This window comes from Pseudoalteromonas tunicata (genome assembly GCF_002310815.1).
GTDB classification, from domain to species: Bacteria; Pseudomonadota; Gammaproteobacteria; order Enterobacterales; family Alteromonadaceae; genus Pseudoalteromonas; species Pseudoalteromonas tunicata.
This window is the reverse complement of the sequence record NZ_CP011032.1, coordinates 3,615,262-3,672,932: the sequence shown is the minus strand read 5'-3', so window position 1 is coordinate 3,672,932 and position 57,671 is coordinate 3,615,262. Positions and strand designations below refer to the sequence as shown.

The window sequence follows — 57,671 nt, the reverse complement described above, 5'->3', positions numbered from 1 at the left end:
AATTTATTACTCATATTCCACGCAGAATCATCGGAAAACATTGAATAAAGTCCTTCTTAACAAATCCTTTATCAATTGTGAGTGTAGTTAACGAATATCTAGTTGGATAAATTTTTGTGTTATTTTGGCATAAAAAAAGCGCCTAATAATTGAGGCGCTGATTGTTAATTTAGATAACCACTTGTTTAATCATAAATTGTAGGTATTGGTTGGCGTTTATGTTGTGTACGCTGATAAATTGCAATTAATTTTTCGGCAATTGCATCATCAACTGGTTTACCTTCAAGAAAATCATCTATTTGCTCATAGCTGACTCCTAGCGCATCTTCATCGGCAAGACCGGGTTTATCACACTCAAGATCGGCCGTTGGCACTTTGTTGACCAATAAGTCAGGAGCCCCTAAAGTTTTGGCTAATAAACGAACTTGCCGTTTTGATAAACCAAATAATGGCGCTAAATCACAGGCGCCATCGCCAAATTTAGTATAAAAGCCAGTGAGGTTTTCTGCGCTGTGATCGGTACCAACCACAAGGCCTGCTGTTAATCCTGCAATTTCATATTGAGCAACCATGCGTTGGCGAGCTTTTACATTGCCTTTGATAAAATCAACACTGCTAGGTGCAGGCAGAGAAAGCCCTGCGCTTGTGATAGCTTCAAGTGCTTGAGCGTGAATACCATCGGCACCGGCTTTAATATTTACTGTTAAGCGCTGATTAGGCTCAATAAAATCTACCGCTAACTGGGCTTCGGATTCATCTGCTTGAACACCATAAGGCAATCGCATGGCAATAAACTGATATTTATCAGTGGCAAACTCTTGATTAAGTTCATTAACAGCCAGTTGGCATAAACGGCCACATGTTGAAGAGTCAACGCCACCACTAATGCCAAGCACCAATGAGCGGCTGTGTGCGGCAAGTAATTTAGCTTTAATAAAATCAATTCGGCGTTTTATTTCAAAAGTCGGATCTATGGTAGGGAGTACTTTCATTTCGGCTAAGATGTGCGCTCGCATTGGCTCTCCTAAGCGGGTTATTAATATTGTCAGACGCGATAAAGTTTAAAGTAGCATTATCTGGCTTCAGTGCTTAAATTTAAAGTCCTAAGCTGAGTTTAATTTCTGCAACTTGGTGTTTTAAATCCGCGATTTCTTGTTTAAGTTCGTCGATCTCTAAGTTTAATGCTGCAACTTCATCATTCTGCTCTGCTGTTTGCAGCATATTTGATTGAGTTGCCGGTGCAAGTTCACTAAATAATTGACTGTAACGAGATTCGCGTTTGCCTGGTTCTCTTGGATGCTTGGCAACATAGCCTTGATTTATGAGGGCGTTGAGCGCTTCTTCTACCTCTTGTACGTTGCTAAATTCAGCCAGTCGATTAGTGCGGGTCCGTAATTCCCCAGGGGTTTGTGGGCCGCGTAGTAACATGACACAAATAATGGCTTTTTGTTGGGGAGTGAATTTTAAGCTGCCAAATTCGGTATTACAAAATCGGTGTGTATATTTGTCAACTCGCCCTGAGAATCCTTCCTCTTTGGTAACTAACCGGCTCGCAGCTAATTCGTCTAAGGTGTTTTGAATTTCAGATTCAGTTAAAGCAAGTACGGGTTCACGATTAGATTTTTGATTACAGGCATTAGCTAGACTGTTGACTGACATAGGATATTGCTCGGGTGTGGTCACTTCTTTTTCGAGCATGCAGCCAATTACACGTGCCTGTAACGGAGTGAGTATTAATTCCATCTTTTATACCTCTTAATGCTTTGAATCCACACTGTAAACGAGGCCATAACTGGATGCAATTAATAGCGAAATCCAATTGTTAAAAAAGCGAAGCTCTCTTTTTTATCTCGAAGGGGTTTGTTACGCGTTATTATTGATGTGTATAAATTTTCGTCATCTTAATATCATCAATTGTTGGTATTAACATCAGGTAAAAGTGTGCTAGTTTGGTTTGATAAATAGATAAAGTTGATTATGTATCTGGTTTTGCTACATAAATCACTAAATACAATAGGAAGGGAGTGGCGATGCTGCGGTTTTTTAAATGGTTAACATTTGGCTTAATCTTATTGGCTCTGCTCACAACGGCAGTTGTGTATGGCATTTTGACGTTGAGCTTACCGAGTTTATCGGGTAAGGGGCAAAGTGCGGTGTTAAGCGAAGCGGTTTCGATAGAGCGTGATGCGCTTGGCAGCGCTGTTATTGTGGCAAGAAATCGAGTTGATGCGGCTTATGCTTTAGGTTTTGCGCATGGTCAAGACCGTTTTTTTCAAATGGACTTGTTGCGTCGTAATGCTGCAGGAGAGCTTAGTGAGTTATTTGGTGCAGCGGCAATTAACCTCGATAAAACCATGCGTTTTCATCAATTACGTAAGCGTGCTACTGCAATTCTGGCCACTCTACCTGAGCGTGAGCAAAAAATATTAAATGCCTACAGTGAAGGCGTGAATGAAGCTCAAGCGCAAAGCTATCCGAGCTTTGAATATATTTTAACAGGTGCTGAGCGTAAACCATGGCAAGCAGCCGATAGCTTATTAGTTATTTATACTATGTACCTCGATTTACAAGCGGGTAACTTTGAGCGCGATTTAGTGCTAACTCAAATCGAGCAGCAATTTGGCAAAGAAATGTTGGCGTTTGTCACGCAACCAAGTCGATATCAAGCCGCACTCGATGGCAGTGAGATTGCAAAAGGCGAAGCTGCCATTCCTCAGCTAGCAAAACAAGTAAATAAAACCGTTGCATCCCAGCCGATTGCTGAACCGTTAGGAATTGGCAGTAATAACTGGGCGGTGACTGGGCAGTTAACGCAGTCGGGTCATGGCATGTTGTCCGATGACATGCACTTATCGATTGCAGTGCCGGTGATTTGGTATCGTGCTCAGTTAAATTATCAAGAAAACAACCAGGCACACCAAATTACTGGGGTGAGTCTACCGGGCGCACCGGCAATAGTGGTTGGCAGTAATGGCCATGTTGCTTGGGGATTTACCAATGGCTATTTAGATACAGCAGATTGGATAAAATTACCGAAAGATTATCAAACTCATGTTGAAATTGAGCAACTTGCCGTTGTTGATGGGACAGAGCAGGTCTATGAACTTGAGATGAGTGAATTTGGCCCAGTTAAAACGCTCAACGGTGAACGCTATGCACTGAGTTGGGTGGCGCACCAAAATTACGCAGTTGATATGGAATTATTGAAATTAGAGCAAGTGCATACCGTAGCGCAAGCGCTTGAAGTTGCCAAAACAATCGGGATCCCGGTGCAAAATATGTTGGTAGTTGATAATGCCGGTAATGCTGCTTGGCAGCCAACAGGGGCGGTTCCGGCTCGAACTAACCCAAGTGATGTGGCAATTGAATCGCAAGCGTATTCAAATTTATGGCAATACGATGCTGATGATCTTCCTTCTGTCTTAAATCCTGATAATCAGCGCTTATGGACGGGTAATTCGCGAGTAATTTCGGCTTCGCAATTAGCGCGGTTTGGTGATGGTGGTTATGCTATTGGCGCGCGAGCAGCACAAATTAGAGATCGTTTAAACGAAAAGCAGCAATTTAGTGAAAGCGATTTTTATAAAATTCAATTAGATAACGAGGCGCGTTTTTTAACGCAATGGCATGAGTTATTACTGACAACGTTAAAGCAACAGCCAGAGCGTTATGCGCTCGATATTGCTGAACTTGAAAACTGGCAAGCCTGTGCATGCCCTGAATCTGTTGGTTATACCTTAGTTCGGTATTATCGTAGTCGATTAATTGATACCGTTTTTGCAACGCTTGAGAGCAACTTAAGTGGCTCTGATTTATCGCTTAGTGCAATTAAAAGCAACTTAGAAACTCCGATTTGGCAACTCATTGCAGCACAGCCAAGTAGTTGGTTACCCGAAAAATATAGTTCGTGGCATGACTTGATGCGTGGCGCCTATGAAGAGATGCGTGATGACTTGTTAGTGCAATATGGTCAAAGTAAAAAAGCTTCTTTAAAAGTACTTAAATGGGGTGATGTGAATCAACTTAAAATTCAGCATCCATTTAGCAAACAAATGCCATTACTGAGCAATTTACTCGACATGCCAATGCATCAAGGTTTTGGTGATAGTTTTATGCCCGCAGTGCAAAAAACAAGTTTTGGCGCCTCGCAGCGCTTGTTTGTTCAGCCAGGGCTTGAGAGAAATGCAATTTTAACCTTGCCAGGTGGGCAGTCGGGCCATCCATTGTCGCCTTTTTACCGCGCTGGATTTGATGATTATGTTAATGGAGCGAATACGCCTTTATTACCAGGCGAGCGTTTATATCAAATTACCATTGAACCATCGACAAAGTAACGAACCTGAGTTCTCAATAAGATAAATTTATTATCCAGAACTCAAGTTAGCTAGGTTTAAAAAGTCAAAAGCCCTGAAGTAGCGATCCTTCAGGGCTTTTTAATTTGTTATGTCATGTTGAGTTTAGCGAAGCTCTGTTGGGATATTTTGCTGCGCCCAAGAAAGTAACTCAATACGGTTACGGCACTTTGTTTTACGAAATGCACTGTATAAATGCGTTTTAACGGTATGGGGGCTGATGCTTAACTCATCGGCTATTTCTTTGTTTTTACAACCTTTACTCATTAAAACAATAATCGCCTTTTCGCGCTTAGTCAGGCTGATAGGCTCAGCTAATGTATCAGTGAGTTGTAAAATATTGTCTTTATTAAAATGTAATAAACGACTCAGTGCATTGCACATAATATTACGGCGATACCAAAGCTGATTATCGAGTAATAAGCGAATGCCTTTCATTACCACATCGGCGTTGTCTGTGGCATAAAATACCCCACGGATCCCACTCAACAATGCGCGATTCGCCAATTCAGTATTTTCATTAATATTAAATAAAATGATATCGCAATCGACGGTTATGGCACGTAAATGATTTTGTAGTTGTTCCCATGCATTTTCAGCACTCGCTTCAATAAAAAGTAGTTTTGTTTGTTCTGCTATCGCTGCTGGATCATCACCATGCGTAACTTCAATACCTTGAGTTTTTAAAAGCGGTGATAAAACATCAAGCCCAATATTATTAATTGGGTTTTGCTCTAACAAAATAAATGCTGAACTTTTCATTATGGTGCTGCCCTAGCCAAAGTAATTCTATTTAGTACCTAATTCAGTGATTAGGTCGATTGTTGCAGAATCCTAACACACGATGTGATTATTTTGTATTGCTTTTTAGTAATAAGCTAATACTTTTATCTAGTTTGTGAAGTTATTTCATTTTATCTGCATATGGTGGCCAACCCATAGCTTTTCCAGCAAGCATATGTAAATGAATGTGATAAACCGTTTGGCCTCCATCCTCATTGCAATTCATAACAACGCGATAGCCTGAAGTGGCAAAACCCTTTTCTTTAGCCAGTTTTGCTGCAACACAATATAACTTGCCAATTAAATGCTGGTCTTGTTCGGTGATGTCATTAATGGTTGCAATTGCTTTTTTTGGAATAATTAATACATGAAAAGGTGCTTGAGGATTAATGTCTTCAAAAGCCAAGGTATCATCATCTTCATAAACGATAGTGGCTGGAATTTCTCGGTTAATGATTTTAGTAAAAATGGTTTCAGTGGTCATAAGGTCTGTTCCTCTAAATTGAGACACGAAAGCATAAGTCATTAAGGATAAAGAAAAAAGTAATTTTATTAATCAGATTCTTAGCAAACATTATTCTTTGGTCTTAGTTTAAAAATCAATTAGGGCGTTTCGGTTAAAAATTAGCTAAGTTATAGCAGGTTTTAAAAAATAGTCGGGAGATAAAATGATTAAGTTATTCGCGTGCGCACTCCTTTTACCAATGAGTGTTTTTGCCGCGGTATTAAAAGCGCCAGATGAGTTGGTTTTTTTAGCGGTGAATGACCAGCAGGTTGAAAAGTCATGGTTTAGTTCAGCCAATGAAGTAACGCTTTCACTCGGTAAAAATGTCGTTAAGCTAAAATATCTTGATTTATTTGAGGTGGATTATGATCAACATGAAATTGTTGAATCAGAACCTTTTTGGCTTGAAATAAATGTTATCGACGCAGATAAGCCCCTTAAAATAATGTTTAACAAGCCTGACTCCGTTGCTGCGGCTAAAGCGTTTGTCAGTGCACCCACAAAGCAACTTACTTTAGATGGAGGGCATCAACAACAGAATATTTTTGCTAGTAAGCCGCATCAAATAGTGAATAAAATCGATAGTAACCATTCTGCTGCTGAGCAAGTAAACCAGCCACTTCCTTTACTCGTCAAGGCAAGCACTCAGCAAGGGAGTGAGCCAAATGCCTTAAACATGCTTGAATTTTGGTGGCAACAAGCAAGCATTGAGCAGCAAAAAGCATTTTTAAACCAAATAGCGAAAGATAAATAATGCTGTAATAAAAAAGGCCGCGAACGGCCTTTTTTATTTTACTCGAGCAACTTATTGAAATAATGCGTCAATAGTGCCTTGAGCTAATGGGTGGTAAGTATTACGCGCTTTTTGATATACCGCGTTCGCCCATTGTTTTTTATCATGTGCAATCAATGTTTTATACAAAGGTACAATCAATTTACGACGGCCAATGCCTGATAAATGTTTATCAAGTGCTGGATAAATTTCATTGTAGCCATTGCCAACTGCAAGCATAAACCATGCAAAAGCGATTTCTGCATTGCCCGATTGAGTGAGTTTAAATGCACCATCAAGCTCAGTCATTTGTGCAAGTGATAAATCACGTGGCAAAGTATTTATAAAATGCAGCCACTCATGCACTGTCCACTGGTCGGTTGGTAGGCTGCTGAGAGTTGCTTGGCCTGCTAACCATGCTTGGCTATTGGCGTTTACTTTATCGAAGGTATCTGAGACTGGGTTTGGTGCGTCAGCTGGTAAACCCGGCTGATAAATCCACTCGTTTACTTTATCCATGCTAACGATATTTGGATATTTGTTGATTAGGTTACTTTCTAAATACGTAACAAATTCTTTTGTTGTTAATGATTTAAATGAAAAATCATGGAAGTATTGTTTAACAAAGACATCAAATTTGTCACGGCCAAAGTGTTGCTCTAAGTAAATGAGGAATAACTGGCCCTTAATGTAAGGTACGCTACTAAATGCATCATCCGGATCGCGGCCATTTAATTTAAGATTTAAAATGGTGTCGCCTTCAGGCAGGGTTGGTAGTAATTTTTTCAGACCTGCCGATTCTAATGATTGCTCCATCAGTGCGCGGTCGCGACCATACACTTCTTCCATAATGCGGTTTTCAACATAAGAGGTGAAACCTTCGTTTAACCAAAGATCTTCCCATGTCGCATTAGTGACTAAATTACCAGACCAAGAATGGGCTAGCTCATGCGCAATTAAGCTCACTAAGCTTTTATCACCAGCAACAACAGTCGGGGTGATAAATGATAAACGTGGATTTTCCATGCCGCCAAATGGAAAGCTTGGTGGCAACATGAGTAAGTCGTAGCGACCCCAAGCATATTCACCATACATTTTATTGGTTTTGTCGATCATTGCCTGAGTATCATCAAATTCAGCTACCGCTGCGGCTAAAATGGTTGGCTCTGCATAAATGGCAGTTTGATGCGACATTTGCTGGTATTCAAGGTTACCCGCACCAAATGCAATTAAATATGGAGGAATAGCTTGTGGCATATCAAAGTGGAAATCACCATCTTTAAATTGCGCATCTTTGTTGTCAGCACTCATTACCGCACGCACGTCTTTTGGTGTTTGAATGCGGGCATTATAGGTTACACGCATAGCTGGCGTATCTTGAATTGGCATCCAGCTACGGGCATGAATCGCTTGCGATTGGCTGTAAACAAATGGTTGAGTTTTACTTGCTGTTTGCTCTGGAGTTAACCATTGCAGGCCTGAAGCTTGAGGTAAAGAGTTGTAATAAACACGCACTAACTTGGCTTGTTCTTTTAAGTTAATCGTCAGTTTACTGCCTTTAACATCATTTCGAGCTGCCAGAGTAAATTTTGCAGGGTGCCAAAGTTTATCAGCCCCTTTGTACATTACTTTGTCAATTTCAAGATCGCGAGTATCTAAAATAAGCTGTTTGGCTTGTTTATTGTGCCAACTTAAGGTGTGCTCAATAAACCCTTCAAGTTCTTTTTTATTAAAGTTAATGGCAACATCAAGATAGACATGCGTTGAATGAACTTGATCTAAGTTCGCGTAGCTGTGTTGGTCTTGAGCTACAACAACAGCGGACTGGCTGAGTAAGAGTGCAGCAAAAATAGTGTTAAGTTTCATAGGTTCCTTGAACGAGTTGAAATGAACAATGGCTCTACTATATACCACAGCTTGGGCTTTGCGGTAAGATATTCAAATTATTGCTTTAGAGAATTCGCCTTTGCTTTCGTTACAATCCCTTCATACATTTGCACTACCTGCACACGCTTCTACCCTTATAAAAATTGTTGATCCAATGCAATTACAACACTGTGATTTTACTCAACCATTTGTCGTACTAGGTGGTGGCAGTAATACATTATTTCTTGCGGATTTTTCAGGTGAAGTACTGCAGATTGCAAATTTAGGCATTGAAATTAACGAAAATGACGAAGCGTTTAATCTTCATGTTTCAGCTGGTGAAAATTGGCATCAATTGGTTCGTTTCACCTTAGATAATGCCATGCCCGGCCTTGAGAACTTAGCGTTAATTCCGGGGCTTTGTGGTGCGGCTCCGGTGCAAAATATTGGTGCGTATGGCGTTGAATTAAAAGATTTTTTACAATATGTTGATGGTTTTAATATTGAAACGAAGCAGTTTGAGCGTTTAAGCGCCAGCGAATGCCAATTAGCCTATCGCGACTCTATTTTTAAACATGCTTTAAAAGATAAGTTTATTATTACTGCAATTGGATTATCGCTTACAAAAGTGTGGCAACCACGCTGTGAATATGGTCCTTTAAAGGCATTGAGTGATGCGAGCGCAGAACAAATATTCGAACAAGTTATAAAAATTCGCAGTAGTAAATTGCCAGATCCGACCAAAATAGCCAATGCAGGAAGCTTCTTTAAAAATCCGATTATTGAGCATACTCAATTAAATGCACTTTTACCTCAATTTCCGGAGCTTGTTTATTATCCAGTAGATAGCGAAACAGTAAAAGTTGCGGCGGGCTGGCTAATTGAACAGTGTGACTTAAAAGGGTTTCGTATTGCTGGCATTGAAGTGAATCCACTGCAGGCCTTAGTGCTGCTTAATCATGGCCAAAGCACAGGACAAGATGTGATTGCTATGATTAATACCATCCAAACTAAGGTATATCGACAGTTTAAAATTCAGCTGCAGCACGAAGTCAGGTTGATAGGGGATAGCCAAGAGTTAACGATTGAGGTGGCACCATGTTAATACTAAAAGGCAATAAGCTGGCTGTTTTAAATTACTTGCAGCAGGGTGAGTTTGTTTCTGGTGAATGGTTGGGTCTACAGCTTGGTATCAGCAGGGCCGCGGTCGCTAAACACATTCAATCATTACAAGAGTTAGGTTTGGATATTTTTAAAGTGACGGGAAAAGGATATCGACTTAATACCGCGTTTGAATTATTAAACCAGCAGCGGATAGAGCAATATTATAAGGCTCAAAGCGAGGGGGTAGCCCAGTTTGAGTTATTTCCCGTCATAGATTCAACTAATTCAGAGTTAATGCGACGTATTCAAAGTGGGCAATTGCCCGATTCGGGCACTGTGGTGGTATCGGAAAGTCAAACTGCAGGGCGTGGGCGACGCGGCCGGCAGTGGCAATCACCTTTTGGGTCTAATTTGTACTTTAGCTATTACTGGTTACTGGATGATGGTTTACAAGCTGCAATGGGTGTGAGTATTGCTGTGGGTTTAGCTGTTTATGACGCGTTAAAAGCCTTGTATCAAATTGATGTGCAATTGAAATGGCCAAACGATATTTTAGTGCATGAGCAAAAATTAGCGGGCGTTCTGGTTGAGCTTGATGGTCAGCCTGATGGACCTTGTCATTTAGTGATAGGTATTGGTTTAAATTTAAATATGCCTGTTACTGCATCAGCCAATATTGATCAAGCATGGACAGATTTGGCTTTATTGGGCTGTGAAGTCGATAAAAGTAAACTAGTAGCTGTTTTAACTCATTGTTTAGAACAAAGACTTAAGCAGTATCGTCAATCGGGATTAGATGAAATGCATCAGCAATGGAATCAGGTTCATGCGTTTCAAGGGCAAAGAGTAAACCTAATTACTGGTCTGCGTAGCTGGCAAGGTATTTGTGAAGGCATCGATCCGCAAGGTGGTATTAAAATTCGCCAAAATGGAGAAGTAAAAAGTTATTTTGGTGGTGAAATTTCATTAAGGAAAGTGGTTGATGATTTTACTTATTGATGTTGGCAATACGGCGTTAAAAGCTGTGTTATACCATCAGCAGCAGTTATCTGCTTTATCCCAAGCACAATTAAATCAACTTGATTGGAGTAAGGTTACGGCTTTAGTTTATAGTGCCGTGCGCCAATCACCTGCATTGACTGATCTGCTTGCTAAAGCAAACACCCATCAAGTTAGCTGCGTATGCGCAAGCGTCACAAGTACAATTGCGGGAATCAAATGCGCATATCCAATAGTCAAAAACTTAGGAATAGACCGCTGGCTTGCCGTGCTTGCTGCAGTGTCTCTTTATCCAAATGAAAATGTAGTGGTGGTAGATTCTGGCACCGCTACGACAATCGATTTATTATCTAAAGATAAACAGCATCTAGGCGGATGGATTTTACCTGGGTTGGATTTAATGGTTGATGCTGTGACTGCTCGCACCGAAAAAGTATTTACTGATTTAAGTACGCCTTATGCCTCCGAATTGGGCACTAACACGCCTCAAGCATTAAAAAATGGTTGTTTAATGAGCACTCGAGGTGCCGTTGAATTCGCCAAAACAAAATTTAGTGAGAAAAGTCGTATTTTATTTACCGGTGGTAACGGTCAGTTATTAAAAAAAGAGTATTCATCTGGTGATTTTAATCAGCAATTATTGTTTATCGGATTGCTGTTTTGGTATGAAAATCAATCAATTTGACGGCTTTATGCAAAGGTTTGTGTAAAACTTGTGCGGTTAAATGAAAAAAATGCATTTTTTTTAATTTAATGGTTGCATCGCTTAGGTCCTTGTTCTAATATCTCGCCCCGTAATAAGCGACGCCGACTTAGCTCAGCTGGTAGAGCAACTGACTTGTAATCAGTAGGTCATCCGTTCGACTCGGATAGTCGGCACCATACTTCTTGGGCTTAATAAGAAGTACGCTTTAGAAGAATTTGTGTGGAGGGGTTCCCGAGCGGCCAAAGGGATCAGACTGTAAATCTGACGGCTCTGCCTTCGCTGGTTCGAATCCAGCTCCCTCCACCACTTATTATCTTGACGGCTTGAGGTAGTTAAGAACAGGTTCCTAAAGCGGGCATCGTATAATGGCTATTACCTCAGCCTTCCAAGCTGATGATGCGGGTTCGATTCCCGCTGCCCGCTCCAGTTTCTGGTGTTTGCTGATATAGCTCAGTCGGTAGAGCGCACCCTTGGTAAGGGTGAGGTCGGCAGTTCGACTCTGCCTATCAGCACCAGTTCTTCACCTTCGTTCATACCTTCCTATTTGTTGTCATAAAAAATATTCATTGAAAGAATATGCTTACCACCGTAAGCGTTAATCCGTAATCTGAAATAAAACTTATAGGTTCCGTCATGGCAAAAGAAAAGTTTCAACGTACAAAACCGCACGTAAACGTAGGTACAATCGGCCACGTTGACCACGGTAAAACAACTCTAACTGCAGCAATCACAAACGTATTAGCGAAGCATTACGGTGGTCAAGCAAAAGATTTCGCCTCAATCGATAACGCTCCAGAAGAGCGCGAGCGCGGTATCACAATCAATACATCACACGTTGAGTATGATACACCATCACGTCACTACGCACACGTAGACTGCCCAGGCCATGCTGACTATGTTAAAAACATGATCACTGGTGCTGCACAAATGGACGGCGCTATCCTAGTTGTAGCTGCAACAGATGGTCCAATGCCACAAACACGTGAGCACATCCTTTTATCTCGCCAAGTAGGCGTACCTTACATCATCGTATTCATGAACAAATGTGACATGGTTGATGATGAAGAGTTACTAGAATTAGTAGAGATGGAAGTACGTGAATTATTGTCTGAGTATGATTTCCCAGGTGATGATTTACCACTAATCCAAGGTTCTGCATTAAGAGCGTTAGAAGGCGATGCGGCATGGGAAGAGAAAATTCTTGAGTTGGCAGCAGCTTTAGATTCTTACATTCCAGAGCCAGAGCGTGCAATTGATAAGCCATTCATCATGCCTATCGAAGACGTATTCTCAATCCAAGGCCGTGGTACAGTAGTAACAGGTCGTGTAGAAGCGGGTATCGTAAACGTAGGTAACGAAGTAGCAATCATCGGTATCAAAGATACAGTAATTACTACTTGTACAGGTGTAGAAATGTTCCGTAAATTACTAGACGAAGGTCGTGCTGGTGAGAACATTGGTGCATTGTTACGTGGAACTAAACGTGAAGACGTAGAACGTGGTCAAGTATTAGCAAAACCAGGTTCAATCACGCCACACACAAAATTCGTATCAGAAGTATACGTATTAAGCAAAAACGAAGGTGGTCGTCATACACCATTCTTCAAAGGTTACCGTCCACAGTTCTACTTCCGTACAACAGACGTGACAGGTAATGTAGAGTTACCAGAAGGCGTAGAAATGGTAATGCCAGGCGACAACATCAAGATGACAGTAGAGTTAATCTGCCCAATCGCGATGAACGAAGGCTTACGTTTCGCAATCCGTGAGGGTGGCCGTACAGTAGGTGCTGGTGTAGTAGCACAAATCATCGAGTAATAGTTAGTCAGCTAACGAATTACGATAGAAGGTCGCGCAAGCGGCCTTTTTCAATTGCTGGACTATAGTATTTATCTTTTGTGTATCTAGCGGGTCAACTGCGAATAAAAGATTTGAATTTAAATAGTTACAATTTTTTGAAAGCACGAAAGAAAGGGGCGAAGCAGGGGTTTGGGTTATTAAAGTAAATAAATATATTTACTAAATCATCATTACTGGTGATTTTTTATCACATAACCTTTATAATGCCGCTGTTTTTTGCGACAAACATCTGATGATGTTCAACGTCAGTGTGATATACTGGCACAGAATATATTTTTTTTATAGAGTAAAACAATGGCAGATTTATCAAAATATAGAAATATTGGTATCTTCGCTCACGTTGACGCTGGTAAAACAACGACGACAGAACGAATTTTGAAGCTTACTGGTATGATTCATAAGATCGGTGAAGTACATGACGGTGAATCAACAACAGACTTCATGGTACAAGAAGCTGAGCGTGGTATTACAATTCAGTCTGCTGCTGTAAGTTGCTTCTGGAATAATCACCGTTTTAACGTTATCGATACTCCTGGACACGTTGACTTCACAGTAGAAGTTTACCGTTCATTAAAAGTACTTGACGGTGGTATCGGAGTATTCTGTGGTTCAGGCGGTGTAGAGCCTCAATCAGAAACTAACTGGCGTTATGCAAATGAGTCTGAAGTTGCACGTATCATCTTCGTAAATAAATTAGACCGTATGGGTGCTGATTTCTTACGCGTAGTTGGTCAAGTTAAAAAAGTACTTGCAGCTAATGCACTTGTGATGACATTACCAATTGGTATCGAAGATCAATTTACAGGTGTTGTAGACTTATTATCTCGTAAAGCGTTCATTTGGGATGACTCAGGTCTTCCTGAAAACTACAAAGTTGAAGATGTTCCTGCGGACATGGTTGACTTAGTAGAAGAATATCGCGAAATGTTAATCGAAACTGCTGTTGAGCAAGACGATGACTTGTTAGAAGCGTATATGGAAGGTGAAGAGCCTTCAATGGATGATATCAAGCGTTGTATCCGTACAGGTACTCGCAAATTAGCATTCTTCCCAACATACTGTGGTTCTGCTTTCAAAAACAAAGGCATGCAATTATTGCTAGATGCTGTTGTTGATTACTTACCGAACCCAACAGAAGTTGATCCACAGCCTCTTACAGATGCTGAAGGTACTCCTACTGGTGAATTCGCGATCGTATCTGCTGATCTACCTTTAAAAGCATTAGCTTTTAAAATAATGGATGACCGTTTTGGTGCACTAACATTCGTACGTATCTATGCTGGTAAATTAAACAAAGGCGATACGATACTTAACTCTGCAACGGGTAAAACTGAACGTATCGGCCGCATGGTTGAAATGCAAGCAAACGACCGTAATGAAATCGAAAGCGCGCAAGCGGGTGATATCATTGCAATCGTTGGTATGAAAAACGTTCAAACTGGTCATACCTTATGTGATATTAAGCACGAATGTACATTAGAGGCAATGGTTTTCCCTGATCCTGTAATTTCAATCGCTGTTAAGCCAAAAGATAAAAATGGTTCAGAAAAAATGGGTATCGCAATCGGTAAAATGATTGCTGAAGATCCATCTTTCCGTGTTGAAACTGATGAAGATTCAGGTGAAACCATTCTTAAAGGTATGGGTGAGTTACACTTAGATATCAAAGTTGATATTCTTAAGCGTACTTATGGCGTAGAGCTAATTGTTGGTCAACCACAAGTTGCTTACCGTGAAACTATCACTCGTGAAATCGAAGATAGCTACACGCATAAGAAACAATCTGGTGGTTCTGGTCAATTCGGTAAGATTGATTACTTCATTCGTCCAGGTGCTCCTGGTACGGGTTATGTATTTAAATCTTCAGTTGTTGGTGGTAACGTTCCTAAGGAATACTTCCCAGCAGTTGAGAAAGGCTTCAAGTTAATGATGGGTACAGGTGTACTTGCTGGCTTCCCAGTACTTGACGTTGAAGTTGAATTAACGGATGGTGGATTCCACGCCGTGGATTCGTCTGCAATCGCATTCGAAATCGCAGCTAAAGGTGCATTCCGTCAATCAATCCCTAAAGCGGCTCCTCAGTTAATTGAACCAATCATGAAAGTGGATGTGTTCACACCTGAAGATCACGTAGGTGACGTAATCGGTGACCTTAACCGTCGTCGTGGTATGATCAAAGATCAAGAGCCAGGCGCAACAGGTATCCGTATCAAAGCTGACGTACCATTATCAGAAATGTTTGGTTACATCGGTACTTTACGTACAATGACTTCTGGCCGTGGCCAGTTCTCAATGGAATTCTCGCATTACTTACCATGTCCTGCGAACGTTGCTGAGAAAGTTATTGCTGACGTTAAAGCACTTAAAGCAGCTAAGGCTTAATACCCTGTAGTTTAAAAGCTGTAAAAAAAACCCAGAGCTTGCTCTGGGTTTTTGTTTTTAAGGCAAGTGCAAAAGTAAAAAGTATCCTAACGAATTGAGTCAGAAATAATGGATTGATTGGCATTTGCTCTTGTTTTCGTTGATATCGTCAGTATAATGACAACCACTTTGCAGGGGCGTAGTTCCAATTGGTAGAACAGCGGTCTCCAAAACCGACGGTTGGGAGTTCGAATCTCTCCGCCCCTGCCAATTTTAGACCAGTCTAAAGCTAACAGTGTGTTATCGGTTAGCATGTTTTTAAGTTTAGATTGAAAGGATTAACCCTGTCACAGACGGGGTTGTTGTGTCTGTAGTTAAGGTGAAAAAATTATGAGCACCAATGTTGAAACCCCATCAAGCTCGATGGATGCGTTAAAATGGCTGGTTACCTTTGCATTATTAAGCGGAGCTGTAGTTGGTAATTTTGTGTTTGAAGAGTTATCTGTACTGATCCGTGCTGTAGGAATTGTAGCTGCAATTGGCGCAGCACTAGCTACCGCAGCTCAAACCGAAAAAGGTCGCACTTTTATTGCTTTTGCTAAAGAAGCTCGTATTGAAGTACGCAAGGTTGTTTGGCCAACTCGCCAAGAAACCTTGCACACAACATTTATAGTAATGATAGCTACAGTAGTAATGGCATTAATCCTATGGGGATTAGATGGTGCATTATTTCGTATTGTTGGCTTTTTAACTGGCTTGGAGATCTAATCCCATGACGGATGAGAATAAAGAAGTAAAATTACGCTGGTATGTAATCCAAGCGTTCTCTGGTTTTGAAAAACGTGTTCAGCAAACTATTCTTGAGCACATTAGAATCCAGAACTTAGAGCACTTCTTTGGTGAGATTTTAGTGCCGACAGAAGAAGTTGTCGAAATGCGTGCAGGTCAAAAACGCAAATCAGAACGTAAATTCTTTCCTGGTTATGTTTTAGTACAAATGGATATGAATGACGCGAGTTGGCATTTAGTTAATAGTATTCCTCGTGTGATGGGTTTTATTGGCGGAACAAAAGAACGTCCTGCACCAATTAGCTCAAAAGAAGCTGACCGCATTCTTAACCGTTTACAAGAAAATGCTGATTCTCCAAAACCAGCGACCTTGTTTGAGCCAGGTGAAGTGGTACGTGTTACTGATGGTCCATTTGCTGATTTTACCGGTGTGGTTGAAGAAGTGGATTATGAGAAAAGCCGCGTAAAAGTGTCGGTACTTATTTTTGGTCGCTCGACACCTGTTGAATTAGAATTTGGCCAAGTTGAAGCTGAAAAATAATTTTACGCTGTAAAGAGTTGAAAAAGGCCGCTGGTTAACTTATAATCAGCGGCCTTTTTACGTTCAACCGAATGTAAATTGTATTTTAAACATGGGAAGCCGTTAGAGTACGCGTCCTCGCGCGCACAAGGCTAAGACCCACTTAATGAGGTATTTATCATGGCTAAAAAAGTTGAAGCTCTAATCAAGCTACAAGTAGCAGCTGGTATGGCTAACCCAAGCCCACCAGTAGGTCCAGCTCTAGGTCAACGTGGTGTTAACATCATGGAATTCTGTAAAGCGTTCAACGCACGTACAGAATCTATGGAAAAAGGTGCACCAGTTCCTGTAGTTATTTCTGTTTACGGCGACCGTTCATTCACTTTCGAAATGAAAACTCCTCCAGCAACTTACCTTCTTAAGAAGGCTGCTGGTATCAAGTCTGGTTCTGCTCGTGCAAACACAGTTAAAGTTGGTACAGTAACTCGTGCTCAACTTGAAGACATCGTTAAAGCTAAGCAAACTGATTTAACAGCTGCTGATCTTGAAGCGGGTGTTCGTACAATCGCAGGTTCTGCGCGTTCAATCGGCTTAGTGGTAGAGGGTTAATAGAAATGGCTAAACTTACTAAACGTATGCGTGTTATCCGTGACAAAGTTGATAGCACTAAAGAATATGAAATTAATGACGCAGTTGCGTTATTAAAAGAATTAGCAACTGCTAAATTCGTTGAAAGTGTTGACGTTGCTGTTAACCTTGGTATCGATGCTCGTAAATCAGACCAAAACGTTCGTGGTGCTACAGTGTTACCACACGGTACAGGTCGTGACGTACGTGTAGCTGTTTTCACTCAAGGTGCAAACGCTGAAGCTGCTAAAGCTGCTGGTGCAGAATTAGTTGGTATGGAAGATCTTGCTGATTTAGTTAAAAAAGGCGAGATGAATTTTGACGTAGTAATCGCATCACCAGACGCTATGCGTGTTGTTGGTCAATTAGGTCAAATCTTAGGCCCACGTGGTTTAATGCCAAATCCAAAAACTGGTACTGTAACACCTAATGTTGCTGAAGCAGTTAAAAACGCGAAAGCGGGTCAAGTACGTTACCGTAATGACAAGAACGGCATCATCCATACTACATTGGGTAAAGTGACGTTCGAAGCAAACCAAATTCAAGAAAATCTTGAAGCGTTAATCGTAGCGCTTAAGAAGGCTAAGCCTTCTCAAGCAAAAGGTGTTTTCATCAAGAAAGTAACCATCTCTACGACTATGGGTGCTGGTGTTGCTGTTGATCAAGCAACTTTAACTGCAAACGTAGCTTAAAGTGTTTACATGGTGCAAAATTTAATCTATAATTTCGCACCATTTTTGTTGAACTTAAACCTTCAATAAATAAAAAATTCGGGTTGAAGTCCATAATTTCGCTAGGTCATTGGCTGATGCGATAAATTGGGCTTCCGTCCAAGACCGTAGGTGCTTTCAAGTAATTGAAAACTTAATTTTCCTACGTAGACGGTGTGAATCCCCAGATAGATTTTTCCTAATCTTCTGGCTCTCGCCGTAAAAAGCATCTTCAACCATTTTAGGTTGAAGTAGAGTAAACAGGGGGAAACCCCTAATTAGAACCAGGAGTAACACCCATGGCCATTAATCTTCAAGACAAAAAAGCAATTGTTGCTGAAGTTCAAGAAGCTGCCAAAGGTGCTCTATCTGCAGTTGTTGCAGATTCTCGTGGTGTAACTGTTGGCGCAATCACTGCACTTCGTAAAGAAGCACGTGAAGCTGGCGTTTGGATGAGAGTTGTTCGTAACACTCTTGCTAAGCGTGCGGTTGAAGGTACTCCTTTTGAGTGTTTAAGTGAGTCATTAGTTGGTCCAAGCTTAATTGCTTTTTCTTCTGAGCACCCAGGTGCTGCAGCGCGTATTTTTTCTGAATTCGCAAAGAAAAACAAATTATTTGAGCTTAAAGTTGCCGCTTTTGATGGCCAAGTTGTTAACGTAGATATGCTTGCTAAGCTACCTACTTACGACGAAGCAGTTGCACGCTTAATGAGCGCTATGAAAGAAGCGTCTGCTGGTAAATTGTGTAAAACAATTGAAGCAGTACGTGTACAAAAAGAAGAGCAAGCAGCTTAATTTTATAAGCAATTGTTTTTTATTGGTGTAATATATTTTTTAGAGTCTTATCTAATAAGATTCATATAAATTAGGAAATTTGAAATGTCTGTAACTAAAGACCAAATCCTTGACGCGATTGCAGCTATGTCTGTAATGGAAGTTGTTGAACTAGTTCAAGCAATGGAAGAAAAATTCGGCGTAACTGCTGCTGCTGGTGTTGTTGTTGCTGCTGCTGCTGAAGCTGTTGAAGAGAAAACTGAATTTGACGTTATCCTAGCTGAAGCTGGCGCTAACAAAGTTGGTGCTATCAAAGCTGTTCGTGCTGCTACAGGTTTAGGCCTTAAAGAAGCTAAAGCTTTAGTTGAAGCTGCTCCAACTCCAATTAAAGAAGGCGTTTCTAAAGCTGACGCTGAAGCACTTAAGAAAGAGCTTGAAGAAGCTGGTGCTAAAGTTGAGATCAAGTAATCTAGCATTTGCTAGGTTACCTGCCTGATTTTTCAGGTAAGGGCTGGTGATTATTTAATCACCGGCCTTTTTGCGCTGTAGAGTGTTGTATTCTACAGCGCAAAAAAACTACTGAATAAAGTAATGATTTCATGCGTAGTTGATGAAGTATTCTTTTATTTAGTAGTTCACAAAGTTGTACAAATTCTTGGCATAGTTGCCAGTTAGTCTGCTCTATACGGAGCAGGTAGGGTCAAAGATCAGCAAGCTGAGGAACCCCATGGCTTACTCTTATTCTGAAAAGAAACGTATCCGTAAGGATTTTGGTAAACGCCCACAGGTGTTAGATATACCTTTTCTACTGTCGACACAGTTGGAATCGTTCAAGAAATTCTTGAGTCCGGACGCTGAAGGCAATCACGGCTTGGAAGCTGCTTTCCGTTCCGTTTTTCCTATTAAAAGTTACTCGGGTAATTCTGAGCTACAATACGTAAGTTATCGTATTGGCGAGCCAGTATTCGATGTAAAGGAATGTCAAATTCGCGGTGTGACTTATTCTGCTCCACTTCGCGTTAAATTGCGTTTGGTGTTAATGGATAAAGAAGCACCAGGCACAGTTAAAGACATTAAAGAGCAAGAAGTCTACATGGGCGAAATTCCGCTCATGACAGATACCGGTACTTTTGTTATCAATGGTACTGAGCGTGTAATCGTTTCTCAGCTACACCGTAGCCCTGGTGTATTCTTTGATAACGACCGCGGCAAAACTCACTCATCTGGAAAAGTGCTTTATAATGCACGTGTTATTCCTTACCGTGGTTCATGGTTAGATTTTGAGTTTGATGCCAAAGATAATTTATACGTACGTATTGACCGTCGTCGTAAATTACCAGCGAGTATTATTCTTCGTGCATTAGATTTTTCAAATGAAGAGATTTTAAAGATCTTCTTTGAAACGACTGCATTTGAAATCGCTAACGGTAAAGTCATGATGGAATTAGTGCCGTCACGTTTACGTGGTGAAGTTGCACAATTCGAAATCAAAGATAACGATGGTGAAGTAGTTGTTGAAAAAGGTCGCCGTATTACAGCGCGCCACATTAAACAACTAGAAAAAGAACAAGTTAATAGTTTAGAAGTACCACACGAATATATTATCGGTCGTGTTGTTGCGCGTAACTATATCAGCGAAGACAGCGGTGAAATTATCGCTGAGGCAAATGCTGAGTTAACTCTTGAGTTAATGGCTGAGCTTGTTAAAGCTGGATTCAATCGTATTGATACGCTTTATATCAATGACGTAGACAGTGGTGCTTACATGTCAGATACATTACGTATCGACTCAACCACAAACCGTCTAGAAGCGTTAGTTGAAATCTACCGTATGATGCGTCCTGGTGAGCCACCAACGCGTGATGCTGCAGAAGCTTTATTCCAAAACTTATTCTTTTCTGAAGAGCGCTATGACTTATCGACTGTAGGTCGTATGAAGTTCAATAGCCGTGTTGATAACCCTGAAGGTACGGGTGACGGCACACTAAGTAAAGAAGACATCGTTGCAGTTATGAAGGTATTAATCGACATTCGTAACGGTAAAGGTGATGTGGATGATATCGACCATTTAGGTAACCGTCGTATTCGTTCTGTTGGTGAAATGGCTGAGAACCAATTCCGTGTAGGCTTAGTTCGTGTAGAACGTGCTGTACGTGAGCGTTTAAGCTTAGGTGATCTTGATGCAATCATGCCACAAGATTTAATCAATGCTAAACCTATTTCTGCTGCTGTTAAAGAATTCTTTGGTTCTTCACAGTTATCTCAGTTCATGGACCAAAACAACCCGTTATCAGAAGTGACGCACAAACGTCGTATTTCTGCATTAGGACCGGGCGGTTTAACGCGTGAGCGTGCAGGCTTCGAAGTACGTGACGTTCACGTTACTCACTACGGTCGTGTATGTCCAATCGAAACACCAGAGGGACCAAACATCGGTCTTATCAACTCGTTATCGTGTTATGCACGTACGAACGAATTTGGTTTCCTAGAGACGCCTTATCGTAAAGTTGTTGATGGTGTTGTGACTGACGATGTTGATTACTTATCAGCTATCGAAGAAGGTCGCTTTGTAATCGCTCAGGCGAATGCAAATTTAAATGAAAATAATGAATTTTTAGAAGATTTAATCCCGTGCCGTTTTAAAGGTGAATCAACCTTTATGGGCAAAACTGACATGCAATATATGGACGTATCACCACAGCAGGTAATTTCTGTTGCGGCGGCACTTATTCCATTCCTTGAACACGATGATGCTAACCGTGCATTAATGGGTTCAAACATGCAACGTCAAGCTGTTCCTACATTACGTGCTGATAAGCCGTTAGTAGGTACCGGTATTGAAATGACTTTAGCAAAAGATTCAGGTGTAACGATCGTTGCAAAACGTGGTGGCCAAGTCACTTACGCGGATGCGAGCCGTATCGTTGTTAACGTTAATGAAAATGAGCGTATTGCCGGCGAAGCGGGTATCGACATTTATAACTTAACAAAATACACCCGTTCTAACCAAAACACGTGTATCAACCAAAAGCCTACGGTAATGGTTGGTGAGCCAGTCACTCGTGGTGACGTGTTAGCTGATGGTCCTTCAACTGATTTAGGTGATCTTGCGTTAGGTCAAAACTTGCGCGTGGCATTCATGCCATGGAATGGTTATAACTTCGAAGATTCTATCTTGTTATCTGAGCGTGTTGTTCAAGAAGATCGTTTAACCACGATCCATATTCAAGAACTTCAGTGTATTGCTCGTGACACTAAATTAGGTTCAGAAGAAATCACAGCTGATATTCCAAACGTAGGTGAATCTGCGTTAGGTAAGTTAGATGAATCTGGTGTTGTTTATATCGGTGCTGAAGTGAAAGGCGGCGATATTCTAGTAGGTAAAGTAACACCTAAAGGTGAAACTCAGCTTACTCCAGAAGAGAAATTACTTCGCGCTATTTTCGGCGAAAAAGCGTCAGACGTTAAAGATAGCTCACTTCGTGTACCAAACTCTGTAACGGGTACGGTAATCGATGTACAAGTCTTTACACGTGATGGTGTTGAAAAAGATAAACGTGCACTTGAAATCGAAGATATGCAACTTCGTGAAGCGAAAAAAGACTTCAACGAAGAATTCCGTATCCTAGAAGCAGGTGTAGTTGCACGAGCTCGCCAATTATTAGTTGGTGCTGGCTTTGATGAAGAAAAATTATTAGGTTTATCTTCAGAAAAAGTATTAACGCAAAGTTTAGCTGACGAAGAAAAACAAGCTGAATTAGAGCAACTTGCAGCTCAATATGACGAACTTAAAGCTGAGTACGATAAAAAGTTTGAAGTTAAACGTCGTAAAATTACCCAAGGTGATGATTTAGCACCTGGCGTATTAAAAATCGTTAAAGTTTATTTAGCCGTTAAACGTCGTATCCAACCAGGTGATAAGATGGCTGGTCGTCACGGTAACAAAGGTGTTATCTCGACAATCGTGCCAGTAGAAGATATGCCATACGATGACAAAGGTCGTACGGTAGACATCGTTCTAAATCCACTGGGTGTACCATCACGTATGAACATCGGTCAGATCCTTGAAACTCATATGGGTCTTGCTGCACGTGGTATCGGTGAACGTATCGAAGAGATGATCAAAGAGCAGCGTGCATTGCATGAATTACGTGAATTCATCCAAAAAGCTTACTCTTTAGGTGATTGTCGTCAAAAAGTAGATATCTCAACCTTTACAGATGATGAAGTACGTCGTTTAGCACACCACTTACGTGGTGGTCTTCCAATTGCAACTCCGGCATTCGATGGCGCTAAAGAAAGCGAAATCAAAGAAATGCTTGAGTTAGGTGGTTATCCAACCAGTGGTCAGGTTACGCTTTATGATGGCCGTACTGGTGATAAGTTTGAGCGTCAAGTAACTGTTGGTTACATGTACATGTTAAAACTTAACCACTTAGTTGATGACAAGATGCATGCGCGTTCTACCGGTTCTTATAGCTTAGTGACTCAACAGCCGTTGGGTGGTAAAGCACAGTTCGGTGGTCAACGTTTCGGTGAGATGGAGGTATGGGCACTAGAAGCATACGGTGCTGCCTACACATTACAAGAAATGCTAACTGTTAAGTCTGATGATGTGAACGGTCGTACTAAGATGTATAAGAACATCGTCGACGGTAACCATCAGATGGAACCTGGTATGCCGGAATCATTCAATGTATTGTTGAAAGAGATCCGCTCGCTAGGTATCAACATCGAGTTGGAAGAGATATAAGTCGAACTAGTGTGCAAGTTGCACAATTAGCGGACTAAATGAATGGGGGGGCGAATTCGCCCCCAAGATTAAACTCCGACAGGAGAGCTAAGGTGAAAGACTTACTTAAGTTTCTGAAGCAGCAAAATAAGACCGAAGAGTTCGATGCGATTCGAATTGGTCTTGCTTCGCCAGATATGGTTCGTTCATGGTCATACGGTGAAGTAAAGAAACCTGAGACAATCAACTACCGTACATTCAAGCCTGAGCGTGACGGCTTATTCTGTGCCCGCATTTTCGGCCCAGTAAAAGATTACGAATGTTTATGTGGCAAGTACAAACGCCTTAAGCATCGTGGTGTGATTTGTGAAAAATGTGGTGTTGAAGTTACGCTAACTAAAGTGCGTCGTGACCGTATGGGTCATATCGAATTGGCAAGCCCAGTTGCGCATATTTGGTTCCTTAAATCATTACCGTCTCGTATTGGTTTAATGCTTGATATGACTTTGCGTGATATCGAACGTGTACTTTATTTCGAATCTTTTGTTGTTACCGAACCAGGTATGACAACATTAGAGCGTGGTCAACTTCTTAATGAAGAAGAGTACCTCGATGCACTTGAAGAGCATGGTGATGAGTTTGAAGCTAAAATGGGTGCAGAAGCAGTATTAGACTTGCTAGCTGACTTAGATTTAGCACAACTAATTGCAGAAATGCGTGAAGAGTTACCAACAATTAACTCTGAAACCAAGCGTAAGAAAATTACTAAGCGTTTAAAATTAATGGAATCTTTCCACCAATCAGGCAATAACCCTGAGTGGATGATTATGACTGTACTTCCGGTATTACCACCAGATTTACGTCCATTAGTACCATTAGACGGCGGCCGTTTCGCGACTTCAGATCTAAATGATCTTTACCGTCGTGTAATTAACCGTAATAACCGTCTTAAGCGTTTATTAGATTTAGCGGCACCAGACATTATCGTACGTAACGAAAAGCGTATGTTACAAGAAGCGGTTGATGCGCTACTTGATAATGGTCGTCGTGGTCGCGCGATTACAGGTTCAAACAAACGTCCTCTTAAATCACTTGCCGATATGATTAAAGGTAAGCAAGGTCGTTTCCGTCAGAACTTACTTGGTAAACGTGTAGATTATTCAGGTCGTTCGGTAATCACTGTAGGTCCAACACTTAAATTGCATCAGTGTGGTCTTCCTAAGAAGATGGCACTTGAGTTATTTAAACCATTTATCTATGGCAAGTTAGAATTACGTGGCATGGCTACGACAATTAAAGCCGCTAAGAAAATGGTTGAGCGTGAAGTACCTGAAGTATGGGATATCTTAGATGAAGTTATCCGTGAACATCCAGTACTTCTTAACCGTGCTCCAACACTTCACCGTTTGGGTATCCAAGCGTTCGAACCAGTACTAATCGAAGGTAAAGCAATTCACCTTCACCCATTAGTATGTGCGGCATATAATGCCGACTTCGACGGTGACCAAATGGCGGTACACGTACCGTTAACGTTAGAAGCACAGCTTGAAGCTCGCGCTCTTATGATGTCGACCAATAACATCCTATCACCTGCAAATGGTGAGCCGATTATTGTTCCGTCACAAGACGTTGTTTTAGGTCTATATTACATGACTCGCGACTGTGTAAACGGTTTAGGCGAAGGCGCTGTATTTAAAGATCCTAAAGAAGCTGAAAAAGCATACAGAACAAATAATGCTGCTTTACATGCAAAAGTAAAAGTACGTATTACAGAAACGATTAAAGATGTAGATGGTAATGTTGAAGATCGTATCTCAATTTATGATACGACAGTCGGCCGTGCTATTTTATCGTTGATTTTACCAAAAGGTATGCCGTTTGAATTAATCAACCGCGCCATGGGTAAAAAGCAAATTTCTGGCTTATTAAATGAGTGTTACCGTCGTCTAGGTCTTAAAGATACAGTTATCTTTGCTGACCAAGTGATGTATACCGGTTTCCATTATGCGATGAAGTCGGGTGTATCAATCGGTATTAACGATTTGGTTATCCCACCAGTGAAAGCTGAAATCATCAAAGCAGCAGAAGATGAAGTATCAGAAATCAACCAACAATTCCAATCAGGTCTTGTTACGGCTGGTGAAAAATACAATAAAGTCATCGATATCTGGTCACGTGTAAATGAAAACTTATCACGTGCGATGATGGAAAACTTATCGAAAGATACAGTGATTAACGCCAAAGGCGAAGAAGAGTTACAAGATTCATTTAACTCAGTATTCATGATGGCCGACTCAGGCGCACGTGGTAGTGCGGCTCAGATCCGTCAGCTAGCCGGTATGCGTGGTCTAATGGCACGTCCAGATGGTTCAATCATCGAGACACCAATCACAGCTAACTTCCGTGAAGGTCTAAGTGTACTTCAGTACTTCATCTCAACGCATGGTGCGCGTAAAGGTCTTGCCGATACAGCACTTAAAACAGCTAACTCGGGTTACTTAACTCGTCGTTTAGTTGACGTTGCACAAGATTTAGTTATCAATGAAGACGATTGTGGCACTGAAGATGGCTTAACAATGAAACCACTAATTGAAGGTGGTGATGTTGTTGAACCACTACGCGAGCGTGTATTAGGCCGTGTGGTTGCAGAAGATATTTTAAAACCAGGTACTAATGAAGTACTTGTTGAGCGTAACGTGATGCTTAACGAAAAACTGTGTGATCTGTTAGAAGATAACTCAGTTGACGAAGTACGTGTACGTTCAGTTATCACATGTGATAACGACTTTGGTGTATGTGCTAACTGTTACGGTCGTGACCTTGCACGTGGTCACTTAATTAACGCGGGTGAATCAGTAGGTGTTATCGCAGCTCAATCAATCGGTGAGCCAGGTACACAGCTTACGATGCGTACATTCCACATCGGTGGTGCGGCATCTCGAGCGTCTGCAGAAAACAGCGTACAAGTTAAGAACCCTGGTACATTAAAGCTTCACAATGCGAAATACGTATTAAATTCTGATGGCAAAATTGTTATCACTTCACGTTCTACAGAGATCACTATTATTGATGATCACGGTCGTGAAAAAGAGCGTTATAAAGTACCTTACGGTGCCGTATTATCAGTACAAGATGGCGCATCAGTTGCGGGTAGCGATGTTGTAGCAACATGGGATCCGCATAGTCACCCAATCGTGGTTGAGCGTGTTTCTAAAGTTACGTTCAGCGATATTGATGACTCAAATACTGAAGCACAAACGGATGAGCTGACAGGCTTAACTCGTGTGGTTGTAAAAGACCTATCTAAAGTTAATGCTAAAGAGCCTAAGTTAATCATCGAAAGTGAAGAAACAGGTTTACAAGAAACTCGCTTACCATCGTTTACGACAATTGAAGTAACTGATGGTGCAACGGTAAATGCCGGTGACGTGTTAGCTCGTATTCCACAAGAAGGTTCAAAAACTCGCGATATCACGGGTGGTCTACCACGCGTAGCCGACCTATTCGAAGCGCGTCGTCCAAAAGAGCCAGCTATTCTTGCGGAAATTACAGGTGCCATTAGTTTCGGTAAAGAAACTAAAGGTAAAAAACGCCTAGTAATTACACCTGCTGAAGGTGAAGCATACGAAGAGATGATCCCGAAATGGCGTACTCTTAACGTGTTTGAGGGTGAACAAGTGTCTAAAGGTGAGGTTATCGCCGATGGTCCTGAGTCACCACACGACATCCTACGTCTTCGTGGCGTAACCGATGTTGCAAACTACATCGTTAACGAAGTACAAGATGTTTATCGTTTACAAGGCGTAAAAATCAATGATAAGCACATCGAAACGATTATTCGTCAGATGTTACGTAAATGTTTAATCATTGATGGTGGTCATAGTGAGTTCCTTGCGGGTGAACAAGTTGAGGTTGCACGTGTTAACATTGCAAACCGCCGCTTAGAAACCGAAGGCAAAATCCCAGCTAAATTTGAAATTCAGCTAATGGGTATCACTAAGGCATCACTTGCAACAGAATCTTTCATTTCTGCTGCATCATTCCAGGAAACAACTCGAGTCCTGACTGACGCTGCTGTAAATGGTAAGAGCGATGAGCTACGAGGCTTGAAAGAAAACGTAATCGTGGGTCGTTTGATCCCAGCCGGTACCGGTTTTGCGTATCATCAAGAGCGTATCAAGCGTCGTAAACTGCGTGATAATGCTTCAAATGTTGAAGAGCAAACAGTTAGTGCAGAAGAGGCAACTCAAGCATTAACTGACGCATTAAACGCAGACCTATCTGGTAACAACTAAGCATCTTAATTTACATTAAGGTCACATATAGCAGTTAAATACTGCTATATGTGTTGTTATGGTTGACAGGTCAAACTTTGCTCATTAAAATTCCGCCACCCTATATTTCGCTAATGAAATTTAGGGCGGATTTTTTTTTCAGTAGATTTTAATTAACTAGGAGCTATTTAATGGCAACTATCAACCAGCTAGTGCGCAAGCCACGTCGCAGTAAGGTTGTAAAAAGCAACTCTGCCGCGCTAAAAGCTTGTCCGCAAAAGCGTGGAGTATGTACTCGTGTATATACAACTACACCAAAGAAACCAAACTCAGCTTTACGTAAAGTAGCGCGTGTTCGTTTAACAAATGGTTTCGAAGTAACATCATATATCGGCGGTGAAGGCCATAACCTTCAAGAGCATAGCGTTATCTTAATCCGTGGTGGTCGTGTTAAAGACTTACCAGGTGTACGCTTCCACACTATCCGCGGCGCATTAGACTGTGCTGGCGTAAGTGCTCGTCGCCAAGCTCGTTCTAAATACGGTGCTAAACGTCCTAAGAACTAATGATTTCCGTTAGTAAGGCCAAGCACTTAAAGTTGTAAATAATTGTTTTGGGAGTCGCTCAAAAAAGCGAACCTGAAGAAACCGGAGATTCAAAATGCCTAGAAGACGCGTTATAGGTCAACGTAAAATTCTTCCTGATCCTAAGTTCGGATCAGAACTTCTTGCTAAATTCGTTAACGTTTTAATGTTAGACGGCAAGAAATCAACTGCTGAAAAAATCGTATATGGTGCGCTAGACGTGGCTGCTGAGAAATCAGGCAAGTCGCACCTAGAAATCTTTGAAGCTGCTCTTGATAATGTACGCCCAACGGTAGAAGTTAAATCTCGCCGTGTTGGTGGTTCTACATACCAAGTACCAGTTGAAGTTCGTCCAGTTCGTCGTAATGCTTTAGGCATGCGTTGGATCGTAGATGCTGCGCGTAAGCGTGGTGAGAAATCTATGGGTCTTCGTCTTGCTCAAGAAATGCTTGATGCGTCGGACAACAAAGGCACTGCGGTTAAGAAACGTGAAGACGTTCACCGTATGGCTGAAGCGAATAAAGCATTCGCTCACTACCGTTGGTAATCTGCCTTTAGTCTTTAAGAGGGTATTATGGCACGTATAACTCCAATTGAGCGTTACCGTAATATTGGTATTTGCGCCCACGTTGACGCGGGTAAAACAACTACCACTGAACGTGTACTTTTTTATACTGGTCTTTCTCATAAGATCGGTGAAGTACACAACGGTACTGCGACAATGGACTGGATGGAGCAGGAACAAGAGCGTGGTATCACGATCACTTCTGCTGCAACCACGTGTTTCTGGAAAGGGATGAACGGTCAATATCCGGATCATCGTATCAATATTATTGATACTCCAGGACACGTAGACTTTACAATTGAAGTAGAGCGTTCATTGCGTGTGCTTGATGGTGCTGTCGTTGTTTTGTGTGCTTCATCTGGTGTCCAGCCGCAAACCGAAACGGTTTGGCGTCAAGCTGACAAATACGAAGTTCCTCGAATGATCTTCGTAAACAAGATGGACCGCGCAGGTGCCGACTTCTTCATGGTTGTTGAGCAGATAAAATCTCGCCTAGGGGCTAACCCTGTGCCAATTCAAATTGCAATTGGCGCAGAGGAAGACTTCAAAGGGGTAGTCGATCTAATTAAGATGAAGGCCATAAACTGGAACCCAGAGGACCAGGGCATGACCTTCACTTATGAAGATATTCCAGAAGAACTTCAGGATTTAGCTGAGGAGTGGCGCTCTCATTTAGTTGAAAGTGCTGCCGAAGCAACCGAAGAGCTGATGGATAAATACCTCGAAGGTGAAGAATTAAGCGAAGAAGAAATCAAGTTAGCTATCCGTAAGCGTACGCTTGCTGGAGAGATAGTGCCAATGACTTGTGGTTCTGCATTCAAAAATAAAGGTGTTCAAGCAGTATTAGATGCGGTTATTGATTATATGCCGTCGCCAACTGAGGTAAAAGAAATTCAAGGTATCCTTGAAGATGATGTTACCGAGGCAGTTCGACCGGCACAAGATGATGCACCTTTTTCTGCTCTTGCCTTTAAAATTGCAACAGATCCATTTGTAGGTACATTGACTTTCTTCCGAGTGTATTCGGGCGTAGTAAATCAAGGTGATGCCGTTTATAACCCTATCAAGGGTAAACGTGAGCGCCTAGGTCGAATCGTTCAAATGCATGCCAATGCACGTGAAGAAATCAAAGAAGTTCGCGCTGGTGACATCGCGGCTGCTATCGGTCTTAAAGACGTGACCACAGGTGATACTCTTTGTTCACCGGATGCCATTATTACATTAGAGCGCATGGATTTTCCTGAGCCAGTAATTTCGGTAGCTGTAGAACCAAGAACAATTGCAGACCAAGAAAAAATGGCTATTGCGCTAGGTAAACTAGCAGCAGAAGATCCATCATTCAAGGTTAGCACTGATCCAGAATCGGGTCAGACTATCATCTCTGGTATGGGGGAACTTCATTTAGATATCATTGTTGATCGAATGAAACGTGAGTTCAGCGTCTCGTGCAATGTAGGTAAACCTCAGGTATCTTACCGTGAGACTATCCGTGGCACTGTAGAAGTTGAAGGCAAGTTTATTCGTCAATCTGGTGGTAGAGGTCAGTTTGGTCATGTATGGCTAAAAATTGAACCGCTTGCAATCGAAGATGATGAAGCCCCAACTTACGAGTTTGTTAATGCAGTCGTAGGTGGCGTTATACCAAAAGAATATATACCGGCGGTAGATAAAGGTATTCAAGAGCAAATGCGCAATGGCGTATTGGCTGGGTTCCCTTTGTTGGGTGTCAAAGTGACGCTATTTGATGGTTCATTCCATGATGTAGATTCAAATGAATTGGCATTCAAAATCGCAGGTTCTATGGGCTTTAGGAAGGGTGCGCTTGACGCAAGCCCTGTATTACTTGAGCCAATAATGAAAGTTGAAGTAATCACACCTGAAGACAACATGGGTGATGTTGTAGGTGACTTAAATCGTCGCCGAGGTTTAATCGAAGGTATGGAAAATGCGCCAGGCGGATTGAGACAAATCAATGCACTTGTGCCATTATCTGAGATGTTTGGTTATGCAACTGATCTCCGCTCTGCAACACAAGGTCGTGCTTCATACGCTATGGAATTTATAAAATATAGCGAAGCTGCCAAAAATGTCGCAGATGCAATAATTACAGCTCGCGCTGTTAAGCAATTTTAGTTCGGTCCGATCTGTTTGGATCGGACTTTAATTTCTTTATAGGAATTTTTAAAAATGGCAAAAGAAAAGTTTCAACGTACAAAACCGCACGTAAACGTAGGTACAATCGGCCACGTTGACCACGGTAAAACAACTCTAACTGCAGCAATCACAAACGTATTAGCGAAGCATTACGGTGGTCAAGCAAAAGATTTCGCCTCAATCGATAACGCTCCAGAAGAGCGCGAGCGCGGTATCACAATCAATACATCACACGTTGAGTATGATACACCATCACGTCACTACGCACACGTAGACTGCCCAGGCCATGCTGACTATGTTAAAAACATGATCACTGGTGCTGCACAAATGGACGGCGCTATCCTAGTTGTAGCTGCAACAGATGGTCCAATGCCACAAACACGTGAGCACATCCTTTTATCTCGCCAAGTAGGCGTACCTTACATCATCGTATTCATGAACAAATGTGACATGGTTGATGATGAAGAGTTACTAGAATTAGTAGAGATGGAAGTACGTGAATTATTGTCTGAGTATGATTTCCCAGGTGATGATTTACCACTAATCCAAGGTTCTGCATTAAGAGCGTTAGAAGGCGATGCGGCATGGGAAGAGAAAATTCTTGAGTTGGCAGCAGCTTTAGATTCTTACATTCCAGAGCCAGAGCGTGCAATTGATAAGCCATTCATCATGCCTATCGAAGACGTATTCTCAATCCAAGGCCGTGGTACAGTAGTAACAGGTCGTGTAGAAGCGGGTATCGTAAACGTAGGTAACGAAGTAGCAATCATCGGTATCAAAGATACAGTAATTACTACTTGTACTGGTGTAGAAATGTTCCGTAAATTACTAGACGAAGGTCGTGCTGGTGAGAACATTGGTGCATTGTTACGTGGAACTAAACGTGAAGACGTAGAACGTGGTCAAGTATTAGCAAAACCAGGTTCAATCACGCCACACACAAAATTCGTATCAGAAGTATACGTATTAAGCAAAAACGAAGGTGGTCGTCATACACCATTCTTCAAAGGTTACCGTCCACAGTTCTACTTCCGTACAACAGACGTAACAGGTAATGTAGAGTTACCAGAAGGCGTAGAAATGGTAATGCCAGGCGACAACATCAAGATGACAGTAGAGTTAATCTGCCCAATCGCGATGAACGAAGGCTTACGTTTCGCAATCCGTGAGGGTGGCCGTACAGTAGGTGCTGGTGTAGTAGCACAAATCATCGAGTAATAGTTAGTCAGCTAACGAATTACGATAGAAGGTCGCGCAAGCGGCCTTTTTTTATTGTGTTTTTAGATGTTCCAGATTTATTTGCTCAATTAGTAGCGATTTTGGTCGCTTTACAATTTAATTAGCATGTAAAACATTGGCTATTCATAGGTAAAAAATTCAGTAAGCAGCAATAAATACTACTGAATTCTTCATTTAAGTTTGTTTTTTAGCCTTTTCGATTGAATTTAGACCTAAAACGATCTTTTTTACATTTTATTTGAAATAAAGCTTGATCAAAAAAAGGATCTCCCTATAATGCGACCCCACTGACACGGCAGCACACCACACCTAGCGGGGTATGAGGGTTGAGTCAGAGAGTTAAGTAAAACTTAGTTTGCTTCGAAAGAATTTAAAATTAAGTCTTGACTTGAAAAGTGAAGCGTTTATTATAGCGCTCCACTTCGCAGCAAGCTCTTAGAGTTGGCGCTGCAACGTTCTTTAACAATTTAAGCAATCATCTGTGTGGGCACTCGTACAGGTTGAGTTCTAACAGCTTAGTTCGAAACTTCGGTTTTGAATGAAGCAAAAAATTTAGAGTCTCAATAATGAATGAGTGGCTATACAGTCAATTTGATTTCACTTTCTTTTTTTATTAAGGGTTGTGAAAACGAAAATCAGAATTCATTGAGCAGTCGAAAGACTAAAAACTTTTAATTGAAGAGTTTGATCATGGCTCAGATTGAACGCTGGCGGCAGGCCTAACACATGCAAGTCGAGCGGTAGCACAGAGAAACTTGTTTCTTGGGTGACGAGCGGCGGACGGGTGAGTAATGCTTGGGAACATGCCTTTAGGTGGGGGACAACAGTTGGAAACGACTGCTAATACCGCATGATGTCTACGGACCAAAGTGGGGGACCTTCGGGCCTCACGCCTAAAGATTGGCCCAAGTGGGATTAGCTAGTTGGTGAGGTAATGGCTCACCAAGGCAACGATCTCTAGCTGGTTTGAGAGGATGATCAGCCACACTGGAACTGAGACACGGTCCAGACTCCTACGGGAGGCAGCAGTGGGGAATATTGCACAATGGGCGAAAGCCTGATGCAGCCATGCCGCGTGTGTGAAGAAGGCCTTCGGGTTGTAAAGCACTTTCAGTCAGGAGGAAAGGTTACGTTTTAATAGAACGTAGCTGTGACGTTACTGACAGAAGAAGCACCGGCTAACTCCGTGCCAGCAGCCGCGGTAATACGGAGGGTGCGAGCGTTAATCGGAATTACTGGGCGTAAAGCGTACGCAGGCGGTTGATTAAGCGAGATGTGAAAGCCCCGGGCTCAACCTGGGAACTGCATTTCGAACTGGTCAACTAGAGTGTGATAGAGGGTGGTAGAATTTCAGGTGTAGCGGTGAAATGCGTAGAGATCTGAAGGAATACCGATGGCGAAGGCAGCCACCTGGGTCAACACTGACGCTCATGTACGAAAGCGTGGGGAGCAAACAGGATTAGATACCCTGGTAGTCCACGCCGTAAACGATGTCTACTAGAAGCTGGGGTCCTCGGACAACTTTTTCAAAGCTAACGCATTAAGTAGACCGCCTGGGGAGTACGGCCGCAAGGTTAAAACTCAAATGAATTGACGGGGGCCCGCACAAGCGGTGGAGCATGTGGTTTAATTCGATGCAACGCGAAGAACCTTACCTACACTTGACATCCAGAGAAATCGCTAGAGATAGCTTTGTGCCTTCGGGAACTCTGAGACAGGTGCTGCATGGCTGTCGTCAGCTCGTGTTGTGAGATGTTGGGTTAAGTCCCGCAACGAGCGCAACCCCTATCCTTAGTTGCCAGCGAGTAATGTCGGGAACTCTAAGGAGACTGCCGGTGATAAACCGGAGGAAGGTGGGGACGACGTCAAGTCATCATGGCCCTTACGTGTAGGGCTACACACGTGCTACAATGGCGAGTACAGAGGGCAGCAAGCTAGCGATAGTGAGCGAATCCCTTAAAGCTCGTCGTAGTCCGGATTGGAGTCTGCAACTCGACTCCATGAAGTCGGAATCGCTAGTAATCGCAAATCAGAATGTTGCGGTGAATACGTTCCCGGGCCTTGTACACACCGCCCGTCACACCATGGGAGTGGGTTGCACCAGAAGTAGCTAGCTTAACCTTCGGGAGGGCGGTTACCACGGTGTGATTCATGACTGGGGTGAAGTCGTAACAAGGTAGCCCTAGGGGAACCTGGGGCTTGATCACCTCCTTATCACGATTTAGAACTGATTTGTTCGCAGTGTCCACACAGATGATTGTTAGTTAAACGGCTTAGGCTGTTTAATTAATATTGCTCTTTAAAAATTTGGAAAGCTGATAGAAAAAATTCTTTGAATCGAAAGATTTGAAAGAGTTTTCAAAAGTAAAATTATGCCATTTGCATCGAAAGATGTGATTGGTGTCTACTTTAGTATTCAATATTTAACTTCTGGCGAAGTTTAAATCAGTCCTTTATGTATAACTCAAACTATTTTGGGTTGTATGGTTAAGTGACTAAGCGTACACGGTGGATGCCTTGGCAGTTGGAGGCGATGAAGGACGTATTAACTTGCGATAAGCCTAGTCAAGCTAGTAAAAGGCGCTTGAGACTAGGATTTCCGAATGGGGAAACCCAGTGAGTTTACTCACTATCATATAGTGAATACATAGCTATATGAGGCGAACGCGGAGAACTGAAACATCTAAGTACCCGTAGGAAAAGAAATCAACCGAGATTCCGGAAGTAGCGGCGAGCGAAACCGGAGCAGCCCTTAAGTTTATTTGTGATTAGTGGAATGTTCTGGAAAGGACAGCGGCACAGGGTGATAGCCCCGTACACGAAAATCTATAGTAAGTGAAATCGAGTAGGTCGGGACACGTGTTATCTTGACTGAATATGGGGGGACCATCCTCCAAGGCTAAATACTCCCAACTGACCGATAGTGAACCAGTACCGTGAGGGAAAGGCGAAAAGAACCCCTGTGAGGGGAGTGAAATAGAACCTGAAACCGTGTACGTACAAGCAGTAGGAGCACCTTCGTGGTGTGACTGCGTACCTTTTGTATAATGGGTCAGCGACTTATATTTTGTAGCGAGGTTAACCAATTAGGGGAGCCGTAGGGAAACCGAGTCTTAACTGGGCGTATAGTTGCAAGGTATAGACCCGAAACCCGGTGATCTAGCCATGGGCAGGTTGAAGGTTGAGTAACATCAACTGGAGGACCGAACCCACTAACGTTGAAAAGTTAGGGGATGACTTGTGGCTAGGAGTGAAAGGCTAATCAAACCGGGAGATAGCTGGTTCTCCCCGAAATCTATTTAGGTAGAGCCTCGGACGAATACTTACGGGGGTAGAGCACTGTTAAGGCTAGGGGGTCATCCCGACTTACCAACCCTTTGCAAACTCCGAATACCGTAAAGTACTATCCGGGAGACACACGGCGGGTGCTAACGTCCGTCGTGAAGAGGGAAACAACCCAGAGCGCCATCTAAGGTCCCAAAGTGTATGTTAAGTGGGAAACGATGTGGAAAGGCCCAGACAGCCAGGAGGTTGGCTTAGAAGCAGCCATCCTTTAAAGAAAGCGTAATAGCTCACTGGTCGAGTCGGTCTGCGCGGAAGATGTAACGGGGCTAAACATACCACCGAAGATGCGCCTGCGTACTTTGTATGCGGGGTAGGGGAGCGTTCTGTAAGCCGTTGAAGGTGATTCGAGAGGGTTGCTGGAGGTATCAGAAGTGCGAATGCTGACATAAGTAACGATAATGGGAGTGAAAAACTCCCACGCCGGAAGACCAAGGGTTCCTATCCCATGTTAATCAGGGTAGGGTGAGTCGACCCCTAAGGCGAGGCGGAAACGCGTAGTCGATGGGAAACGGGTTAATATTCCCGTACTCGGCATGAATGCGATGGGGAGACGGAGCAGGCTAGGCAGGCATGGCGTTGGTTGTCCATGTGAAAGTAAGTAGGTTGGAGACTTAGGTAAATCCGGGTTTCCTTAAGACTGAGATACGAGACGAGCTACTACGGTAGTGAAGTTGTTGATGCCATACTTCCAGGAAAATCCTCTAAGCTTCAGTTCATGAAGAATCGTACCCCAAACCGACACAGGTGGTCAGGTAGAGAATACTAAGGCGCTTGAGAGAACTCGGGTGAAGGAACTAGGCAAAATAGTACCGTAACTTCGGGAGAAGGTACGCTGCTGATGGTGAAGGGACTTGCTCCCGGAGCTATTGGCAGTCACAGTAACCAGGTGGCTGGAACTGTTTATTAAAAACACAGCACTGTGCAAAATCGCAAGATGACGTATACGGTGTGACGCCTGCCCGGTGCCGGAAGGTTAATTGATGGGGTTAGCGGCAACGCGAAGCTCTTGATCGAAGCCCCGGTAAACGGCGGCCGTAACTATAACGGTCCTAAGGTAGCGAAATTCCTTGTCGGGTAAGTTCCGACCTGCACGAATGGCGTAATCATGGCCACGCTGTCTCCACCCGAGACTCAGTGAAATTGAAATCGCAGTGAAGATGCTGTGTACCCGCGGCTAGACGGAAAGACCCCGTGAACCTTTACTATAGCTTGGCACTGAACATTGAACCTACATGTGTAGGATAGGTGGGAGACTTTGAAGCAGGAACGCTAGTTCTTGTGGAGTCGTCCTTGAAATACCACCCTTGTAGTTTTGATGTTCTAACGTAGGTCCCTAATCGGGATTGCGGACAGTGCCTGGTGGGTAGTTTGACTGGGGCGGTCTCCTCCTAAAGAGTAACGGAGGAGCACGAAGGTTTGCTAAGTACGGTCGGACATCGTACGGTTAGTGTAATGGTAGAAGCAAGCTTAACTGCGAGACGGACAAGTCGAGCAGGTACGAAAGTAGGTCATAGTGATCCGGTGGTTCTGAATGGAAGGGCCATCGCTCAACGGATAAAAGGTACTCCGGGGATAACAGGCTGATACCGCCCAAGAGTTCATATCGACGGCGGTGTTTGGCACCTCGATGTCGGCTCATCACATCCTGGGGCTGAAGTCGGTCCCAAGGGTATGGCTGTTCGCCATTTAAAGTGGTACGCGAGCTGGGTTTAGAACGTCGTGAGACAGTTCGGTCCCTATCTGCCGTGGGCGTTTGAGAATTGAGAGGGGTTGCTCCTAGTACGAGAGGACCGGAGTGAACGAACCGCTGGTGTTCGGGTTGTCATGCCAATGGCACTGCCCGGTAGCTACGTTCGGAATCGATAAGCGCTGAAAGCATCTAAGCGCGAAGCGAGCCTCGAGATGAGTTCTCACTAGAGCTATAAGCTCTCTGAAGGGCCGTTGGAGACTACAACGTTGATAGGTTGGGTGTGGAAGCGCTGTGAGGCGTTAAGCTAACCAATACTAATTACCCGTGAGGCTTAACCATACAACGCCAAAGTGGTTTGTATGAAGCACTGAAGAACAAGCAAGAAGTTAAATAGCACTGAAGTAGACGAATTTGAAATCAGCCTTCCGAATTTTAGTTAATTGCCAAGGCGATTAACGAACCAGATTTGCTTGGTGACAATAGCGTTTTGGACCCACCTGATCCCATTCCGAACTCAGTAGTGAAACGAAACAGCGCCGATGGTAGTGTGGGGTTACCCATGTGAGAGTAGGACATCGCCAGGTTCTAATTTAAAGAAGGCTCTGAGAAATCAGAGCCTTTTTGCTTTTTGGAAAAATGATTTTTAATCCAAAATTTAAAAATACACCTATCTATAATCCATCTACTCAAAGATTAAAACCAACTAATCCACTTCCTTGTACACATAGTATTTAATCTATGAGCTACATAAATTAGGTCGTTCCAAGCTATTGAAACATGTTTAAAATCGCTTCATAGTCTTGGAGATGCTTAGCAAAATAGGCACTGATGTGTAAGCCTTGGCTAAATTTGTGCTATCAAAGTTAGCCTAAGTGGAGAGGGGAGCAATTTTATCAATGGAGTCTTACCGAAGACTATTGTTTAGAGATATCGCCAGATTATGTTTATAGCAAAGGCGCTATCAAAAACCATTATAGCGTGATGTCCTTCTATTATGATTTTCGATATCTAGCTTAAATGTAGGCTTTATTTACAAAGGGGTAAATGAGAGCGTTGTTTTGTATTTGGACAAACTAAGCTAGATAAATAACCATATCTAAGCAATTACGGTTTGAAGGATTTCGATCTGCTTTCCACTTCATCCAAGTCATTCTTAAGGAGCTCGTATCAGATGAAAGTTTATACTGATGCAATTTAAGGAAATAATAGATAAATTATATCAGTAAAAAGCAATCGAATTGATAGCATGGAATGTTAAATAAGGAATGATCGAGCCTCACTGTGAGGCTCTAGGATTATATGTTTAAAGCAGAGGAATACTGATAAGCGAGCTAGTCTCAATTCCGCTTGCTGCAGTGATTTTAACTGTCAAAATGGTTTCTGTGCTTGGGGATGTTGCACCTAAGTCATTTTGAATTGCAAAACTCAATACTTGGCCACCAAATAAGCCATTATTTATCGCATCTTTGAAGCTGATATTCGCATTCAATTGCGCTTCACTAATAGCTCGGTTAGTCCCAATAGTATTTGCGACAGTAAAGCTACTTGTGCCTGAGATTGATCCTTTGCTCGAAGTTACTGCAACCGTGGTACCAATTGGCATGGTTTGTAATGCGGTATCGGCAAAATAAAGTTGGTACGTGCGAGTGGCGTTGCGAGCAATACTATTTATGGTGCCCGTAGCTGATTCACCGGCATAATTACTCAAAAGTGGATTTCGAACACTGGTCTCATAAAGCGAATAGAGGCTTTCAGATGACGCCATGATAAGCTTAATCGCTTTTCTGACGTTGATTGAATGGTTTACCGAAGATCCACAATTATTTGTACTGATGCACTGTGGACCATTAAATTTTCCATCTTGTATGCTGTAGTTATTGTCAGTGATATCCATCGCATTATTGCGATCAAAGTCTAAAAATAATTCACCGTTATCACGTACTAAATTTTCGTTATCATCTCGCCATGCTTCAGGCATATCAATAAAGCCAGACGGTAAGTACTCAGAGCGACCAAATCCACTTGAAACAAGAGCATTTACTTTGGCGGTACCGTCAGAATCATCAAATACGTTGTTACCATTGGTATCAAAAAATGTTTCGTGACCAATCGCTGTGGCCAAAATCGTAATACGATGGTTATAGACTTTAGGTTCAGCGCTGCGCCATGTTACTTGGCAGCTGCCATTATTGGTTTGACATGATGGGGTGATTAATCCGCCTTCAGTAGTGAAATTGATGGTAGTGCCATCGGGCACAGGGTTATTAAAACTATCTGCCAGCCAAACGCTAACAGGGACGCTGACGCCATTAATTGAATCAGCCTCTGGATTGAGGGTTTGCGCCGAAAGAGTAAAGCTGTTTTGGTCAGCAAGGCCAGTATTGACTGATAACAAGTCAGATTGGGTCTGAACTATTTCATCATTCTCTGTTTTAGCTGTAGCAGTTACTCTAACAGCGGTAGGCACATTTCCTGCTGTTACTTTGGTGCCAACTTCACCTCTAGAGTTGGTAAAAGCGGTTGCAGGAAACAGCGTTAAATTACCTAAGTCACTATCGAGACTAAATGTTACTTCTTGTTGAGCCAGCGGGTTACCTAAGCGACTTTTAACCAAAAAGGTTAAAGTTGATATTTCTTGTTTACCTTGTCCACCCGTTCCTTTTAATACAATAGATTCGGGCTCTGCAGCAATAAATTCAATTGCGCCAAGTGATTCAGCTTTTAAATTAATGTTTTGACTAAGGGTGATGGTTTCGCCATTACTATTTACACTGGCAATAATTTGGTCTTGGTTTCCTTGACTGCCGGCGCAGCTGATGTCTTCATAAGTTGCAGCGGCTTCACCGTTGATAGTTAATACTTGGGCATCGATGTTTGCTTTTTCATTATTTACACAACTTGAGCTAAATGAAATCGCAGTTGGAGTTTGAATGCGCTTTCCGCTTGCATCAATTAGGGCAATCTTAAGTCCAAGCGTGCCGCCAGCACTTAAATCAACACTTTGGTCTTCGTTTTTTGCCAAAGTGATACCAAGTTGATTGGCGACGAAGTTATTATTTTGATCAAAGTAGCCAGCTTGTACTTGCGGAGTATCAATGACATCTTTGCTTAAAATTTGGTAGTTAAAACTTTGATTGATACTACTGGTTTGATCGACATTTTGATAACTGATAGTCATTGAAGACGCACCAACCGCATTATCGCTAGCTGCTGCTAAATCAATAGATGTTATCCCTTGCTCATTCGTTAAGCCCGATGGTGCTGAAAGCGTGCCTAACTCGGCATTAAATTTAACAATTTCATTTTCGAGTGGTTCACCCTGTGCTGAAGTGAGCGTCACTTGTACTTTTACCGCTTCACCTTGGCGAAAACGGTTGTTAGCAATACCATCTTTAAGCATTGCGATATTCAGTTCAGGTAGTTGTGACCCGACGGTGTCGTTGTTAATAAATTCATAATCTTTATCAACGCTTACACCTTGCGCGGTTGCATTAAAGGTTGCGGCACCTACATTACTTAATTCACTGGTTAAAAATATTTGTGCAATACCTTGTTCGTCAGTGAGCTTTGAGCTTTGTGATAAATTTCCAAGTGGGGTGGAAAAATTTACCGCAGTATTCGCTACAACTTGATTGTTGCGGGTTAAGTTTGCTTTAACGCAGACAGTTTCTCCGGCCTTAAAGCTTGGAGCTGACACTGCTAAGCAATTTTCATCAAGGAGTGTTAAAGCGATACTGACTGGGGCGTTTGGATCTGGTGGCGTGATAACATCATTTTTACCAGATGACCCGTTACAGGCGGTTAATACACAAAGAGCTAATAAGCTTAAGCAATGTCGAGTGTCGATCATTTATATCCCTTAGTTGTGAATATACTCTTTTAAATATTGGAACAACTCACGATAAAATTTTCCTGGCTTGCCACTATCTTGTTCTTTTTTGGCTAAGCGTGCGAGTTGACGAAGTTTTTGTCTATCTAAATTAGCATATTGTAAAACTAACTCATCAATTTTTTTATCACCTAGTTCAATAACTTGGTCTCGAGTACGTTCTAACTTATGGAAAATGACGATTGATTCACTGCCTTTATCTAAAATAGAATTTAGAGCAGTTTTAATGTCTTCAAGATTCTCAGCTAAACGAACTTGTTTACCAACAAAGTTTAAATGGCGACGATACGCTTCGGTTTTATTATTGATTTTATCTGCAAGCACCAGCGCTTCTTTTAAATCTTCATTTAAAGGGAGTTTTTCGCGTTGCTTTTTATTTAAAGCACAAATTTTTCCTGCTAATTCGTGTGCTTCATGAGCCTCACGTTTTAACTCACTTTTTGAGATAAAAATAATATCTTCATCAATTACTTTGTTGGCATTTTTTTTGGGCATAAATCCGAGCTCGCTTGCTGGTAAATATTCAATTGGAATAAAAAGATTATATCAACTGCTTGGGTTTATTTCTCATAGATAGACGGCTTTATTACGTTAAAACATTAAATAGTTAAATTTGCTGGTTTTAGGGCGATATTTAGACGGCTATTTCTGCACAAAATCACCACCAACCTCAATTGCTTATGATATCCTTTAGCTAATTACAACTTTTGAGTTTGAGTTTATGAGTTCACAGCGTGAAGATACTGTTTATCAGCAAATAGCTGAAATAAAACAAGCGGTCGAGCAGGCCCTAGAGCAAGCAAAAGCATTAGGGGCCACAGCCGCTGAAGCAGCGATGTCTAGCACTTCAGGCTTATCTGTCACTACACGACTAGGTGAAGTTGAAACTATTGAGTTTAACCAAGACGGTGCGCTCGGTATAAGTGTTTATGTTGGCAATAAAAAAGGTTCGGCATCTACAGCTGATTTAAGTCCAGAGGCACTAAAGTCGGTGGTTGCCAAAGCAATTGAAATTGCAAAATATACCTCTGAAGACCCTTGTAATGGCTTAGCAGATAAAGATTTACTTGAGCTTAATCCACCTGATCTTGATTTATATCATCCTTGGGATGTCTCTCCTGAGCATGGCATTGAGTTATGCCAACAAGCTGAAGAAGCTGCAATGGGTTTTGATAAGCGCATTGTAAACTCCGATGGTGCAAGTTTTAGTTCTCATCAAGGTATTCGAATTTATGGTAATAGCCATGGTTTCATAGCAGGCTTTCCACGCACCAGACATAGCATTAGCTGTATGGTAATTGGCCAAGATGGCGAGCAGATGGAGCGAGATTCTGCTTATACGCTATCGCGCTTACAAAGTGGTTTAAAATGCGCAAAATCAGTCGGTATTGAGGCGGCCAGTGAGACACTAGCAAAACTTAATAGCCGAAAAATTGCTACAGGGAAATACCCAGTTGTGTTTAGAGCTGACATCGCTAATTCTTTATTTGGTCATTTAGTATCGGCAATTGGGGGTGGTGCACTTTATAGAAAATCGAGCTTTCTACTTGATTCATTAGGAACTCAAATTTTTAGTGATGTAGTTAATGTGGTAGAGCGCCCTCATATTTTACAAGGGCTTGCATCAACACCTTTTGATAGTGAGGGGGTCAGAACACAGGACCGCACTATTATCGAAAATGGTGTTTTAGAAACTTATCTACTAGGCACTTATGCATCACGTCAGATGAAAATGACAGCGACAGGTCACGCTGGCGGGATCCACAATTGGCTAATCTCAGCAACAGAACCCGACCTTGCTGCGTTACTCAATACCATGGGAACAGGATTGCTGGTCACTGAGTTAATGGGTCAAGGTGTCAATACGGTCAATGGCGATTATTCTCGTGGTGCGGCAGGTTTTTGGGTTGAAAATGGCCAAATACAATATCCTGTGAGTGAAATCACCATCGCTGGTAATTTAAAAGAAATGTTTAAAGATATTGTTGCCTTAGGTGGTGATTTTGATTTGCGTGGTAGTGTTAATACTGGATCAATTTTGCTTTCTAAAATGCAGGTTGCAGGGCACTAAAATACACGTAATACAACATTAAAAAAGCACGCTCATTGGCGTGCTTTTTAGTAACTAGCTCAGTGTTATCTGTAATTATAAATAACCTGAGAGAGATCTATTATCCAGTATTTGAGCTGAAGGCTTATGGTAGTAAAAACCATGTTGCAGTGCCTAAGAAAGCAAAAATACCCACGATATCAGTCACGGTAGTTAAAATCACCCCACCTGCTAATGCCGGGTCAATGTTGACTCGTTTTAATAGTAATGGAATGCTGGCGCCTGCAATACCTGCTGCCAATAAATTCATAAACATGGCAAAAGCAATGACGCAACCTAGGGTAAAGTCCCATTTCCAAAGGGCCACGACACCTGCGATTAATAGTGCCCACAGCATGCCGTTGAGTGCTCCGATTGCCAGCTCTTTACTGAGTAAAAACCGTTGGTTAGCCTGATTAATATGACCAACCGCCATACCGCGAATAACAAGAGTTAAAGTTTGACTGCCGGCAACGCCACCCATTGATGGCACAATGCCATTTAATACCGCAAGCACAGGCAAAATATCTAAGGTTGATTCAAAAAAGCTCGCAACAAATGCAGCCATTAAGGCGGTGATTAAATTCACACCGAGCCAAACTGAACGGCGTTTAGTACTTTTAACGACAGGGGCAAAGGTATCTTCTTCATCATCAAGACCCGCCATGCTCATCATGCTATGTTCGGCATCTTCACGGATTACATCAACGATATCATCGATGGTGATCCGGCCAAGTACATGTTGAGATTCGTCAACGACCGGGGCTGAAATCCAGTTGCGACGTTCAAACAGTTGAGCTACTTCAGATTCGTCCATGGTGACGGGAATAGACTCACAGTGCTCATCCATGACTTCGCGTACAGATAAATCGGGATTACGAGTTAAAAGGGTTGCTAAAGAAACCGCCCCTAAAAAGCTATTTGTTTTATCTACAACGTATAGCTCATCTGTGCCTTCAGGTAGTTCACCTTTTAAGCGAAGGTAACGTAAGACCACATCTAAAGTAACATCGGGACGAATTGTTACGGTATCTGTGTTCATCAACGCGCCAGCAGAACCTTCAGGATACGAGAGAGCGAGTGTTGCTCGCTCCCGATCTTGGCTGGCCATTGAGCCGATAACTTCTTGATATATGGTTTCAGGTAGACTTCTGAGCATTTCTGCTAAGTCATCATCATCCATATCCTCAGTTGCAGCCGCAATGAGCGCAGGATCCATGCGAGCAATAATGCCATTTCGAACATCTTCAGAGAGTTCTTCGAGTACCTCACCTTGTAAGTCAGAGTCAACGAGCTGCCATAGGACTGAGCGGCCTTTATGTGGTGATGACTCAAGTAATAATGCAATATCACAAGGAGCCATATGTGCCAGCATGCGACGAACATGAACAAACATCCCGCTATTTAATGCGCGAGTAATCTCGTGCAGTCGAAGTTGAGTGTTGTCTAATTCTATCGCTTCAGGCATAGCGGCTCTTTCTAGTTGATGAGTGGGATCGTATTTGTATTCGCTTGATGTTTATTTTTATCTGACTTTTTAGCAAGTCTTTGATTTTAGCTCAGTTAGTATAGCGTAATCTGTTTGTTTAGTCAGTTAGTCTTGTTCGTTAAATTTATCAGCAATCAGATTGCCAATTGCCACCAGTGCTTGTTCAGCATCAGGGCCTTCACAGGTGACCTTAACTTCTTTACCTTGGCTGCTTTCTAATAATAGTAAGCCAAGCACGCTGTCGGCTTCTGCTGATTTTTGATCTTGTTCTAATGTAATGCTGGCATCAAAGCTCGCTGCTAGTTGCGCTAACACTGTAGCTGCGCGTGCATGTAAGCCGAGTTTATTTTGAATTAAAAAAGTATTTTGACAGCGCATATTATTTCTCTTGTTCGCGATGGTGAACTTTGACATTTTTGTGGCTTCGGCTGAAGTTATCGGCCAGTGTTTGAGCCAGATACACTGAGCGATGTTGACCTCCGGTGCAGCCAATCGCTATGGTTAAATAATTACGGTTATTGCGTTCTAAATGCGGTAGCCAAGTTTGTAAAAACGTTTGAATTTGCCAAGTGAATTTATGCACTATGCTGTGACTGGCTAAAAAGTCTTTTACTGGTTGATCAAGACCTGTGAGTGGTTTTAGCAGTGGTTCCCAATGGGGGTTAGGTAAAAATCGTGCGTCAAACACATAGTCAGCATTTTTTGGAATTCCGTGTTTAAAACCAAACGATTCAAATGTAATAATCAGTTGATTGTCTTTTTTACCCAGCACTCGCGCTCTGATTGCTTCGGCTAACTGATGTACACTTAGATCACTGGTATCGATAATGATATCAGCCCTTGAAACCAGCACATCAAGTAATATTTTTTCTTCTTTTATGGCAGCATCAAGAGGCTGGGAATTTATTGAGAGTGGGTGCAAGCGTCTGGTTTCTGAAAAGCGACGAATTAACGTATTGTCGTCACTATCTAAATAAAATAATGTAGGCTTGGCAAATTCAGGTAAATATTCCAAAATCTCGTTAAATTCTTGCTGAATTTTAGGAAGATTTCTGACATCAATACTGACCGCTATTTTGTCGTAACTATCTGAAACACTGCGAACTAACGAAGGAAGTAAATTGACTGGAATGTTATCAACAGCGTAATAACCCAAGTCTTCTAATACTCGTAATGCAACCGACTTCCCTGATCCTGAACGGCCACTAATAATAATAAGTTGCACTGTACTTCTCCTTCTGTGGTTACGCTGCGTCAATAATCAAAAACAGTTCCTCGTCGGATTGCGCGGTGCGTAATTGCTTACAAAATTGTTTGTCATTCAGTTTATCAGCTATTGCAGCAAGCGTCTTTAGATGGTTATGTGATTCTGCATCAGGTACGAGCAGTGCAACAAAAATATCAACCGGTTTATTATCAATGGCATCAAAGTCGATGGCTTCTTGATTGACCAATAATATGGCTAAGCTTTCACTTAACCCTGCTAAGCGGCCATGAGGGATTGCAATACCCCTGCCAATTCCTGTGCTACCGAGTTTTTCACGGTTCAGTAAGGCGGTTAAAATTTCTTGTTCTGATAAATCAGGAAGCTTTTGATGGGCAAGTTCACTAATGTGTTCAAGAATGCGTTTTTTGCTATGAAAAAGGACTGCAGCTTTGGTGCAGTCCTTAGAAATAAAAGAATTTAATTTCATGGTTAATGACGTGAATTTTTCTCTTTATGTTTAATAACTTGACGATCTAATTTATCAATTAGGGCATCAATGGCGGCGTACATATCTTCATGTTCTGAAGTGGCAAACAATTCGCCTCCCGTAACATGTAATGTTGCTTCTGCTTTTTGAACTAGTTTTTCAATATCTAAAATAACATGCACGTTATTGATATGATCAAAGTGCCTCTCGAGCTTAGCGAACTTGTTAGTGACATAGTCTCTTAAAGGTTCTGTAATTTCTACGTGACGACCAGTTAAATTAAGTTGCATAAGCATTTTCCTTCTATTAAACGCCTCAGATTAAACTTTTTCTCTGATTGGACGGGGGAATGGATAGCGATTCGCGGTATTTTGCGATAGTTCGTCTAGCCACGTTAATTCCTTGTTCTGCCAATATATCTGCAATTTTGCTATCACTCAAAGGTTTAGTTTGGTTTTCTGCAGCTACCAGCTTTTTGATCAGTGCTCGAATTGCTGTTGATGAACACTCACCTCCATTTTCAGTGCTGACATGGCTTGAGAAAAAGAACTTAAGTTCATAAATACCGCGAGGGGTATGCATAAACTTTTGAGTTGTAACACGAGAAATTGTTGATTCGTGCATTTCTACCATTTCAGCAACATCATTTAAAACCATTGGTTTCATGGCTTCGTCGCCATGTTCAAAAAAAGCTTGCTGCTGTTGTACGATACAATTTGCTACTTTGAGCAAGGTATCGTTGCGGCTTTCAAGACTTTTAATAAACCATTTTGCTTCTTGTAAATGAGAGCGAATAAATTGACTGTCTTCACTCGATTTTACTGAACGGCTCATTGCCGCGTATTGATCATTCACTCTGATTTTAGGCATGCTATCTGAGTTTAGTTCAACCACCCAACGACCTTTAATTTTTTTCACCGAAACATCTGGAATAACATATTCAGGCTGTTCGGTATTAATGCTATCAGCTGGTTTTGGGTTAAGCGTATGAATGAGTGTCATGATTTCTTTAAGCTCTTCTTCTTTGAGCTTAGTTTTTTTCATAAGAGTTCGATAATCACGTGCCGCTAAAAGTTCAATATGTTGCTGAACAATTTCCTTGGTTTGTGCCAGCCAAGGGGTATCTTTTGCAAATTGATTAAGTTGAATAAGTAAACATTCTGGGAAGTTTCTTGCAGCTATTCCAATAGGATCAAATACTTGAATGCGTTTTAATACCGCCTCCACTTCATCTAGCTCAACCGCTAACCCATCACTGCCTTCACCAATGCTGTCACAAATATCTTCGGTTGAAAGGGTTAAGTAGCCATCATCGTTAATGGCTTCTACGATGGCAATGGCAATTGCTTCATCGGTTGGGCTAAAACGAGTTAAACGCAGTTGCCACATTAAATAGTCATGTAATGTTTCGCTGGTGCTACCTTGATAAATGGTATCGTTGTCAGGAGCGGGGCCTGATGAGGTTGAAGGACCGGCACTAATATATTCATCCCAGCCAACATCCATAGGTAATTCGTCAGTGAGTGAATCTTTATTGAGTGCATCTGAACTTTCTATTTCAGCATCTGCCGTTGGCTCAAAGTCCGAATCATAATTATCGTTTTGAAACTCTTGGTTTTCGTTATTTTCGGTTTCGTTGTTATATTCGGTTTCTTCAAGCTCGAGTAAAGGGTTGCTATCAAGTGCTTCTTGAATTTCTTGTTGAAGATCTAAAGTGCTCAATTGCAGTAAGCGAATAGCTTGCTGCAATTGTGGGGTCATTGTAAGTTGTTGCCCAAGACGAAGTTGTAATGATTGCCTCATTGACGCCTAACAATCCTTTTAGTTATTAAAATAGATGGCACTTAGTTACGAAGTAAACTAACTATAGCTTGAATTGTTCACCTAGGTAAACATCGCGTACTTTTTGATTTTCGAGTACTTCTTTTGGTGTTCCAGTTGCGATTAATTCGCCATGAGAAACAATGTAAGCTTTTTCACAAACATCTAGGGTTTCTCGTACGTTATGATCTGTAATCAAGACACCAATACCACGTTTTTTTAGGTGGCGAATAATTTTCTTTATATCTATCACTGATATTGGATCAACACCAGCAAAAGGCTCATCAAGCAGAATAAATTTTGGTTCGGCGGCTAAAGCGCGAGCAATTTCGACCCGGCGCCTCTCTCCACCTGAAAGCGCCATACCTTGGCTGTCTCTGATATGACAAATATTAAATTCTTCAAGTAGATTATCGAGTTGCTCTTCACGTTGTGTCTTATTGAGGCCTTTACGGGTCTCTAAAATAGCCATGATATTTTGATAAACAGTCAACTTTCTAAAAATTGAGGACTCTTGTGGTAGATAACCAATCCCTAAGCGTGCGCGACTATGCATGGGAAGTAATGTGATGTCTAGATCATCAATGGTGATCAGGCCTTTATCACTTGGCACTAAGCCTACTATCATGTAAAAAGTGGTGGTTTTTCCTGCTCCGTTAGGGCCAAGTAAACCAACAATACTGCCTGCCTTTACTTCAATGCCAACATTTTTAACAACTTGGCGGCCATTATAACTTTTGGCAAGTTGAGTGGCGGTTAATGTTGTCATTTTTTATCCTTTTCAGGAGCGGTTAAAATTGTACGCACTCGTTGGTTTGAGTTTTCAGCCTTTTCAGCGCTAATAAGTTGCTGGTTAATATCATAAATTATATTTTCGGCACTGATTTTTTGGCCGCTTTGGGTAATGGAAGCATTGCCTGAAATGGTCAATATTGCGCTGGCAACGTCATAACTTATTTCGTCGGCACTTGCGGTGATTACATTACCATCTGGCAAGGTTTCTGAATATCTTGCAGGGTGGCCTCTGGCGATTAATAACTCTTTATTTTCACCTAATTCTGCGCGGCGATAGGCTTCTAAAAAATCAGCTTTTATAATGCGTTTTCCATGGGTCACTTCAACATTTTTCTCAAAAATAACCACGTTTCTTTTTAATTCAGCTTGTTGTTTATCGGCATCAATTAATACTTGGGATTTTTCATTATTGGCCGAGCTAAAAAAGCTCATGCTTAATAATGCTAAAATAAGAATAGGTTTATTGGTCATAATAAATAGTCTGTGTATGGTTGATGAGTTCAATAACTTCGGACTCAAAGTTCGCAATAAGCCCTTTACCTGTGATTAAGATATTTGGCCCTGTAATTTCAACTGGTCGTTCTGATTGCATGGTGGAATGTGTAATATCCACTTCAATATAGTCAGCTTTAATATTTTGTAGCATGGCAGTTTTATCTAAATTAACAGCTTCAACATTCACTTCTAATATGAGTTTTTTACTTTCATACAAAGTTGCCTCAGCTGCACTTATTTCCCAAATTCCATTTTTAGAATAAAGCGTAAAAACTGGTGCAGTAAAATGGGTAAAACCTAAGTCTTGGTATTGCTCCATTTTAGTTGCTGATACCTTGTGGCTAATTTTACCATCGCTATTAAACACGGTTTGTTTTAGCTCTGTTGCAATGTAGTCAGGTTCTGCAACATCTGATTTTTTTTGCGTGATTTGCTGCTGCGGCTGAATAAAGTAGGGATACCAGAGCCAACTCATTAACGCTAGGAAAAAAATACTAAGGCTGAGGCGCGCTAAATTCATGCACTGATACCTTGGCTAGTTAAAGGGTGACCTTGGCTTAACATCAGTAAGTCGGTCAGTTCTCTTACCGCACCATATCCGCCACGCATCATAGTGGTGTAGTGAGATATATGCTTAATAATGGGGTGAGCATCATTCACTGCCACGGCAAAGCCAACTTTTTCCATAACTGGAAGGTCTGGGCTATCATCGCCAATATAAGCAATTTGAGCATCAGTTAAATTAAGTTTTTGTTTTAAATCATCATAAGCAATCAGTTTGTTTTCTTGGCCTTGATAAATATGAGCAACGGTTAAGCTTTTCATGCGATTTTCAACGATATTTGATTGGCGACCAGTGATCACAGCAACAGCAATACCTGAGTTTATTAATGCTTTAATACCAAATCCATCTTTGGTATTAAACGCCTTTAACTCTTCACCATTATTACCTAGATAAATACAACCATCGGAGAAAACACCATCAATATCACAAATCAGCAGTTTAACTGCGGCAGCTTTAGTTTTTACATGCTGGCTGATAGGCTGGTAAAGTAGCTCAAACGTCATTAAATCACTCCTGCACGTAATAAATCTTGCATATTAAGTGCGCCAATTGCTTGGTTTTGTTGATTAACAATTAATAAGCCATTAATGCGCTTACGCTCCATAATATTAAGCGCTTCGGCGGCCAGCATATCACAAGAGGCCGTAGTACAGTTTTTAGTCATAACAGCTTGAATCGAGGTGGTATGAATATCGATCTTTTGCTCCAAAATTCTGCGTAAGTCGCCATCAGTAAATAATCCCAGCAATCGGTTATCGCTATCAACAATGGTTGTCATACCTAAACCTTTAGCTGACATCTCAATGAGTGCATCTCGAATTATGGCATCTGAACTCACTTTTGGCATAGCATCGCCAGTGTGCATAATGTCCTTTAGGGTCAGTAATAAGCGACGCCCTAAACTTCCACCTGGATGTGAAAGCGCAAAATCATCCGCAGTAAACCCTTTCGCTTCGAGAAGAGCGACGGCCAAGGCGTCACCCATTACCAAGGTGGCTGTCGTGCTTGCTGTGGGGGCTAGTCCTAATGGGCAGGCTTCTTGTTCGACTTTGATACAAATATGGACATCAGAATGAGTTGCAAGTGATGATTGTGTATTACCCGTCATCGCAATCATTTTGGCACCTAAGCGTTTTAGAACAGGGACTATTCCTAACACTTCAGAGGTTTCACCTGAATTAGAAATTAATAGTACAACATCATCTTTAGTGATCATGCCTAAATCACCATGACTGGCTTCACCAGGGTGAACAAAAAAAGCTGGGCTACCAGTACTTGCAAGCGTCGCAGCAATTTTATTGCCAATATGGCCTGATTTACCCATGCCAATAACGATAATACGACCTTGGCAATTAAACATTATTTGGCAAGCATGAGCAAAATGGGCATCAATATATTGGTTGAGTTGCTCAATAGCTTGCTTTTCAATCGCGAGTACACGAGTTGCGCTGGCAATAAATTCAGGTTGTAACATTGCGATTAGACCTTAAGCTACTTGTGAAAAAACAACGTATTGATAGGCACAAAAGCTTAAAACTAATAAGCCCCCTTCAAAACGATTGATGCGGCGCGTGCCGCGAATGCTTAAGCTCATGGCAACTAAAGCAAAGGTTGCGAGCAACATGATTAAAGAATCTCGGTTTGCAGCTGATGGATCAATGCCTGATGGATTAATAATACCTGCAAGTGACAGTACCGCTAAAATATTAAAAATGTTTGAGCCAATAATATTACCCATTGCTAAGTCATCTTCTTTCTTAAGAACACCTGCAATACACGCGGCTAATTCAGGCAAACTGGTGCCAACAGCAATAATAGATAAACCAATTACTAAATCGCTTAAACCAAAGTATTTTGCAATATCAACGGCTGAGTCGACTAAAAAATGCGAGCTTATTGGTAGCATGATCATACCGACTACGAGCCAAGCAATCGCTTTGGTATTACTTACATCTTGTGGTACATCTTCACACGCTTCAGCAACAAGAGGGTCGTCAATATCTTTTTGACGCATTGAAATAAAAATCAAACCGCCAATAAAAATGGCAAATCCAACCAACAGCGCATACCCTTCAAGGGCTGAAAAGTAGCTATCAGACAAAACATACCAAGCGGCAACAGAAACTAAGATTAATACTGGCATTTCACGCTTTAAAATACCTGAAGAGACAGTAAGAGGGCGAAGAAGCGCGGTTAGGCCAAGAACTAATAAAATATTAGTAATATTGGAGCCCACAGCATTACCGACTGCGGTATCTGTTTTATCGGCAAGGGCGGCAGAGGCTGAAACCATCATTTCTGGTGCGGAGGAGCCCATTGCAACAATAGTTAAGCCGACAATTAACGTTGGAACACCAAAGTTTTTAGCTAGTGCTGCTGCGCCATATACAAACCGATCTGCACTCCATACCAACGCAGCAAAACCTAAGACTAAAATGATAAATGAGAACAGCATGTTTCCAACCAATGAGTGAATTTCTGACCGAGAATCTTAACAAATACCTTAGTAAATGTATAAAAAAATACTGGTTTAGCAGAGTTTTATTACAAATTTTTACGTTTTTATTTATCCTTTTATAGACAAATGAGCATAAAATGGCGCAGTAGCAAAATTGCAATGGAGTCTAGCTTGTCCGACAACCTAGTTGAAATCAAAGATCTAAGTTTTTCTCGTGGAGAAAGATTGATTTATCAGAATATGAGTTTTTCTGTGCCTACAGGCAAAATCACGGCCATTATGGGTCCAAGTGGTATAGGAAAAACAACTATGCTGCGTTTGATTGGTGGGCAGTTAAAACCTGATTCTGGTGATATTCTTTTTCAAAATCAGAGTATTCCAAAAATGTCGCGTACCGAGCTCTACCAAGCGCGAAAAAAAATGAGCATGCTTTTTCAAAGTGGTGCCTTGTTTACCGACATGTCCGTATTCGACAACATTGCTTTCCCACTGCGTGAGCATACTAAACTAAGTGAAGAGTTAATACGTATCATCGTGCTTATGAAACTTGAGGCGGTGGGTTTACGGGGTGCAAAAGATTTGATGCCTTCAGAATTATCAGGTGGTATGGCGCGCCGTGCTGCCCTTGCGCGTGCAATTGCGCTTGATCCTGATTTAATCATGTACGATGAGCCTTTTGCAGGACAAGACCCTATCTCAATGGGGGTGTTAGTTAAGCTTATTAAATCGTTAAATCAAGTGCTTGGCATTACCTCTTTGGTAGTGACCCATGATGTGTCAGAAGTAATGAGCATTGCCGATCATGTGGTTATTGTTGCTGATAAAGGTGTAATTGGCGAAGGTTCTCCGGCCCAAATGTTGGAACATGAATCTCCTTTGGTACAGCAGTTTTTAGGTGGTCTTAGTGATGGGCCTGTACCATTTCATTTCGAAGCTCAGCCATTTATGAGTGAGTTAATGGCAGGAGCTAAATCATGATTGCATTTTGGCAGCAACTAGGAAAAGAAACACTCAATCGATTTGCCTCAGTAGGTCGAGCATTGATGATGTTAATTGGTGCTATTTTCAGTGTGCCAAACTTTAGGAAAGGCACGCCATTACTAATTAAACAGTTGTATATGGTGGGATTTTTATCCCTTATGATCATTGTTGTATCTGGTTTGTTCATTGGTATGGTTTTAGCTTTACAGGGCTATACTGTATTAGTTGATTATGGTGCTGAAGATAGTTTAGGGCCGCTGGTGGCACTTAGTTTATTGCGTGAGCTAGGGCCTGTTGTTACTGCTTTATTATTTGCCGGGCGTGCAGGTAGTGCATTAACAGCTGAAATCGGTTTAATGAAAGCCACTGAACAACTCAGTAGTTTAGAAATGATGGCGATTGATCCTCTCAAACGTATTATCGCCCCACGTTTTTGGGCGGGCATTATCAGTATGCCATTACTCGCATTAATATTTTCAGCTGTGGCTATTTTAGGCGCTCACTTAGTGGGTGTTGATTGGTTGGGAATAGATTCTGGTAGTTTCTGGTCTGTTATGCAGGCTCAGGTTTCTTTTGAAAAAGATATCCTTAATGGCATGATTAAAAGTCTGGTATTTGCTTTTGTCGTAACATGGATTGCTTTGTACAAAGGATATTTTTGTATCCCTACATCTGAGGGGATCAGTAAAGCGACAACCGAAACCGTAGTGCAGTCATCATTGGCAGTACTGGGTTTTGATTTTGTATTGACCGCTGTGATGTTTAGCAGCTAAAGGTAACGTATTTTATGTCACGTAAAATTGAAATATTAGTCGGTTTTTTTGTTTCGTTAGGAATTTTGGCCCTGGTTTTATTAGCTTTGAAGGTAGCTAATGCGGGAATTAGCGGTGGCGGTGAAACGTACAATTTATACGCTAAGTTTGACAACATTGGTTCATTAAAAGTGCGTTCTCCAATTAAGGTTGGTGGTGTAGTTGTTGGTCGTGTTGAAGCGATTAACCTCGACCCTAAAGATTATACGCCAGTAGTACATATGAAAATATCCAGTGAGTTTAATCAACTTTCAGAGACAACATCAGTGAATATTTTAACCTCGGGTATTTTGGGTGAGCAGTATTTAGGTCTCAATCCTGGTGTGTTGGCAAATAGTAGCTCCGAATTTTCAGATGAAATTAGTAATTTATTTGAACAGGAAAAGCTAAAAATACTCCAAGATGGCGACATGATCACAGATACAAAATCTGCGTTGGTATTAGAAGAGTTAATTGGACAGTTTTTATTTAATCAGGGTGGTGAATAGCCATGTTTAAGCATTTATTAGCGTCAGTGCTATTAGTTTCAGCAAGTTTTGCGCAAGCAAGTACTAACAAAGTTCAGATGGATGAACCATACAAAATGGTTCAACAAGTAGCAGAAAATACTTTTAATCGAATTTCTCAAGATCAAAGTCTGATTAAAGATGATGCCGAGCAACTTCGTGTAGTTGTGGAAGAGGAGTTATTACCTTATATCGATTACAACTATGCAGCTTATAAAGTACTCGGTAGCTATATTCAAAAAATCAGTAGTATTAAAGATGCGGCTGAAAAAGAGAAAGAAATTGCTAAATTAAGACAGTTCATTGAAGTGTTTAAAAATTATTTAGTCGCCACTTATGCGGGTGTTTTCACTCAGTATAAAAACCAAAAAGTTGAATTTGAGCCGGTACAAAGTATTGGCGATAACAAGGTTGCGATTGTCAAAACTAAAATTATTGAAGAGGGTAAACCAGATATCAATATCGCTTTTAAAGTTAAAAAAGGCAAAGAAGGCGAGTGGCGAGCATTTGATATGGTTGCAGAAGGAATTAGTTTACTCGATGCAAAGCAAAGTGAATTACACGGTATTTTACGTAAAGAAGGTTTAGATTACGTAATCGACCTTTTAGATAAAAAAAGTAAATTACCCATTCAGTTTAGAGGGAAGTCTGGCGATGACCCAGCTTAACTTTGAACAAGGCGCTCCTGACGAATTTGTTCTGTCAGGAGAGTTGAGCCATGAAACGGTGGCAGCGATTGAATTTAGCAAAAAATTTAAACTAAATGACGTAAATCGTATTATTTTTGACTTATCAGCCATTTCTAGGGTTGACACAGCGGGCTTAGCTTGGTTAATTCACACCTTATCTGAATTACAGCAGCAAGAGATCCATTTAACGCTGCGCAATGTACCTGAACAGTTGCAAAAATTAATGCAATTGGTCCAGGTTAGCCAACTTTTTGAGTGAAACACCCTATGGAACCGAGTCAAGTAGAAAGTATTTTAAAAGACGCTTTGTCATTAAGCGACGTGCGAGTCAAAGCAAATGGTAGCCATTTTGAAGTGATTGCTGTAGGTGAGTGTTTTGAAGGCGTAAGTCGAGTTAAAAAACAACAGTTAGTCTACGCGCCATTAATGGCGGATATTGCCTCAGGCGTGATTCATGCCTTATCTATTCGTGCTTTCACTCCAACAGAGTGGGAACGTGAACGCAAATTAATGTTCCTATAAATTAGGGGCTATTAATGGATCAATTTATTATTCAAGGTGGCACTTCACTTGCGGGTGAAGTGACTATCTCGGGCGCTAAAAATGCAGCCCTTCCTATTTTATTTGCATCGTTATTATCAGCAAATAAAAGTACCTTTCTAAACGTTCCTCGTTTACGTGATATCCAAACTACCGAAGCGTTATTAAGCCAATTAGGTGCAACCTGTTTGTGGCGTGATGATGTACTCGAAATTGATGGTGGTACGGTCGATCAAATCGTTGCTCCCTATGAGCTAGTAAAGCAGATGCGAGCATCGGTATTGGCACTTGGGCCTTTATTAGCGCGCTTTGGCGAAGCAAAAGTTTCATTACCAGGCGGCTGCGCCATTGGTGCGCGCCCAGTTGATTTGCATATTAGCGGCTTAGAAAAAATGGGAGCCACTATTAATGTTGAAAATGGCTATATCCACGCCATCGTTAATGGGCGATTAAAAGGTGCGCCTATTTTTATGGACACAGTCAGTGTTGGCGCGACTGAAAATCTAATGATGGCAGCCGCATTAGCTGATGGTTTAACTATTTTAGAAAATGCAGCTAGAGAGCCTGAAATTGTTGATTTAGCCATGTACTTAAACAACATGGGAGCCAAAATTCGAGGTGCAGGTACAGATCGGATTGAAATTGAAGGAGTTGAAACCTTAAAAGGTTGTGAGCATAAAATTTTACCCGATCGCATTGAAACTGGTACTTTTTTAGTGGCTGCAGCTATGGCGCAAGGTCATGTATTGTGTCGTAATACCGAGCATTTAAGCCTTGAGCCTGTACTTGAAAAACTCAAAGCCGCCAATGCATATTTAGAAATCACCGCCGATAGCATCTATTTAGATATGCGCGGCCGTGAGCTTAAAGCTGTTAATATTAAAACCATGCCGCATCCAGGATTTCCAACTGATATGCAGGCTCAGTTTACAGCGCTTAATGTGGTAGCCAATGGCAGTGCCACAATCACCGAAACTATTTTTGAAAATCGGTTTATGCATGTTCCTGAGCTACAACGCATGGGGGCAAATATTCGCTTAGAAGGCAATACTGCTTACTGTGGCGAGACAAAGAGCCTATCTGGCGCCCAAGTAATGGCAACTGATTTACGTGCCTCAGCAAGCCTAATATTAACGGGTATTATCGCTAAAGGTGAAACGGTAGTAGATCGTATTTACCATGTTGATCGTGGCTACCAACGCATTGAAGACAAACTCAGTGCGCTAGGTGCTAATATCAAACGTAAGAAAAACTAATGTTAGTTTGAGTATAAAAAGGCCCGATTTAAATCGGGCTTTTTTATACTTAACGTTTAAAAACGAGACTCAATTATTACTTATATTGCTGTAAGCTGGCTTTCTCTTTGCGATACATCAAAATGCCTGAGACTAATACCGCAAAGCTCACAATAGAAATAATAATGGTTGCAAGCGCATTGATTTGTGGGCTTACCCCTAACCTGACACTCGAATACACCATCATTGGCAGTGTAGTTGCACCTGGGCCTGAAACAAAGTTTGCTACCACCAAGTCATCCA

At 41.7% G+C, this 57,671-nt stretch carries 48 protein-coding genes, 5 tRNA genes and 3 rRNA genes (2 of these 56 only partly in view); 35 read left to right on the top strand and 21 right to left on the bottom strand.

Annotation, left to right across the window (positions count from 1 at the left end; genetic code table 11):
- The 3 genes from PTUN_RS16635 to PTUN_RS16625 all read right to left on the bottom strand — a co-directional run.
- A protein-coding gene (locus tag PTUN_RS16635) for a GGDEF domain-containing protein (protein ID WP_009840749.1) crosses the window boundary here: on the bottom strand, positions 1-41 show its 5' end (the start). It extends 1,042 nt beyond the left edge of the window; only the first 41 of its 1,083 coding nucleotides appear in the window; the start codon lies at positions 39-41; its stop codon lies off the left edge, out of view.
- Between the two features lie 144 nt (positions 42-185).
- Positions 186-1,016, bottom strand: coding sequence for an ammonia-dependent NAD(+) synthetase (gene nadE / locus PTUN_RS16630; RefSeq protein ID WP_009840750.1), 831 nt, complete (start codon positions 1,014-1,016; stop codon positions 186-188).
- A 79-nt stretch (positions 1,017-1,095) separates the two neighbouring features.
- Positions 1,096-1,743, bottom strand: coding sequence for a YceH family protein (locus PTUN_RS16625; protein WP_009840751.1), 648 nt, complete (start codon positions 1,741-1,743; stop codon positions 1,096-1,098).
- 287 nt (positions 1,744-2,030) lie between these two features.
- Here PTUN_RS16625 and PTUN_RS16620 point away from each other — a divergent pair, with 287 nt between their 5' ends.
- Positions 2,031-4,334 carry a penicillin acylase family protein gene (locus PTUN_RS16620; RefSeq protein WP_009840752.1) on the top strand — a complete coding sequence of 768 codons (2,304 nt, stop codon included), beginning with the start codon at positions 2,031-2,033 and terminating at the stop codon, positions 4,332-4,334.
- Between the two features lie 123 nt (positions 4,335-4,457).
- Here PTUN_RS16620 and PTUN_RS16615 read toward each other — a convergent pair whose 3' ends face one another.
- Together PTUN_RS16615 and PTUN_RS16610 are read right to left on the bottom strand one after the other, a co-directional pair.
- Positions 4,458-5,114 carry a helix-turn-helix transcriptional regulator gene (locus PTUN_RS16615; RefSeq protein WP_009840753.1) on the bottom strand — a complete coding sequence of 219 codons (657 nt, stop codon included), beginning with the start codon at positions 5,112-5,114 and terminating at the stop codon, positions 4,458-4,460.
- A gap of 142 nt (positions 5,115-5,256) precedes the next feature.
- Positions 5,257-5,619, bottom strand: coding sequence for a histidine triad nucleotide-binding protein (locus tag PTUN_RS16610; RefSeq protein ID WP_009840754.1), 363 nt, complete (start codon positions 5,617-5,619; stop codon positions 5,257-5,259).
- A 184-nt stretch (positions 5,620-5,803) separates the two neighbouring features.
- Between PTUN_RS16610 and PTUN_RS16605 the strand changes: the two genes are divergently transcribed.
- Positions 5,804-6,394 carry a DUF2057 family protein gene (locus PTUN_RS16605; RefSeq protein WP_009840755.1) on the top strand — a complete coding sequence of 197 codons (591 nt, stop codon included), beginning with the start codon at positions 5,804-5,806 and terminating at the stop codon, positions 6,392-6,394.
- Between the two features lie 51 nt (positions 6,395-6,445).
- On the opposite strand, the gene PTUN_RS16600 is transcribed toward PTUN_RS16605, so the two are convergent.
- Entirely contained in the window at positions 6,446-8,278 is a 1,833-nt protein-coding gene (locus tag PTUN_RS16600) for a M1 family metallopeptidase (RefSeq protein ID WP_009840756.1), read from the bottom strand.
- A gap of 100 nt (positions 8,279-8,378) precedes the next feature.
- On the opposite strand from PTUN_RS16600, the gene murB reads away from it, so the two are divergent.
- From murB to rrf, 25 genes are all read left to right on the top strand, one after another.
- Positions 8,379-9,383 carry a UDP-N-acetylmuramate dehydrogenase gene (gene murB / locus PTUN_RS16595; RefSeq protein WP_040644377.1) on the top strand — a complete coding sequence of 335 codons (1,005 nt, stop codon included), beginning with the start codon at positions 8,379-8,381 and terminating at the stop codon, positions 9,381-9,383.
- Positions 9,377-10,381, top strand: a complete 1,005-nt coding sequence (gene birA, locus PTUN_RS16590) for a bifunctional biotin--[acetyl-CoA-carboxylase] ligase/biotin operon repressor BirA (RefSeq protein WP_009840758.1) — start codon at positions 9,377-9,379, stop codon at positions 10,379-10,381. The genes murB and birA overlap by 7 nt, the downstream gene beginning before the upstream one ends.
- The gene (locus PTUN_RS16585; RefSeq protein WP_096035258.1) at positions 10,365-11,066 is read left to right on the top strand and encodes a type III pantothenate kinase; all 702 of its coding nucleotides are present in this window, start codon (positions 10,365-10,367) and stop codon (positions 11,064-11,066) included. The genes birA and PTUN_RS16585 overlap by 17 nt, the downstream gene beginning before the upstream one ends.
- Positions 11,067-11,187: 121 nt before the next feature.
- Positions 11,188-11,263: transfer RNA gene (locus tag PTUN_RS16580), tRNA-Thr, on the top strand.
- 45 nt (positions 11,264-11,308) lie between these two features.
- Positions 11,309-11,393: transfer RNA gene (locus PTUN_RS16575), tRNA-Tyr, on the top strand.
- A 45-nt stretch (positions 11,394-11,438) separates the two neighbouring features.
- Positions 11,439-11,513: transfer RNA gene (locus PTUN_RS16570), tRNA-Gly, on the top strand.
- 13 nt (positions 11,514-11,526) lie between these two features.
- Positions 11,527-11,602, top strand: a tRNA-Thr gene (locus PTUN_RS16565).
- A 118-nt stretch (positions 11,603-11,720) separates the two neighbouring features.
- On the top strand, positions 11,721-12,905 hold the full coding sequence (tuf, locus tag PTUN_RS16560; RefSeq protein ID WP_009840797.1) for an elongation factor Tu: 1,185 nt from the start codon (positions 11,721-11,723) through the stop codon (positions 12,903-12,905).
- 336 nt (positions 12,906-13,241) lie between these two features.
- Positions 13,242-15,329 (top strand): elongation factor G, encoded by a 2,088-nt coding sequence (gene fusA / locus PTUN_RS16555; protein WP_009840784.1) that lies wholly within the window; start codon positions 13,242-13,244, stop codon positions 15,327-15,329.
- A gap of 172 nt (positions 15,330-15,501) precedes the next feature.
- Positions 15,502-15,578: transfer RNA gene (locus PTUN_RS16550), tRNA-Trp, on the top strand.
- A 120-nt stretch (positions 15,579-15,698) separates the two neighbouring features.
- A complete protein-coding gene (gene secE, locus PTUN_RS16545; protein ID WP_009840786.1) occupies positions 15,699-16,076 on the top strand; it encodes a preprotein translocase subunit SecE in 378 nt (125 codons plus the stop codon).
- 4 nt (positions 16,077-16,080) lie between these two features.
- On the top strand, positions 16,081-16,638 hold the full coding sequence (gene nusG, locus PTUN_RS16540) for a transcription termination/antitermination protein NusG (RefSeq protein ID WP_009840787.1): 558 nt from the start codon (positions 16,081-16,083) through the stop codon (positions 16,636-16,638).
- 159 nt (positions 16,639-16,797) lie between these two features.
- Complete coding sequence (rplK, locus tag PTUN_RS16535) at positions 16,798-17,226, top strand: 50S ribosomal protein L11 (RefSeq protein WP_009840788.1); 429 nt, start codon at positions 16,798-16,800, stop codon at positions 17,224-17,226.
- Positions 17,227-17,231: 5 nt separating this feature from the next.
- On the top strand, positions 17,232-17,936 hold the full coding sequence (rplA, locus tag PTUN_RS16530; RefSeq protein WP_009840789.1) for a 50S ribosomal protein L1: 705 nt from the start codon (positions 17,232-17,234) through the stop codon (positions 17,934-17,936).
- A 317-nt stretch (positions 17,937-18,253) separates the two neighbouring features.
- Positions 18,254-18,748 carry a 50S ribosomal protein L10 gene (gene rplJ, locus PTUN_RS16525; RefSeq protein WP_009840790.1) on the top strand — a complete coding sequence of 165 codons (495 nt, stop codon included), beginning with the start codon at positions 18,254-18,256 and terminating at the stop codon, positions 18,746-18,748.
- A gap of 84 nt (positions 18,749-18,832) precedes the next feature.
- Positions 18,833-19,195, top strand: coding sequence for a 50S ribosomal protein L7/L12 (gene rplL / locus PTUN_RS16520; RefSeq protein WP_009840791.1), 363 nt, complete (start codon positions 18,833-18,835; stop codon positions 19,193-19,195).
- Positions 19,196-19,454: 259 nt separating this feature from the next.
- Entirely contained in the window at positions 19,455-23,480 is a 4,026-nt protein-coding gene (rpoB, locus tag PTUN_RS16515; protein WP_009840792.1) for a DNA-directed RNA polymerase subunit beta, read from the top strand.
- Between the two features lie 92 nt (positions 23,481-23,572).
- Positions 23,573-27,754: a DNA-directed RNA polymerase subunit beta' gene (gene rpoC / locus PTUN_RS16510; RefSeq protein ID WP_009840793.1), complete on the top strand. Its 4,182-nt coding sequence runs from the start codon at positions 23,573-23,575 to the stop codon at positions 27,752-27,754.
- A gap of 170 nt (positions 27,755-27,924) precedes the next feature.
- Positions 27,925-28,299 carry a 30S ribosomal protein S12 gene (rpsL, locus tag PTUN_RS16505; RefSeq protein WP_009840794.1) on the top strand — a complete coding sequence of 125 codons (375 nt, stop codon included), beginning with the start codon at positions 27,925-27,927 and terminating at the stop codon, positions 28,297-28,299.
- Positions 28,300-28,393: 94 nt separating this feature from the next.
- Positions 28,394-28,864 carry a 30S ribosomal protein S7 gene (gene rpsG, locus PTUN_RS16500; RefSeq protein WP_009840795.1) on the top strand — a complete coding sequence of 157 codons (471 nt, stop codon included), beginning with the start codon at positions 28,394-28,396 and terminating at the stop codon, positions 28,862-28,864.
- A gap of 27 nt (positions 28,865-28,891) precedes the next feature.
- Entirely contained in the window at positions 28,892-31,015 is a 2,124-nt protein-coding gene (gene fusA, locus PTUN_RS16495) for an elongation factor G (protein WP_009840796.1), read from the top strand.
- A 54-nt stretch (positions 31,016-31,069) separates the two neighbouring features.
- Positions 31,070-32,254, top strand: coding sequence for an elongation factor Tu (tuf, locus tag PTUN_RS16490; protein WP_009840797.1), 1,185 nt, complete (start codon positions 31,070-31,072; stop codon positions 32,252-32,254).
- A gap of 693 nt (positions 32,255-32,947) precedes the next feature.
- Positions 32,948-34,489: ribosomal RNA gene (locus tag PTUN_RS16485) — 16S ribosomal RNA — on the top strand.
- A gap of 271 nt (positions 34,490-34,760) precedes the next feature.
- Positions 34,761-37,649 (top strand): 23S ribosomal RNA (locus PTUN_RS16480).
- Between the two features lie 130 nt (positions 37,650-37,779).
- Positions 37,780-37,894, top strand: a 5S ribosomal RNA gene (gene rrf, locus PTUN_RS16475).
- The 16S, 23S and 5S rRNA genes sit together here, the layout of an rRNA operon.
- Before the next feature lie 719 nt (positions 37,895-38,613).
- Here the strand turns inward: rrf and PTUN_RS16470 are convergent.
- Positions 38,614-41,160 carry a hypothetical protein gene (locus PTUN_RS16470; RefSeq protein WP_009840699.1) on the bottom strand — a complete coding sequence of 849 codons (2,547 nt, stop codon included), beginning with the start codon at positions 41,158-41,160 and terminating at the stop codon, positions 38,614-38,616.
- A gap of 9 nt (positions 41,161-41,169) precedes the next feature.
- The gene (gene yjgA, locus PTUN_RS16465) at positions 41,170-41,694 is read right to left on the bottom strand and encodes a ribosome biogenesis factor YjgA (RefSeq protein WP_009840698.1); all 525 of its coding nucleotides are present in this window, start codon (positions 41,692-41,694) and stop codon (positions 41,170-41,172) included.
- 226 nt (positions 41,695-41,920) lie between these two features.
- On the opposite strand from yjgA, the gene pmbA reads away from it, so the two are divergent.
- On the top strand, positions 41,921-43,270 hold the full coding sequence (gene pmbA, locus PTUN_RS16460; protein WP_009840697.1) for a metalloprotease PmbA: 1,350 nt from the start codon (positions 41,921-41,923) through the stop codon (positions 43,268-43,270).
- 124 nt (positions 43,271-43,394) lie between these two features.
- On the opposite strand, the gene mgtE is transcribed toward pmbA, so the two are convergent.
- The 12 genes from mgtE to PTUN_RS16400 form a co-directional block, all read right to left on the bottom strand.
- Entirely contained in the window at positions 43,395-44,756 is a 1,362-nt protein-coding gene (gene mgtE / locus PTUN_RS16455; RefSeq protein ID WP_009840696.1) for a magnesium transporter, read from the bottom strand.
- A gap of 126 nt (positions 44,757-44,882) precedes the next feature.
- A complete protein-coding gene (locus PTUN_RS16450) occupies positions 44,883-45,155 on the bottom strand; it encodes an HPr family phosphocarrier protein (RefSeq protein WP_009840695.1) in 273 nt (90 codons plus the stop codon).
- A 1-nt stretch (position 45,156) separates the two neighbouring features.
- Complete coding sequence (gene rapZ, locus PTUN_RS16445; RefSeq protein ID WP_009840694.1) at positions 45,157-46,002, bottom strand: RNase adapter RapZ; 846 nt, start codon at positions 46,000-46,002, stop codon at positions 45,157-45,159.
- A gap of 19 nt (positions 46,003-46,021) precedes the next feature.
- Positions 46,022-46,471, bottom strand: coding sequence for a PTS IIA-like nitrogen regulatory protein PtsN (gene ptsN / locus PTUN_RS16440; protein ID WP_009840693.1), 450 nt, complete (start codon positions 46,469-46,471; stop codon positions 46,022-46,024).
- A 2-nt stretch (positions 46,472-46,473) separates the two neighbouring features.
- Entirely contained in the window at positions 46,474-46,761 is a 288-nt protein-coding gene (gene hpf, locus PTUN_RS16435; protein WP_009840692.1) for a ribosome hibernation promoting factor, read from the bottom strand.
- A gap of 25 nt (positions 46,762-46,786) precedes the next feature.
- Complete coding sequence (locus PTUN_RS16430) at positions 46,787-48,274, bottom strand: RNA polymerase factor sigma-54 (protein WP_009840691.1); 1,488 nt, start codon at positions 48,272-48,274, stop codon at positions 46,787-46,789.
- A gap of 61 nt (positions 48,275-48,335) precedes the next feature.
- A complete protein-coding gene (gene lptB / locus PTUN_RS16425; protein ID WP_009840690.1) occupies positions 48,336-49,061 on the bottom strand; it encodes an LPS export ABC transporter ATP-binding protein in 726 nt (241 codons plus the stop codon).
- Positions 49,058-49,558, bottom strand: a complete 501-nt coding sequence (lptA, locus tag PTUN_RS16420) for a lipopolysaccharide transport periplasmic protein LptA (RefSeq protein WP_009840689.1) — start codon at positions 49,556-49,558, stop codon at positions 49,058-49,060. Before lptA ends, lptB begins: the two co-directional genes overlap by 4 nt.
- Positions 49,548-50,102, bottom strand: a complete 555-nt coding sequence (lptC, locus tag PTUN_RS16415; protein WP_009840688.1) for an LPS export ABC transporter periplasmic protein LptC — start codon at positions 50,100-50,102, stop codon at positions 49,548-49,550. The genes lptA and lptC overlap by 11 nt, the downstream gene beginning before the upstream one ends.
- The gene (gene kdsC / locus PTUN_RS16410; RefSeq protein WP_009840687.1) at positions 50,099-50,650 is read right to left on the bottom strand and encodes a 3-deoxy-manno-octulosonate-8-phosphatase KdsC; all 552 of its coding nucleotides are present in this window, start codon (positions 50,648-50,650) and stop codon (positions 50,099-50,101) included. The genes lptC and kdsC overlap by 4 nt, the downstream gene beginning before the upstream one ends.
- Positions 50,650-51,621: a KpsF/GutQ family sugar-phosphate isomerase gene (locus PTUN_RS16405; protein ID WP_009840686.1), complete on the bottom strand. Its 972-nt coding sequence runs from the start codon at positions 51,619-51,621 to the stop codon at positions 50,650-50,652. The genes kdsC and PTUN_RS16405 overlap by 1 nt, the downstream gene beginning before the upstream one ends.
- A gap of 12 nt (positions 51,622-51,633) precedes the next feature.
- Positions 51,634-52,602 (bottom strand): calcium/sodium antiporter, encoded by a 969-nt coding sequence (locus PTUN_RS16400; protein ID WP_009840685.1) that lies wholly within the window; start codon positions 52,600-52,602, stop codon positions 51,634-51,636.
- Between the two features lie 162 nt (positions 52,603-52,764).
- Here PTUN_RS16400 and mlaF point away from each other — a divergent pair, with 162 nt between their 5' ends.
- From mlaF to murA, 7 genes are read left to right on the top strand one after another with little or no spacing between them, the layout of a single operon-like run.
- Complete coding sequence (gene mlaF, locus PTUN_RS16395; RefSeq protein WP_040644346.1) at positions 52,765-53,583, top strand: phospholipid ABC transporter ATP-binding protein MlaF; 819 nt, start codon at positions 52,765-52,767, stop codon at positions 53,581-53,583.
- Positions 53,580-54,359, top strand: a complete 780-nt coding sequence (gene mlaE / locus PTUN_RS16390; RefSeq protein WP_009840683.1) for a lipid asymmetry maintenance ABC transporter permease subunit MlaE — start codon at positions 53,580-53,582, stop codon at positions 54,357-54,359. Before mlaF ends, mlaE begins: the two co-directional genes overlap by 4 nt.
- Positions 54,360-54,373: 14 nt before the next feature.
- On the top strand, positions 54,374-54,886 hold the full coding sequence (mlaD, locus tag PTUN_RS16385) for an outer membrane lipid asymmetry maintenance protein MlaD (protein WP_009840682.1): 513 nt from the start codon (positions 54,374-54,376) through the stop codon (positions 54,884-54,886).
- 2 nt (positions 54,887-54,888) lie between these two features.
- Positions 54,889-55,572 carry an MlaC/ttg2D family ABC transporter substrate-binding protein gene (locus PTUN_RS16380; RefSeq protein WP_009840681.1) on the top strand — a complete coding sequence of 228 codons (684 nt, stop codon included), beginning with the start codon at positions 54,889-54,891 and terminating at the stop codon, positions 55,570-55,572.
- The gene (locus tag PTUN_RS16375; protein ID WP_009840680.1) at positions 55,559-55,852 is read left to right on the top strand and encodes an STAS domain-containing protein; all 294 of its coding nucleotides are present in this window, start codon (positions 55,559-55,561) and stop codon (positions 55,850-55,852) included. Before PTUN_RS16380 ends, PTUN_RS16375 begins: the two co-directional genes overlap by 14 nt.
- Before the next feature lie 8 nt (positions 55,853-55,860).
- A complete protein-coding gene (locus tag PTUN_RS16370) occupies positions 55,861-56,115 on the top strand; it encodes a BolA family protein (RefSeq protein WP_009840679.1) in 255 nt (84 codons plus the stop codon).
- A 14-nt stretch (positions 56,116-56,129) separates the two neighbouring features.
- Positions 56,130-57,389 (top strand): UDP-N-acetylglucosamine 1-carboxyvinyltransferase, encoded by a 1,260-nt coding sequence (gene murA, locus PTUN_RS16365; RefSeq protein WP_009840678.1) that lies wholly within the window; start codon positions 56,130-56,132, stop codon positions 57,387-57,389.
- 76 nt (positions 57,390-57,465) lie between these two features.
- Here murA and PTUN_RS16360 read toward each other — a convergent pair whose 3' ends face one another.
- Positions 57,466-57,671, bottom strand: partial view of an ABC transporter permease subunit gene (locus PTUN_RS16360; RefSeq protein WP_009840677.1) — the final stretch only. It continues 613 nt past the right edge of the window; only the last 206 of its 819 coding nucleotides appear in the window; its start codon lies beyond the right edge, outside the window — the gene reads right to left on this strand; the stop codon is at positions 57,466-57,468.

Bases quoted from the DNA above. Each gene is read 5' to 3' on its own strand.
- nadE (WP_009840750.1), bottom strand. From the start codon at position 1,016: ATGCGAGCGCACATCTTAGCCGAAATGAAAGTACTCCCTACCATAGAT.
- PTUN_RS16625 (WP_009840751.1), bottom strand. From the start codon at position 1,743: ATGGAATTAATACTCACTCCGTTACAGGCACGTGTAATTGGCTGCATG.
- PTUN_RS16620 (WP_009840752.1), top strand. From the start codon at position 2,031: ATGCTGCGGTTTTTTAAATGGTTAACATTTGGCTTAATCTTATTGGCT.
- PTUN_RS16615 (WP_009840753.1), bottom strand. From the start codon at position 5,114: ATGAAAAGTTCAGCATTTATTTTGTTAGAGCAAAACCCAATTAATAAT.
- PTUN_RS16610 (WP_009840754.1), bottom strand. From the start codon at position 5,619: ATGACCACTGAAACCATTTTTACTAAAATCATTAACCGAGAAATTCCA.
- PTUN_RS16605 (WP_009840755.1), top strand. From the start codon at position 5,804: ATGATTAAGTTATTCGCGTGCGCACTCCTTTTACCAATGAGTGTTTTT.
- PTUN_RS16600 (WP_009840756.1), bottom strand. From the start codon at position 8,278: ATGAAACTTAACACTATTTTTGCTGCACTCTTACTCAGCCAGTCCGCT.
- birA (WP_009840758.1), top strand. From the start codon at position 9,377: ATGTTAATACTAAAAGGCAATAAGCTGGCTGTTTTAAATTACTTGCAG.
- PTUN_RS16585 (WP_096035258.1), top strand. From the start codon at position 10,365: ATGATTTTACTTATTGATGTTGGCAATACGGCGTTAAAAGCTGTGTTA.
- tuf (WP_009840797.1), top strand. From the start codon at position 11,721: ATGGCAAAAGAAAAGTTTCAACGTACAAAACCGCACGTAAACGTAGGT.
- fusA (WP_009840784.1), top strand. From the start codon at position 13,242: ATGGCAGATTTATCAAAATATAGAAATATTGGTATCTTCGCTCACGTT.
- secE (WP_009840786.1), top strand. From the start codon at position 15,699: ATGAGCACCAATGTTGAAACCCCATCAAGCTCGATGGATGCGTTAAAA.
- nusG (WP_009840787.1), top strand. From the start codon at position 16,081: ATGACGGATGAGAATAAAGAAGTAAAATTACGCTGGTATGTAATCCAA.
- rplK (WP_009840788.1), top strand. From the start codon at position 16,798: ATGGCTAAAAAAGTTGAAGCTCTAATCAAGCTACAAGTAGCAGCTGGT.
- rplA (WP_009840789.1), top strand. From the start codon at position 17,232: ATGGCTAAACTTACTAAACGTATGCGTGTTATCCGTGACAAAGTTGAT.
- rplJ (WP_009840790.1), top strand. From the start codon at position 18,254: ATGGCCATTAATCTTCAAGACAAAAAAGCAATTGTTGCTGAAGTTCAA.
- rplL (WP_009840791.1), top strand. From the start codon at position 18,833: ATGTCTGTAACTAAAGACCAAATCCTTGACGCGATTGCAGCTATGTCT.
- rpoB (WP_009840792.1), top strand. From the start codon at position 19,455: ATGGCTTACTCTTATTCTGAAAAGAAACGTATCCGTAAGGATTTTGGT.
- rpsL (WP_009840794.1), top strand. From the start codon at position 27,925: ATGGCAACTATCAACCAGCTAGTGCGCAAGCCACGTCGCAGTAAGGTT.
- rpsG (WP_009840795.1), top strand. From the start codon at position 28,394: ATGCCTAGAAGACGCGTTATAGGTCAACGTAAAATTCTTCCTGATCCT.
- fusA (WP_009840796.1), top strand. From the start codon at position 28,892: ATGGCACGTATAACTCCAATTGAGCGTTACCGTAATATTGGTATTTGC.
- tuf (WP_009840797.1), top strand. From the start codon at position 31,070: ATGGCAAAAGAAAAGTTTCAACGTACAAAACCGCACGTAAACGTAGGT.
- PTUN_RS16470 (WP_009840699.1), bottom strand. From the start codon at position 41,160: ATGATCGACACTCGACATTGCTTAAGCTTATTAGCTCTTTGTGTATTA.
- yjgA (WP_009840698.1), bottom strand. From the start codon at position 41,694: ATGCCCAAAAAAAATGCCAACAAAGTAATTGATGAAGATATTATTTTT.
- pmbA (WP_009840697.1), top strand. From the start codon at position 41,921: ATGAGTTCACAGCGTGAAGATACTGTTTATCAGCAAATAGCTGAAATA.
- mgtE (WP_009840696.1), bottom strand. From the start codon at position 44,756: ATGCCTGAAGCGATAGAATTAGACAACACTCAACTTCGACTGCACGAG.
- PTUN_RS16450 (WP_009840695.1), bottom strand. From the start codon at position 45,155: ATGCGCTGTCAAAATACTTTTTTAATTCAAAATAAACTCGGCTTACAT.
- ptsN (WP_009840693.1), bottom strand. From the start codon at position 46,471: ATGAAATTAAATTCTTTTATTTCTAAGGACTGCACCAAAGCTGCAGTC.
- hpf (WP_009840692.1), bottom strand. From the start codon at position 46,761: ATGCAACTTAATTTAACTGGTCGTCACGTAGAAATTACAGAACCTTTA.
- PTUN_RS16430 (WP_009840691.1), bottom strand. From the start codon at position 48,274: ATGAGGCAATCATTACAACTTCGTCTTGGGCAACAACTTACAATGACC.
- lptB (WP_009840690.1), bottom strand. From the start codon at position 49,061: ATGACAACATTAACCGCCACTCAACTTGCCAAAAGTTATAATGGCCGC.
- lptA (WP_009840689.1), bottom strand. From the start codon at position 49,558: ATGACCAATAAACCTATTCTTATTTTAGCATTATTAAGCATGAGCTTT.
- lptC (WP_009840688.1), bottom strand. From the start codon at position 50,102: ATGAATTTAGCGCGCCTCAGCCTTAGTATTTTTTTCCTAGCGTTAATG.
- kdsC (WP_009840687.1), bottom strand. From the start codon at position 50,650: ATGACGTTTGAGCTACTTTACCAGCCTATCAGCCAGCATGTAAAAACT.
- PTUN_RS16405 (WP_009840686.1), bottom strand. From the start codon at position 51,621: ATGTTACAACCTGAATTTATTGCCAGCGCAACTCGTGTACTCGCGATT.
- PTUN_RS16400 (WP_009840685.1), bottom strand. From the start codon at position 52,602: ATGCTGTTCTCATTTATCATTTTAGTCTTAGGTTTTGCTGCGTTGGTA.
- mlaF (WP_040644346.1), top strand. From the start codon at position 52,765: ATGGAGTCTAGCTTGTCCGACAACCTAGTTGAAATCAAAGATCTAAGT.
- mlaE (WP_009840683.1), top strand. From the start codon at position 53,580: ATGATTGCATTTTGGCAGCAACTAGGAAAAGAAACACTCAATCGATTT.
- mlaD (WP_009840682.1), top strand. From the start codon at position 54,374: ATGTCACGTAAAATTGAAATATTAGTCGGTTTTTTTGTTTCGTTAGGA.
- PTUN_RS16380 (WP_009840681.1), top strand. From the start codon at position 54,889: ATGTTTAAGCATTTATTAGCGTCAGTGCTATTAGTTTCAGCAAGTTTT.
- PTUN_RS16375 (WP_009840680.1), top strand. From the start codon at position 55,559: ATGACCCAGCTTAACTTTGAACAAGGCGCTCCTGACGAATTTGTTCTG.
- PTUN_RS16370 (WP_009840679.1), top strand. From the start codon at position 55,861: ATGGAACCGAGTCAAGTAGAAAGTATTTTAAAAGACGCTTTGTCATTA.
- murA (WP_009840678.1), top strand. From the start codon at position 56,130: ATGGATCAATTTATTATTCAAGGTGGCACTTCACTTGCGGGTGAAGTG.